The following is a 51,599-nucleotide window of genomic DNA, read 5'->3' on the forward strand; positions in this document are numbered from 1 at the left end:
TGTTCGGACATTCAGCCGCGCTGTCGAAGGCAGCCGTTCATGAGGTCACGGCCTGGGCCCGCATGACATAGGGCTGCGTATCGAAGGGCGGCGCCAGCCCCTCTACCCAGGCGCCGTGCGCATGGGTGCGCGCGACCAGTTCCATCGGCGTATCGCCGGGCCAGCCGCGCACGCGCACCTCCTGTGCCGCGAGATCGCGATTGGGCGCCATCATCAGCCAGCCGAGCGGGCGCTCGGGCGTTGCGGCGGCACCCACCGTCTCCATCATCGCGGCGATGCGCGCCTGCGCTTCGGGTCGCAGATACTGCCAGACCACCGAATGCAGCAGCACGCGGGTGACGCCCGCGGGCTGCGGCTCGGCAAGGCGCGCGGCCAGCCATTCGGCGGCGTCGCCGCGCTCCAGCCGCACAGGCGCGGCGCGGAGCATGGCGATCGCCGTCTCCAGCCGCGCCTGCCGCTCGACCGCGTCGACCCACACATAGGCCTGCAGCCGATCGGCATCGCGATCGTCGGCAAGGTCGAGCGGGGCGATGTCGACGCCCCGTGCGGACACGATCTCCACCGGCACGGCGGGCGGCGGGCTGCCCCGCCATTCAGGCCGCAGCGCCAGCGACGACTCGGCCGGACCGACCGCAACGCCGCCCAGATCGAAGCGATAGCGGCCGAGCATCAGGTTCAGCCCCGCGCTCGACCCGATCTCCAGCACGTCGATGCGCGGGCCGTAGCGCTGCGCCAGATGGAGCAGCCCGGTCATCAACCCGTTCGACCGCGCCGCCTCGTTGGTCTGGGGCGGGCCGTAGAGCCACGGCATCAGCGGCAGGTCATAAGCGCACAGCACCGCGTCGAACGCCGCGCCGATCCGGCCGGGATCGGTCTCCTCGCCGGTGAAGATGCGGCGCAGCTCGGGCACGCCGCGCCGGTGCAGCGCGTGCAGCCCGCCGACCAGCCGCAGCACCAGCGCGTCGGCCACCGGCTCCCCCGGCCAGTCGAGCACGCGCCGGCCGGTTTCGCTCGCACGGCTGATGCCCTGCCCCAGCGCGGTACAGATGCGCGCGGTGATCGGCGCGTCCATCGCCGCGCAATAGCCCGCCTGGACGGCAAAACTCTTGCGGTTCTCGGCTTCGGTTGCCATGCGCATCTCCCTTTGGCGCCTGTTGCGCCCATGGCGCCCCCCAAGTAAAGCCCCCGCACCCATGACCGAGCCGTTGATCCTTGCCGTGCCGAAAGGCCGGATTCTCGAAGAGGCGCTGCCCTTGCTGGCGGCCGTCGGCATCGTGCCCGAAGCCGCCTTTTCCGATAAGAACTCGCGCGCGCTGCGTTTCGCGACCAACAACCCGGCGATCGACCTGATCCGGGTGCGCGCCTTCGACGTGGCGACCTTCGTCGCGCACGGCGCCGCACATCTGGGCATTGTGGGTTCGGACGTGCTCGCCGAGTTCGACTATTCCGAACTCTATGCGCCGGTGGACCTGGGGATCGGCCATTGCCGCATCTCGGTCGCCGAGCCGGTGGCGCTCGCCGCGCAGGACGATCCGCGCGGCTGGAGCCATGTCCGCGTCGCGACCAAATATCCGCACATCACCCGCGCCCATTTCGAGGCGCGCGGCGTGCAGGCCGAATGCGTGAAGCTCAACGGCGCGATGGAGCTGGCGCCGGTACTGGGCCTCGCCCCGCGCATCGTCGACCTCGTCTCCTCGGGCCGCACGCTGCAGGAAAACGGCCTCGTCGAAGTGGAGGTCATCGCCCAGGTGACCAGCCGCCTGATCGTCAACCGCGCCGCGTTCAAGACGCGCGCCAGCGAAGTCGTGCCCCTGGTGGACGGCTTCCGAAAGGCCGTGGCATGATCCGCCTCGATTCCACCGACGCCGGTTTCGCCGACGCCTTCACCGCGCTGGTCAACGCCCGCCGCGAGGCCGACGACGATGTCGCGCGCAACGTCACCCACATCATCAAGCGCGTCCGCGACGAAGGCGATGTCGCGCTGCGCGACCTGACCCGGCTGTTCGACAAGCACGATCTCGATCGCTCGGGCTGGACGATCGACCGCGCCGACTGCCTCGCCGCTTACGAGGGGCTGACCCCCGAATTGCGCGACGCGCTCGAACTCGCCGCCGAGCGGATCGCGGTCTACCACTCCAAGCAGCGCCCCGAGGATCGCGACGAAACCGACGCGCAGGGCATCCGCCTCGGCGCGCGCTGGACGCCGGTGGACGCAGCGGGCGTGTACGTCCCCGGTGGGCGCGCGGCCTACCCCAGCTCGGTGCTGATGAACGCCATTCCCGCCAAGGCGGCGGGCGTGCGCCGGCTGGTGATGGTCACGCCCACACCCAACGGCGAAGTGAACCCGCTGGTCCTCGCCGCCGCGCATGTCGCGGGCGTCGACGAGCTGTACCGCGTCGGCGGTGCGCAGGCGGTGGCCGCGCTCGCCTATGGCACGGACACGATCGCGCCGGTCGACGTCGTCACCGGCCCGGGCAATGCCTGGGTGGCCGAGGCCAAGCGCCAGCTCTACGGCGTGGTCGGCATCGACATGGTCGCGGGCCCGTCCGAGATCGTGGTGGTGGCGGACGGCAAGAACGATCCCGACTGGATCGCCGCCGACCTGCTCAGCCAGGCCGAGCACGACCCCACCAGCCAGTCGATCCTGTTCACCGACGACGCAGCCTTCGCCGACAAGGTTGCCGCCGCGGTGGACGCGCAGATCGCGACGCTGTCGACAGGCGCCACCGCGCGCACCAGCTGGGACGCGAACGGTGCGATCATCGTCGTGCCGGACCTGCCCACCGCGATGCCGCTGGTCGATCGCCTCGCGCCCGAGCATCTCGAACTCGCCTGTGACGATGCCGAGGCGCTGTTCGACATGGTCCGCCATGCCGGATCGGTCTTCCTCGGGCGCTACACCCCCGAAGCCGTCGGCGATTATGTCGCCGGCCCCAACCATGTGCTGCCCACCGGGCGGCGCGCGCGCTTCGCATCGGGCCTTTCGGTGCTCGATTTCATGAAGCGCACTTCGTTCCTGAGCCTGGATCCGTCCGGGCTCGCCGCGATCGGCCCCGCTGCCGTTGCGCTCGCAGAAGCCGAAGGCCTGCCCGCGCACGCAAAGTCGGTGGCGATCCGCCTAAAGTGATAGAGTAAGATTATGGCCAGTCCCCAAGCACGTTCCCGCTCCAAGGCCCGCGCCGCCGCGCGCCTTGGCGCCGTCCAGGCACTCTACCAGCGCGAGATGGAGGGCACCTCGATCCCTGCGCTGCTGCACGAGTTCCACCAGCACCGGCTCGGCGCGATCATCGAGGACGTCGAATATGCCGATGCCGACATCGCGTTCTTCGACGATATCGTCAGCGGCGCCGATGCGCGCCGTGCGGAGATCGACGGCATCATCGCCGCCAAGCTCACCACCGGCTGGACGCTGGAGCGACTCGACAAGCCGATGCGCCAGATCCTGCGCGCCGGCACCTATGAGCTGCTCGCCCGCCCCGATGTGCCGACCGCCGCGGTGATCAGCGAATATCTCGACGTGACGGACGCCTTCTACGATCGCCGCGAAAAGGGGTTCGTGAACGGCATTCTGGACGCGATCGCCAAGGAAGCCCGCGCCTGATGCGCGCGCCTGCCCCGTGCCGGGCGGGATGAACGAAGCCGCGTTCCTCGCCTATCTGCGCCACCTGCCGCTCCATCCCGGCGCGCGGGGCTTGCGCGACGATACCGCCGTGCTCGGCGACCTCGTCGTCACCCATGACGTGCTGGTGGAGGGCGTCCACTATCTGCCGGGCGATCCGGCGGAGGATGTCGCGTGGAAGCTGGTGGCGGTGAACCTGTCCGACCTCGCCGCCAAGGGCGCGGTGCCGGAAGGCGTGTTGCTCGGCTATCCACTCGCGGGCGATGATGCCTGGGACGGCGCGTTTCTGGCGGGGCTGGAGGCGGCGCTGACGGCCTTCGCCTGCCCGCTGATCGGCGGGGATACGGTGAAGGCGCCGGCCGGCACCCCGCGCACCCTGTCCCTGACCGCACTCGGCCGCTCCTCCCGTGCGCCTGCCCGCAGCGGCGCGCAACCGGGCGACCTGCTCTACGTCACCGGCACGATCGGCGACGGCGGCGCGGGTCTTGCGGTCGCGCAGTCGGGCGAGGGCCCGGCGACGCTGCTCGCCCGCTACCGGCGGCCGACGCCGCGCCTCGCCGAGGGGCAGGCGCTCGCCACCGGTGTCGATGCGATGATGGACGTGTCCGACGGCCTGCTGATCGATGCGGCCCGCATGGCCGCGGCAAGCGGTCTGGCGGTGACGATCGACCTCGCCGCCGTGCCGCTCTCGGCGGACTATCAGGCGGTGCGCGGACGGGATCGCGACGCACGCCTCGCCGCCGCGACCGCAGGCGACGATTACGAGCTGCTCTTCGCCGCGCCGCCCGGCCTGCTGCTGCCGCTGGCGGCGACGTGCATCGGATCGTTCAGCACCGGCGGCGGCCTGACGCTCCACCACGCCGGCACCCCGCTCCCGCTGCCGGAGCGGCTCGGCTTCGAGCACGGCGCCTGACCATTTGCGCATCCTCCCCCGCGGGGCAGGGCAATCGCATATGGCCAAGGGATGCCGTCATCCCGGCGGAAGCCGGGATCCATTGGCACTGAAGGGACGGTTCGTTCCCCCAGCGCTCAGGGCAATGGATCCCGGCTTTCGCCGGGATGACGATGGTTTTGGAGGCGCTGACATCCCCCGGGACTCACATGCGACAGCCCTGCCGCCAAGGGTAGGATGGGTACCCCTTCAGTCGAACAGCCCGTCCTGCGATCCTGCCGGCGGGTTGAGCCCGAGATGCTTCCACCCCGGCCCATTCAGGCACCGCCCGCGCGCCGTCCGCGCGATCAGGCCGAGCTGGATCAGATAGGGCTCGATCACTTCCTCGACGGTGTCGCGCGGCTCGCTGAGGCCGGCGGCGAGCGTCTCCACCCCCACCGGGCCGCCGCGATAGACGTCGGCGATCATCATCAGATAGCGCCGGTCCATCGCGTCGAGCCCAAGCCCGTCCACCTCCAGCCGGTTGAGCGCCGCGTCGGCGACCTTGGCATGCACCACCGCCTCGCCGAACACATTGGCGAAGTCGCGAACCCGGCGCAGCAGCCGCCCGGCGATGCGCGGCGTACCGCGCGAGCGCCGCGCCACCTCCCGCGCACCGTCGGACGAAATCGCAAGGCCGAGCAGTCCGGCCGCCCGGGTCACCACCCGCTCCAGTTCGTCCACGGTGTAGAATTGCAGCCGCACCGGGATGCCGAAGCGGTCGCGCAGCGGCGTCGTTAACAGGCCCTGCCGCGTCGTCGCGCCGACCAGCGTGAAGCGCGGCAGCTCGATCCGAACGCTTCGTGCCGAGGGGCCCTCGCCGATCATCAGGTCGAGCGCGCGGTCCTCCATCGCCGGGTACAGCACCTCCTCCACCGCCGGATTGAGGCGGTGGATCTCGTCGATGAACAGCACGTCGCCGTCCTCGAGATTGGTGAGCAGCGCGGCGAGGTCGCCCGACTTGACGATCACCGGCCCCGAGGTGGAGCGGAACCCCACCCCCATCTCGCGCGCGATGATCTGGGCGAGCGTCGTCTTTCCGAGGCCCGGAGGCCCGAAGAACAGCACATGGTCCAGCGCATCGCCGCGCGCCCTGGCGGCATCGATGAACACGCGGAGATTCTCGCGCGCCGCCTTCTGCCCGACAAATTCGTCGAGCGATTTCGGGCGCAGCGCGGCATCGACGTCTTCGGTGCGTCGGCCGGCGGTGAGGAGGCGATCGGTGTCGGTCATGGCAAGGAAATCACATTGTAGCCGCCGCGCGCGCGCCGGTCGATTGGCTGGACTGGCAAAGCCGCGGCGAAGCGCGCATCCTGGCGCGCATGGTTGATCTGTACGTTGCGACTGCCCTGTCCGACTCGCTCCGCGCCGAACTCGCACGGCGCTTCACGTTGCACCAGGGCACCCCGCCCGCGACCACCCGCGCGATCGTCGGCGGCGGACAATTGCAGCTGGATGCGGCGATGCTCGATCGGCTGCCCGCGCTGGAGATCGTCGCGATCAACGGCGTCGGCCATGACGGGCTCGACCTGGACGCGCTGCGTGCGCGCGGCGTCCGGGTATCGACCACGCCCGACGTGCTGACCGAAGACGTCGCCGATCTCGCCATCGGGCTGATGCTGGCGGTGCAGCGCCGGATCGCCGCGAACGATGCGCTGGTGCGCCGCGGCGGCTGGAAGGCACCGCTCGGTCGCCATGCGAGCGGCCGCCGCATCGGCATTTTCGGCATGGGCAAGATCGGCGCCGCGATCGCCGAACGCGCCGCGCCGTTCGCACGCGAGCTTCTGTACACCGCCCGCAGCCCCAAGCCGGTGCGCTGGCGCTACGTGCCTGACATCGCCAGCCTGGCCGAGGAAAGCGACGTGCTGATTCTGGCGGCCCCCGGCACCGCGGCAACGGCACATGTCGTCGACGCGGCGGTGCTGGACAAGCTGGGACCGGCGGGCGTGCTGGTCAATGTCGCACGCGGCAGCCTGGTCGATGAGGACGCCCTGGTCACCGCGCTGTGGACGGGCACCATCGCCGGCGCCGGGCTGGACGTGTTCGCCGACGAGCCGCACGTGCCCGAGGCGCTGCGATCGCTGGAGCAGGTGGTGCTCGCCCCGCACCAGGGCAGCGCCACGCAGGAAACACGGGGCGCGATGGCGGCACTGGTGCTGGCGAACCTCGACGCGCATTTCGCCGGCGAGGCGCTGCCGACGCCGCTTCGCTTCTAGATCCTCCCCGTTGCGGGTAGGACGGAGGAAGGCCCCCTTCATCCCAGCAACGTGCTCAGCACGTCGGGATGAAAGCCCCAGCCGGCAAAGCCGCACAGCCCCATGAACAGCCCGAACCCGCCGAACACCCAGGCGACCGCCAGCAGCCAGCCGCTCTCCGCCAAGGCCGACACGGCCGCGACCGAGATGGCGGTGGCGATCGCCGCGTCGCTGGCGTCGAACTGGTCGTCATGCACGTTAAGCGCGTCATATTGCGCGGCCTGCGCCCTGGCCTGCCGGGCGAGCTGGGGCGCCTCCGCCTTGTACTTGGCGATATCCGCGTCGAGCCCCTTCAGGATAGGTGCGACCTTCGCCGGATCCGGGGCAATGGCGGCGATCTGCGCGCGGCTGGTCTCGGCGAGATGTTGCTTGGTCTTGGTCGCCTGATATTCGTTCCAGAGGTCGACCGAGCCCGACTGCGCCTGCTGCATCGCCTGGACGATGTTACCGTCCTTGATGTTGCACAGCCCCGTCGCGACGGAGAGTATCACGACCGTGATCGCGACGCGGCGGTTGAGGCGCTTGTCCTTGGCCTCGGCGGATACTTCGATTTCCATGGGGTCCCTACTTCGCCGCCTTGCGCAGCGCGAGGCGGACCAGCGCATCGAGCGTCGCCGCGGGCCCAAGCTCGTCGCTGGCGGCGTTCACCGCCGCGCTCGCCTCGGCGGGCCGGAAGCCGAGATTGAGCATCGCCGATACCGCGTCCGCCGCCGCGCCGCCGCTGGGTGCCGCTGCCGCGCCCGTGCCGCCCAGCGCGAGGCCGCCGGCCTTGTCCTTCAGCTCGTTGACGATGCGCTGGGCGAGCTTCGGCCCCACGCCGTTGGCCCGCGCGATCGTCGCCGCGTCGGCCCGCGCGACGGCGGTGCGCAGTTCCTCCGGTGCGAGGATCGAAAGGATCGCCAGCGCCACCTTTGCGCCCACGCCCTGCACGCTGGTGAGCAGCTTGAACCAGTCGCGCTCGTCGGCAGTGGCGAAGCCCATCAGCCGGATCGAATCCTCGCTGACCAGCATCTCGGTATGGATGGTGACCTGCTCGCCCACCGCGCCCAGCTTGTCGAGCGTCTTGGCCGAGGCGCCGACGAGATAGCCGACGCCGTTCACGTCGATCACCGCATGATCGGCGCCGCTGGAGGCCAGCGCCCCGCGCAGGTGCGCGATCATCGGCGGCACTCCCCGAAGGCGGCGGCGGAGATCGGCGGCAGGGTGCGGGCAGGCAGCGGCATGGCCGGTACATAAGCGGAACAGTGCAGCGGAGAAAGCGATTTTCGGCGCAGGGTGCTGGCAATCCTCGATCCGCTTCCCAACTTCACGCGAAAGGATGGGGGTATGGGGATGATCCAGACGACGCTGTTGCTGCTTTGGTTTGCGCTGCTGGTCGCCGGCGATACGCCGGTCGGCCGTACCCTGCGCCGCGTGCTGGTGGAGGCACCTGCCCGCTGGTGCGGCCGCTGGTCGCGCGGCGACGTGCTGCTGGTCCTGTGCCTCCTCGCCGGCGCCGCCTTGATCCTGTGGCTGATGGAGGCCGAGGGCAGGCTGTTCCTGGCGATGCTCGGTCCGGATATCGTGGCGGGTGCCGGCATGCTCGAACTCGGCACCCTGCTGGATGTGGCGGTAACCGCCATCGCCGTGTTCACCACGCTGCGGGTGCAGGGCCTGCGCCACTGGATGACGGCGCGCTTCGGGCGTCGCCTGCCCCGCACCCGGCGCACCCGGCGCCCCGCCCGCCCGGCCGCCAACGACGAGGGCGACGGGCCGGCCGTCGCCCTCGCCGCCTGAGGCTCAGGCCCGCCAGCGCCAGTCGCCGTCGGTCTTGATCCGCGTGATCCAGACAAGCGCGAGCGCGACGGGCGTGAGCAGCACCAGGAACAGCGGATGCTGCGGCAGCGCGAAGCGGGTAATCGCCCCGACCAGCAGGACGAAGCCGGCTACGATCAGCCAGCCCTGCCACGTCACCGGCGTGGCGCCATAGCCGAATGCCTTGGGCTTGAACCAATAGCCGTCGCGCACATGATCCTTGGTCATTCCTCGTCTCCTTGGGACCCCTTGGGCGGGCGGCCGCGCTTGGGCCGCACCGGATCGGCGAGCTTCACCCCGCGCCGCGCCAGCGCCTCGCGCAGCAGGCACTCCACCTGCGCATTGACGCTGCGCAGGTCGTTCGCCGCGCTCCGTTCGATCGCGGCGTAGAGCGCCGGATCGAGGCGGAGCGGAAACGCCTTCTTGGGTGGGGGAGCGCTCACCACACGGCCTTACTGGTAGAGCGAGCCAGCATTGACGACCGGCTGGGTGTCGCGCTCGCCGCACAGCACGACCATCAGGTTCGACACCATGGCCGCGCGGCGCTCGTCATCCAGCTCGACGACATTCTTGGCGGAGAGCTGCTCCAGCGCCATCTCGACCATCCCCACCGCGCCTTCGACCAGCGTCTTGCGCGCGGCGACCACCGCCTGGGCCTGCTGGCGCCGCAGCATCGCGCCGGCGATCTCCTGCGCATAGGCAAGGTGGGTGAAGCCGCACTCGTCGACGGTGATGCCTGCGACCAGCAGCCGCGCGATCAGCTCGGCACGCAGTTCGCCGCCCACCTGGCCATGGTTGCCGCGCAGCGTGACTTCCTGATGCTCGAAATCGTCATAGGGATAGCGCGAACCGATGGTGCGCACCGCCGCCTCGATCTGGACGTTCACGAACGCCTTGTAGTCGTCGACGTCGAACAGCGCCTGGGCGGTGTCGGTCACCCGCCACACCACCTGTGCCGCCATCTCGATCGGGTTGCCGCGCAGATCGTTCACCTTGATCTTGTCCGAGATCATGTTGTTGGCGCGCACCGAGACCTTGGTCTTGATCAGCCAGGGCCACGACCAGCGCAGCCCGGTGGTGCGATCGGTGCCGCGATAATCGCCGAACAGCAGGATCGCCGCCGCCTGGTTGGGCTGGAGCAGGTAGAATCCGCACAGGACGAACAGCAGCACCAGCGATGCCGCGACGATCCAGCCGACCACCAGCCAATCGGGCAGGCGATCGATCTGGGTGAAGGCGAGCCCCCCCGCCACCAGCGCCGCCAAGGCGATCAGCAGCATGCCATAGCCGCTGGTCGTGTGCGCGACCCGTTCGCTGCTCTGCCGCAACGCGGATGTTGCGCTCCGTATGTCCGTCATTTTTCCCTCCTGAATTATGATATCATATTTATATCGAATTGGAGGGGCCGACAAGCGGCATCGGCGGGCACGAAAAAGGCCGCCGGAGCCTTCGCCCCGGCGGCCGATCCCTTGGCGTTTCCGCCGGTCCTCAGTTCAGGACGAGCGTGACCGCGCGGCGGTTCTGCGCCCAGCTGGCTTCGTCCGAGCCGGTCGCGATCGGGCGCTCCTTGCCGTAGCTGATCGTGGTGATGCGATCGGCCGAGACGCCCTGCGCCGCCAGATAGTTCTTCGCGGCGTTGGCGCGGCGGTCGCCGAGCGCCAGGTTGTATTCGCGGGTGCCGCGCTCGTCGCAATGGCCTTCCAGGGTGATGCGCACGGCCGGGTGCGCGGCCAGCCACTTCGCCTGGCTGTCGAGAATCGCGCGCGATTCCTGGTCGACGTCATACTGGTCGAGGCCGAAGTGGATCGTGTCGCTCGTCACTTCGCGGCGGAACTGCTCGGAGAGCGGGGTCGCCTGCGTCGTCTCGCCATTGCCGTACGGCTGGCTCGGCGCGGTCGGGGTCTCGGTCGGCGCGGGCGGCAGGTCCTTCGGCGGCTTCTTCGAGCAGGCCGCGGTGGCGACGAGCGCCACGCCGAGCATCAGGCTGGGGACGAGCTTGGTCATGAAATCCTCCTTTTACGGGTGTCGCGCATGCCGCGCATTCGTTACGTTAGAGTTTCTACTGGATGTCAGGGACGCACGGCGCCCCAATTCGGATCCGAACCGTCGAGCGGGGTCGGCACTTTTCGTGTCGCGCGGCCGGTGAGGTCGACGGTCCACAGGTCGGGGCGGCCCGATCCCTGTGCCGAGCGGAAGAAGATGATCACGCGACCGTTGGGCGCCCAGCTCGGCCCTTCGTCGCCCCAGCTGTTGGTGAGCAGCTGCTCGCCGCCGCCCGAGGGGTTCATCACGCCGATGCGGAACGCGCCGCCGCCCATGCGGGTGAAGGCGATCTGGTCGCCGCGCGGGCTCCACGCCGGGGCCGCATAGCGCCCGCCGCCGAAGCTGATGCGGTGCTGGTTCGATCCGTCCGCGTTCATCACATAGAGCTGCTGGGTGCCGCCGCGATCGCTCTCGAACACGATCTTGGAGCCGTCGGGCGAATAGGACCCGCCGGTATCGATGCCCGGCGAGTTGGTCAGCCGCTGCGGCGTGCCGCCGCTCGCCGGCACGCGGTAGAGATCGGTATTGCTGCCGACCGACATCGAGAACAGCACCCAGCGCGCATCGGGCGACCAGTGCGGCGCGAAGTTGAGCGCGATGTTGGAGACCAGCGTGCGGTCCTGCCGCGAGCTGAGGTCGTAGATGTGGATCGACGGGCGGTCGCGCTCGAAGCTCATGTACAGGATCGCGTCGAGCCTGGGCGAGAGGCGCGGGGTCAGCGTGATCGACTGGCCGTTGGTGAGGAAGCGGTGGTTGGCACCGTCCTGGTCCATGATCGCCAGCTGCTTGCGGCGGCGGTTCTTCGGCCCGCTTTCGGCGATGTAGACCACCTGGGTGTCGAAATAGGGGCCCTCGCCGGTGAGGCGCGCATAGATCGCGTCGGCGCATTTGTGCCCCGCACGGCGCCAGTCGCCCGGCGACACCACGAAGCCCTGGCGGACCAGCTCGACCTTCGACGACACGTCGTAGAGATAGCAGCCCACCGTCAGCGTGCCGTTCGAATTGGCGCGGACATAGCCCTGCACCAGCGACTGCGCGCCCGTGCCGCCCCAATAGTCATAGGCGGGCGCGGTCACTTCCGAAAAGGCGACGGTGCGCAGCTGCGCCGGGGGCACGGGGGTGAACAGCCCCGAGCCGCGCAGATCGTTGGTGATGATCTCGGCGAGCTTCTGCCCGAGCACGTCGGTCGAGCCGGCCGGCGTATCGACCACCGCCGAGGTCGGCATCGTCGGGATCGCGATCGGCATCGGCGCGGAGATGCCGCCGACGATGTCGATCACCGGCTGCGCCCCGGCCTGCTGGGCGCCTTGCGCCTGCGCCTCCGGGCTGTTGGCGATCGGCGGCGGCGTGGTCTGGGCATGGGCCGCAGTCGCGAGGCAGACCGTCGCAAGTGCCACAAACTTGAATTTCATCGCTTCATCCTCATCCAGGCAGCTTGTAGCTGAACGCCAGGCTCTTCCAGCCGCTCGGCACGGCGTAGAGGCTGGCGGGCAGCCCACGGATCGGCGTGCAGCCCTTGAAGGTGGCGATCGCCAGATCCTTCACCCGCTCCACATACCGACCATTGGTCGCATCGTTCCCCTGTACGCCGGTAATGTCCGGATCGCCCGCCAGCGAGCCGTCCGGATTGAAGTTCACGCGCAGCAGCACGCGGATGCGCTCGGCGCCCGGCCCGGGGGTGACCTGGCGGTTCGCGCAGGGCTGAATCTGCCGCGCGATCGCACCGCGGAAGCTCGCCACGTCCTCGGCCGAGGCCTTGCTGCCGGGGTTCTGCAGCGCGGTGCTGGCGGTCTTGTTGTTCGAGCGGCCGAGATCGAGCCCGGCAAGGTTGCCGGTCGGCTTCACCGGCCGGCGCGCGCTGCCGGTCGCGGCGCTCTGCGACGGCGCATTGCTCGGCTTGGCAGGCGCAGCCTTGGACGGCGGGGCCGGCTTGGCGGGCTGGGCGGGCTTGGCCGGCTGCGGCTTTTCGGCCGGGGCAGGCTTGGGCTGCGGCGGTTGCGGCTTCGGCGCCGGGGCCGGTTTGGGCTGCGGCGGCTGCGGCTTGGGCTGGGGCACCGGCTGGGGCTGCGGCGGCGCCGGTTGCGGCTTGGGCTGCGGCTGCGGCTCCGGGGACGGCGGCGGCGCGGCCTCGGGCTCCACCGGCGCCTCGACCGGCGACTTCTTCGCGGCCAGCTCCTCCTGGCTCGGCACCGGGGCGCTGCTTTCCAGCCCCACCTTCTCGGCCAGCGAGATCTCGATCGGGATCGCCTTGGGCGGCTCCTGCGGCGGCGTCTTCAAAAGGCTGAGCGACAGCGCGGCGAACACCGCGGCGTGCGCCGCGATGGAGACGCCGAGCCCGATCCGCTCGCTTCGGTCCATGGTATCGCTCACCTCAGCGCTGGTCGCTCGGCTCGGTGAGCAGCGACACCTTGTTCAGGCCGGCCTGGTTCAGCTCGCCCATCACCCGCATCACCTTGCCATAGCCGAGCGCGGTATCGCCGCGCAGATAGATGGCGGCTGGCTTGCCGTCGGGGCCCTTCTTCGCGGCGATCGCTGCCAGCTTCGCAGGCAGTTCGGCATCGCTCACCGCGTCGTTGTCGAGGAACACCTGGCCCTTGTCGTCGATCGAGATCTGGACCGGCTTCTGTTCCTGGTCGAGCGCCTTGGCGCGGCTTTCGGGCAGGTTCACCTGCACGCCGGCGGTCAGCAGCGGCGCTGTCACCATGAAGATGATCAGCAGCACCAGCATCACGTCGACCAGCGGCGTGACGTTGATCTCGGCCATCGGCGCGCGGCGGCCACGGCCCTTGCCGGAGGGGAGGTGCATGCCCATCGGCTTAGCCCTCCATCTCCAGGCGGCGGCTCAGCGTCGCGTGGAAGCCGTCGGCGAAGCGGTTGAGGCGTGCCTCGACACGGTTCACGGCGTGGCTGTAGCGGTTGTACGCGATCACCGCCGGAATGGCGGCGAACAGGCCGATCGCGGTGGCGAACAGCGCCTCGGCGATGCCTGGCGCGACGACCGCGAGCGACGAGCTCTGCGCCGCCGCGATGCCGGTGAAGCTGCGCATGATGCCCCAGACGGTGCCGAACAGCCCGACGAACGGGGCGACCGAACCCACCGTGGCGAGGAAGTTCAGCCGATCCGACAGCCGATCGATCTCCATCGCCACCGTCGCGCCCATCGCCGTCGCCAGGCGCTCGCGCGTGCCTTCGCGGTCGACCGTCTTGCCGGCCGTGGAGCGACGCCATTCGCTGACGCCGGCGGCGAACACGCGCGCGATCGGCTGGTCGCGGCCGGCGGCGCGGCGGTGGAACTCGTCGAAGTCATCGGCCTCGCGATACTCGATCTCGAAGCGCTGCATCTCCTTGCGCAGGCCGCTGACCTTCAGCGCGAAGCCGATAATGATCGTCCAGGTCCACAGGCTGGCGAGCAGCAGGCCGATCATGACCAGCTTCACGACGATGTCGGCTTCCAGGAACAGATGGATCGGTGACAGGACGGCACCGGTTGGGACGGACGACATGGACGCTTAACTCTCCTTCCACACGAGCGGTTCGAACGCGGCCAGCCACTCGGCCGGCTGCCGCCGCGGGCGACCACCGGGGGCGACGAACGCCACCTCCACGGTTGCCTGGGCGACTATGGTTTCGTCCCGCATGACTCGTTGCTGAATATCGACGGCGGCGGCGCGCAATCGGGTCAGTCTGCTGACAACCACCAGCGTGTCGCCGAGTTTCGCCGGCGCACGGTAGCGGATGTCCATCCCGGCGACCGCATAGGCCCCGCCGCCCGCCTCGAACACGGCGCGCTGGTCGATTCCTGCGCAGTCGAGCATGTCCGATCGGGCACGTTCCAGGTAGCGCAGGTAATTGGCATGGTAGACGACACCGGTGAGATCGGTGTCCTCGAAATAGACGCGCAGCGCAAAGCGGTGCTCGCGGCCGTCGAACCGGCCGGCAGGGGCTTGGTCGCTGCTGGTCATGGATTGGCCTCTAGCGGAGGCGATGCCCCAGCGGAACCCCAAAGGGGGCTAACCTTTGGTGGGTGGCCGCTGAGACGGCGCGGCGCGAGCGAGCGCTTGAAATGCGCTCAGAACAACAGCCGCTGCGTCGATCCGCCCCGCCCCACCGGCGCGCCGCCGCGCCTGCGGTTGCGTTCGGTCTCCGCCGTGAAGCGCACATCCTCGTCGCGATCGGTGAGGAAGCCTTCCAGCGAATCCTCCGAAATCTCGCTCCAGTCCTTGCCCCGATCGGGGCCGTAGCGGACGCGCGGCAGCAGGCCCGGCTGGCTCGACCATTCGATCAGCTGGGCCACGCTTGCCTCGTTCAGCATGTCGCGCAGGTGGAACGCGGTGACATAGGCGTCGGGGAAGGCGCGGTGCGCGGGCAGACCGCGTTCATGCTCCATGCCCTCGGGCCGGCGCCAGTAGCGCAGCATCTGGTTGGAGAAGCCCGGGCTGTCCGGCCACAGCCGCAGCGCGCATTTCCAGGTGCAGATCCAGTCGGCCCCGCGGGTGAGCGCCGGCGTGCAGAACTGCTCCTCGAAGCTCGCGCGGTGCGCGGCGAGCGCGACCCGGCGCGGCCAGGGATCGAGGATGGGCCGTGCGACATCGTGCCAAGTGGGCGCGTCGGCCACGTCCTCGTCGCGGATATGGTGGATGGCCATGGTCAGCGGCGGGATTCCGCGGCCGGGATGGACGAGGCGGCTACCGCCCTCGCCCTGCAACTCCCAGCGCCCGTCGGCGCCGAGCGCGACGTCCTGCCAGCCGATCTCGCAGACGGCATGGAGGGGCGGCTTGTCGCCGGTGGTCTCGAGGTCGATGACGCGGATGATCGAAGGAGGTGGCGACGCCATGGCCGCGATGTGGGGGCTTTTGCGGCGAAATGCCAGCCGAAAGCGTGGGCTGCCTCCAAAGTGACGACGCACTTCACCCGCTCCGTCATCCCGGCGGAAGCCGGGATCCATTGCCTTCAGCGTCTCGGCTCTTGCCAAGGCCTGGTGGCGAATGGATCCCGACTTTCGCCGGGATGACGGCTAAGCGGGAGCCCCTTACTCCGCCACCGTCTTCTTCGCTGCGACCTTCTTCGCCGGCGCCTTCTTGGCGGCAGGCTTGGCGGCAGCCTTGGCCGCAGGCTTCTTCGCCGCGGCCTTCTTGGCCGGGGCCTTCTTCTTCGCCTTCCCCTTGGCCGGGCCCGCTGCCGCCTTTGCGTCGATCAGCTGGGCGGCTTCCTCCAGCGTCAGCGCGTCCTTGTCGATCGTCTTGGGCAGCGTCGCATTGGTCTCGCCGTCGGTGAGATAGGCGCCGTAGCGGCCTTCCATCAGCTTGATCTCGGCCTCGGTGCGCGGATGCTTGCCGAACACCTTGAGCGGCTCGCGCGCCGCGCCGCGCGCCGGGCGCCCGCCGCCCGCCGCCGCTTCGGCCAGCTTGACCACCGCGGCATTCATGCCGGTCTCGAACACCTCGGCGGTCGACTGGAGCCGGGCGTACTTGCCGTCATGCGCCAGATAGGGGCCATAGCGGCCGATCGAGGCGGTGATCGGGTTGCCGCTCTCCGGATGGTTGCCGATCGTGCGCGGCAGCTTCAGCAGCTTGAGCGCCCATTCGAGATCGAGATCGACATCCTTCGGGATCGAGGCGCGCGCCGCATCCTTGCCCTCGCCGAGCTGGATGTACGGCCCGAACCGGCCCGACTTGCGCTCGACGTTGAGCCCCGTGTCGGGGTCCTGACCCAGCACTTCGGGACCGGTGTCCTCGCTGCCCTCGCCGCCCGGCTGGCCGAAGCGGCGGGTGTATTTGCACTCGGGATAGTTGGAGCACGCCACGAACGCGCCGAACCGGCCGCCCCGAAGAGCAAGCTTGCCGACCCCGCAATTCGGGCACAGCCGCGGATCGCTGCCGTCCGCCTTGGCGGGGAACAGATAGGGCTCCAGGAACTGGTCGAGCGCCGCGGTGATGTCGGAGGGCTTCTGCTCCATCACCTCGGTGGTGCGCGGCTTGAAGTCGCGCCAGAAGGCTTCCAGCACCGCCTGCCACGCCGCACGGCCGCCGGAGACGTCGTCCAGCTCTTCCTCCAGCTCGGCGGTGAAGTCGAACGAGACATATTTCTCGAAGAAGCGTTCGAGGAACGCGGTCAGCAGGCGGCCGCTCTCCTCGGCGAAGAAGCGGTTCTTCTCCACCCGCACATAGGCGCGGTCCTTGAGCACCTGGATGATCGAGGCATAGGTCGACGGCCGGCCGATGCCGAGCTCTTCCAGCCGCTTGACCAGCGAGGCTTCGGAGAAGCGCGGCGGCGGCTGGGTGAAGTGCTGCTCGGCATTCACCGCCTTCTTCGCCGGCGACGCGCCTTCGCTCATCCGCGGCAGGCGGCGGCTGTCCTCGTCGCCCTCGTCGTCCTTGCCCTCTTCGTAGAGCGCGAGATAGCCGGGGAACAGCACCACCTGGCCGGTGGCGCGCAGGCCGTGCTGGCCGGTGCCGTCGGCGAGATCGACGGTGGTGCGCTCCATCCGCGCCGACGCCATCTGGCTGGCGAGCGCGCGCTTCCAGATCAGATCGTACAGCTTGGCATGGTCGCCGGAGCCGGCGCGGTCCTTGCCGAAATCGGTCGGGCGGATCGCCTCGTGCGCTTCCTGGGCGTTCTTGGCCTTGGTCTGATACTGGCGCGGCTTGTCCGGCACGTACGCGCCGTCATAGCGATCGACCACCGCCTTGCGCGCCGCCTGGATCGCCGACGGGTCCATCTGGACGCCGTCGGTACGCATATAGGTGATCGCGCCGTCCTCGTAGAGCGCCTGGGCGATCCGCATCGTGTGGCTGGCCGAGAAGCCGAGCTTGCGCGCGGCTTCCTGCTGCAGCGTCGAGGTGGTGAAGGGCGGCGGCGGGTTGCGGGATGCCGGCTTGGTCTCGACCGCGACCACCGTGAAGCGGCCCTCCTCGACCGCCTTCTTGGCGGCCTCGGCGCTGGCCTGGTCGCCGATCGACAGGCGGTCGATCTTCTCGCCCTTCCACTTGACGAGGCGGGCCTGGAACGGCGTGCCGTCCGATTCCATCTCGGCGATGACCGACCAATATTCCTGCGCGACGAAGCTTTCGATCTCGCGCTCGCGCCCGACGATCAGCCGCAGCGCCACCGACTGGACGCGGCCGGCCGACTTGGCCCCGGGCAGCTTGCGCCACAAGACCGGGGAGAGCGTGAACCCCACCAGATAATCGAGCGCACGGCGGGCGCGGTACGCGTCGATCAGGTCGGTATCCAGCTCGCGCGGGTGCTGCATCGCGTGGAGGATCGCCGGCTTGGTGATCGCGTTGAAGGTGACGCGCTCGACCTCCTTGGGGAGCGCCTTCTTCAGCCGCAGCACTTCCTGCACGTGCCAGCTGATCGCCTCGCCCTCGCGATCAGGGTCGGTCGCGAGGATCAGTCGGTCGGCCTTCTTCGCCTCGTCGGTGATCGCCTTCAGCTGCTTCGCCTTGTCCGCATAGGTCTCCCACTCCATCGCGAACGATTCGTCGGGGTTCACCGACCCGTCGCGGGCGGGCAGATCGCGGACATGGCCGTAGCTGGCGAGGACGCGATAGTCCTTGCCCAGATACTTCTCGATGGTTTTCGCCTTGGCGGGCGATTCGACGATGACAAGCTGCATGAAGTGGTTCGACCGATCCCTACGTGTACGCGTGCGAGGATGAAGACCGGCACCGCACCGCGTCAAGCGGGGGCCGTGCCGGTCGTCGTGGCGCTCAGGCGGTGGCCCGCATCCGCTCCAGCACCACGTCTATATCGTGTGCCGCATGGCGTTCGGGAACCCGCTGGTCCTCCGGGCCGGTGCCGCGATTGACCAGGCGACCACGCTGCACCGGCTCGCGCGCCGCGATCTCGGCCGCCCAGCGCAGCAGGTTCGGATATTCCTGCGCGTTCAGGAACACATCCGCCCCGGCATAGGTCTCGCCGCGCACCACCGCGCCGTACCAGGGGAAGATCGCCATGTCGGCGATCGTGTAGGTGTCGCCCACCATGTAGCGGTTGCTCGCCAGATGCGTGTCGAGCACGTGGAGCTGGCGCTTCGCCTCCATCGCATAGCGATCGATCGCATACTGGATCTTGATCGGTGCATAGGCGAAGAAATGGCCGAAGCCGCCGCCCAGGAACGGCGCCGAGCCCATCTGCCACATCAGCCAGCTGAGCGTCTGCGCGCGCGTCGCCGTATCGGTCGGCAGGAACGCGCCGAACTTCTCGGCGAGGTGAATCATCATCGCGCCGCTCTCGAAGATCGGCAGCGCCGGCGTCTCCGACCGGTCGACCATCGCCGGGATCTTCGAATTCGGGTTGATCGCGACGAAGCCGCTGCCGAACTGGTCGCCCTGGCCGATGTTGATCAGCCACGCATCATATTCGGCGCCCGCATGGCCCGCGGCGAGCAGTTCCTCGAGCAGGATCGTCACCTTCTGCCCGTTGGGCGTGCCGAGCGAGTAGAGCTGGATCGGGTGTTCGCCGACCGGCAGTTCCTTCTCGTGGGTCGCGCCCGAAACCGGCCGGTTGATGTTGGCGAACTGGCCGCCATTGCCCGGCGCCCATTCCCACACCTGGGGCGGCACATAACCGGCGGGCAGATTATTCGCGGGATCGGGGGCGTCGGCCATGCTTGTGTCTCCTCGGGAGGGTATTGCGAGCGGCATGTAGGGGGCGGCGGGCGCGTTGCCACCCCCGGCGTACCGGCTGTCTACGGCGTCGCCGGCGCGCGGGGCGCTGCCTGCACCAGCAGATGCGCGGCGACGGCGAGGTACCAGCTCGCAACCATGCATCCCGCCATCAGCAGGTCCACCGCCACCACCGCCCAGATCGGCATTGGCGCATCTTCCGGGAATGCCATCAGCGGAAAGGCAAGGGCCAGCGCGCCGGGCGCGAGCACGATGACAACCGCCACGATGGCCGGCCGAAGGTGCGGTGCCATGCGGCGCCAGCTGGCGCGCAGTGCTTCTCCCGCGCGCTCGCCTTCGCCGACGATCAGTGGCACCGTCACCAGCCAGCGGGCGTAGAGGTACAAGCCCGGCAGGATCAGCAGCAGCATCCCGGCGGCAATTGCGAGGCCGGTGACGATCCCGGCGAAAAAGAACGCACCCGCCCTGCCCGGCTGCCCCCACGCATGATGCGCGCCTTCACGCCGCAGCAGCGCGCTGGTGAGCAGGAACTGGGCAAAGACGCCGACCAGCGACGAGAGCAGCCCCAATCGTTGGTCTGATCCGGTAGCATCGATCGCGATCCAGGGTAGCGCCATCGCCACGATCGCCAGCGCGGCGGGGAGCGGATGGGCACGCAGCAGGGCTCCGGCTCGGCCCAGAAATTCGCCACTATGTATCGTCCGTCTCCCCCGAGCCCTTCGGCCGCAGGCGATAGACGATGCCGGGCCAGCAGTCATCCCGCCGTATCGACGACCCGCACGCGAAAGGGTCGGGCGCAGCCTTCGCCGCGCCCGACCCCCTTGTTCGACTGCGCTACGCTTACTTGAAACGCAGACCGACGCCGGCCATCACGCGCTGACGCGCGGTATGGTCGTTATACTGCGAGCGGACATACTGGACGTTCGCATAGAGCGGCATGCGGGCATCCTCGCCGCTCAGCGAATATTCGACGCCGCCGCCGACCTGGTAGCCGCTGGTGTTGAAGTGGTCATAATAGCCGCCGGTCGGCGTATCGAGCCGCTTGCGCTGCTCATTGACGACATAGCCGCCCTTGGCGAAGATCAGCAGCTGCGGGGTGGCGAGCACGCCCGCGCGCACCGCCGCGCCATATTCATCGAACGACTTGTGGCACACGGTGCCGCCGCTCGCGCCCGAGCAATTCTCGTTCCAGTCGTTGGCGCGCCAGTAGCTGCCCTCGGCGCCGATCACGATGCGATCGCCGATCTGGCCGTCGAAGCCGATGGTGCCGCCATAGCCGAACTTGTCGTTATGGTTGCCCTGCGACTGGAAGCGGTCGCCACCGGCGTTCGCTTCGATGCGGATGCCGCGGAAGCTGGTGCCGTTGCTGCTGGTGGTTTCCTGGGCCTGGGCCGCCGTGGCGGTGAAGCCGAGTGCCGCGATGGCGACGATGAACGCTGAACGCATACGAGTACATCCCTTGGATTGGATTGGTTTCCAGTCGCGGTAACACGCCAGCGGGCAAAGGTTTCCGCAGCGTTACGCAAATGCTTGGCGAGCGTGGCGAATATGCAACACCTTGCAGGTGGTTGCCGGCCGTAACGTCGCGCCGCGCCCCGCGCTTGCCGCCCGCGCCGCCAGGCGGCAAAGGCGCGGCATGTCGTTTCGATCCATCCCGATCCGCCGCCTCCGGCCACTGCTGCTCGCCGTCGTCGCGGTGATGGCCTGCTATGCGCTGGCACTGGTGCCGCGGGAAGTGCATCCGCTCGACCTCACCTTCAACTCGATGCTCGATCACCTCCTCCGCGGGCGGTTCGACGTCGATCCGGCGATCGTCGGCCGCGAGGGGTTCACGGTCGGCGGACAGGTCATGGCCTATTGGGGCATCCTGCCCGCGCTGCTGCGCCTGCCCTTCACGCTGTTCCCCGGCTGGCGGACGCTGGATTTCACGATCGGATCCTGCCTCGTCGCGCTGGTCGGCATGGCCGCGACCAAGCTGTGGACGCTGCGGCTGATCCGCACCGAACTGCCCGGCCTGCCGGCATGGCTGGACAGGGCGATGATCGTGGTACTGCTCTTCTCCGGCGCGGAGGTCTGCTTTCTGCGGCTCAGCCTGTACCAGGAGGTCTGCTTCTGGGCGGCGCTATGGGGCGCGCTGTTCGTGGCCGCGGCGATCCACGCCCAGCTGCGCGGGCTCGGCCGCGGCGCGCTGCTGGTCCTGGCGCTGGCGGCGGGGCTGGCGATGCTGACGCGCGTGTCGCTGGGCATCGGGCTGGTCGCAGCATTCGGCGGCGTGCTGCTCGTGGAAAGCCTGCGCCACCGCACCGACCTGCGCGGCTGGCTCGCGACAGCGGCGGCCCCGCTGCTGCTGCTCCTGCTGCTGGGCGGCGTGACCGCGCTCGTCAATCTGGGGCGCTGGGGCGATCCGCTCACCTTCGCCGACTATCATCACTACAACTATAACGCCTGGTACCCGGATCGGCTGGTGCGGATGGCCGAGCAGGGGCTGTTCAACCTGCACCGCATTCCCTTCGGCCTGGTCTATTATTTCGCGCCGGTGTGGGTGCTGCGCGGCGCCGACGGGCAGCTGCTGTTGGACGCCACCCGCCAGAAGTGGATCGACGCGGCGGAACTGCCGCCCAGCAGCTTCCTGCTCACCGATCCGCTGCTGCTGGTGCTGGGCGGCCTTGCGGTCGCGGGCTGGGTCCGGCAGTCCTCCGCCCATCGCGCGCGCAGCGTCGCGATCGCGCTGGGCCTCGCCATCCCCGCCGGGCTGATGCTGTGCGCGGTCAGCATGAACTTCCGCTACCGCCTGGACTTCTACCCGCTGTTCGAGTTCCTCGCCTTTTCCGGCCTGATCCTCGCCGCCCGCGGCGGTCCGGCACCGGGCCCGCGCTGGACCGCGATGCTTGCGATCGTTTCGGTGCTCGCGTCGCTGCTCGTCGGCGCCGCCTATCTGGTGGGCCGGCTTGGGCCGGGCCAGCTGCTGATCGGCGACGGCGTCGGCGCCTATTATCTCCAGGCGTTCGGCCTGCGCTGAGCCTGGCGCATTGATTGCCGCATTTTCCGAGTCGTCGACCGTAAACGCAACTTGAAAATGCTCTACCGGAGCGACACCCGCGCGCCGGCGTGGCGATCGAGCCGCCCGGCAAGCTCCAGCTCCAGCAGCACCGTCTGCACCGCCGCCGGCGAACAGCCGGACTGGCGGATGAGTTCGTCGACCGCGACCGGCACCGGGCCGAGCAGGTCCGCCACCCTGCGGCGCTCCGCGTCGCTGGCATCCTCGCCGGGCGCAGCGCCGAACCGTCCGCCCGGCGCCCGCACCCCGCGCGGATCGATCGGCCGCACCGCTTCCCAGATGTCCGCGGCCGACTGGACCAGGATCGCGCCTTCGCGGATCAGGAGGTTGCATCCCTGCGCCCGCGGATCGAGCGGCGAGCCGGGCACGGCCATCACGTCCCGCCCCGCCTCCGCCGCGATGCGGGCGGTGATCAGGCTGCCGGAACGCGGTGCCGCCTCCACCACCACCGTACCGAGCGAAAGGCCGGCGATGATGCGGTTGCGCGCCGGGAAATAACGCGCGAGCGGCTCGGTGCCCGGCGGCTGCTCGGTGACGAGCAGGCCCTCCGTCGCCACCCGTTCCTGCAGCGCGGCATTTTCCGGCGGGAAGACGATGTCGATGCCGCTGGCGATCACGCCGACGGTGCCGCCCGCCAGCGCGCCCTGGTGCGCGGCAGTGTCGATGCCCCGCGCCAGCCCGGAAACCACCGTCGCGCCATGCTCCACCAGTCCGATGGCGAGCTGCCGCGCGAAGCGGCACGCCGCCGCCGAGGCGTTGCGCGCGCCGACCATCGCGACGCAGGGGCGGGCCAGCAGCGCGACATTGCCGCGCAGGATCAGCGCAGGCGGCGCGTTCTCCAGCTCGGCCAGCAGCGCCGGATAGGCGGGATCGTCGAGGAACAGATAGCGGGCGCCCAGCCGCTCGACCGCGGCGATCTCGCGCCGCACGGCCCCGGCATCGGCGATCTGCGGTGCCCGGCCGCCGCCGCGCGCGGCGAGCATCGGCAGGGCCTCCAGCGCAGCTTCGGCCGAACCGTAGCGGCGGATCAGCTGCGCATAGCTGACGGGGCCCACATTGGCGGAGCGCAGCAGCCTCAGCCGCGGCTCCCGCCCGTCAGCCACGCTTGCTGCCGACCCTGGGTTCGGACCCGCTGAGCAGCCGGTCGATATTCTCGCGGTGCTTCCACAGCACGATCAGCGCCAGCGCGAGCAGCATCAGCACCAGATCGATGCGGCCGAAGAACGCCGCGCTCACCGGCGCGCTGACCGCAGCCGCCATGCCGGAGACCGAGGAGATGCGCACCGTCGCCAGAAGGCCCAGCCACACCGCCGCATAGACGAGGCCGGACGGCCAGTAGAGCGCCAGCACCACGCCCATCAGCGTCGCCACGCCCTTGCCGCCGCGGAACCGCAGCCAGACGGGATAGCAATGGCCGATAAAGGCGGCGGTCGCCGCCAGGGCAGCGGTGCCCGGCAGGAACGCCGCCGCGAGCAGCACCGCCACCGCGCCCTTGGCCATATCGAGCAGCAGCGTCGCCGCCGCCAGGCCCTTGCGCCCGGTGCGCAGCACGTTCGTGGCACCGATATTGCCCGATCCGATCTGGCGCAGGTCTCCCGCCCCGGCGGCGCGCGTCAGCAGCACCCCGAACGGGATCGAACCCAGCAGATAGCCGAGCAACAAGGCCCCCGCGGGGACCATCCATGGAACTTCCGTGGGCAATGCGGCCCCCTTTCGTTCCCGCGTTTAGCCGTTTCCCTTACCCGAACGCAATGATCTGCATGCAGGCGCAGATCCGCGCGCGCGTTGACGGCGGCGGCACCGCTCGGCCATGGCGGGTGCATGGTTGATCGTCGCCCCGTCCTCTTCTTCGATTCCGGCGTCGGCGGGCTTTCGGTACTGGGCCCCACCGCCGCGCTGCTGCCCCGGGCGCCCCTGGTCTATGTCGCCGATTCCGCAGGGTTTCCCTATGGCACCAAGAGCGAGGCGGAGATCGCCGCCCGGGTGCCGGCGCTGCTCGGGCGGCTCGCCGAACGCTATGATCCCCGGCTGATCGTGATCGCCTGCAACACCGCATCGACGATCGCGCTCCAGCATGTCCGCGCGGCGCTCGACCTGCCGATCGTCGGCACCGTGCCCGCGATCAAGCCCGCGGCGGAGATCAGCCGCACCCGCACCATCGGCGTGCTCGGCACCGCCGCGACGGTGCGCCAGCCCTATGTCGACGACCTCGCCGCGCGCTTCGCCGGCGACTGCACGGTGCTGCGCCACGGCTCGGCCGCGCTGGTCGAGCTCGCGGAGGCGAAGCTCGCGGGCGAGGCGATCGCGCCGGAGGTGATCGCCAACGAACTCGACGGCCTCTTCCGCCAGCCGGGCGGGGACCATATCGACGTCATCGTCAACGCCTGCACCCATTTCCCCCTCCTGGAACCGGAATTGCGGGCCGCGGCGCGCGAAGGCATGGCCTTTGTGGATGGCGGCCCGGGGATCGCGCGCCGCGTCGCGCATCTCACGCAGGACCAGAGCTGGCCGGAAGACCAGCCGCCGGGCCGGGCGGTGTTCACCGCCCGCGATCACCGCGCAGACCTGCTGGCCCCCGCGCTCGCCCGCTACGGGCTCAGTCGAATCGAGACGCTGTAGGCTTCAGGCGAAATCGCCGAGCACCGCCTGCGGATCGCGAACGATGAGCTTGGCGGTATAGCGATCCGCCATTTCCTCGTGGATGCGCCGCGCACTGCTATCCTCGCATCGCTGCGCGCGCTCGCGCTCCTGGCGGGCACGCCTTTCGAAATATGCGGTGTCGTTCTTACCCATTGGCTGCCCTCCGGCCATAAGCGGGAGCCCGACGTCTCTCAGCAGCGGACCTGCTTGCACCCGAGTCGCCCGCGATACGCGATATTTACCACAACCAGCGATGCAGTTCGCTGATCTTGCGCAATCCTCGATCAGTACGGTGAAGATTCTTCATGAGCGCCGCCGCTGCTTCCCGGGCGCCACCACCCTATGTTTCAGGTGCAGATCCCGCCCGCCGTGCACCCGAATCCGCGTGGGGCATATACGGTGGTTCACGTGCTGGAATTGCGGGAAAGTTAGGCGTAGAGAACCAATCCATGCAGCGCCAAGACGCATCCGCACCCGCGATCGACTATACGCGGGTCTTCACCCAGGCCATCGACCGCCTCCATGCCGAGGGGCGTTACCGGGTCTTCATCGACATCCTGCGCAACAAGGGGATGTTCCCCAATGCGCGCTGCTTCGCCGGGCATAACGGGCCGAAGCCGATCACGGTGTGGTGCTCGAACGACTATCTCGCGATGGGCCAGCACCCCAAGGTGATCGAGGCGATGGAAGAGGCGCTGCACGATGTCGGCGCCGGCTCCGGCGGCACCCGCAACATCGGCGGCAACACCCATTATCACGTCGATCTCGAGCGCGAGCTGGCCGATCTGCACGGCAAGGAAAACGCGCTGCTGTTCACCTCGGGCTATGTCTCGAACGAGGCGACGCTGGCGACGCTCGCCAAGGTGATGCCGGGCTGCATCATCTATTCGGACGAGCTCAACCACGCCTCGATGATCGCGGGCATCCGCAATTCGGGCTGCGAAAAGCGGGTGTGGCGCCACAACGACGTCGCCCATCTCGAGGAACTGCTCGCCGCCGACGATCCCGCGGCGCCGAAGCTGATCGCGTTCGAGAGCGTCTATTCGATGGACGCCGACATCGCCCCGATCGCCGAGATCTGCGATCTGGCGGACAAGTACAATGCGCTCACCTATCTCGACGAGGTCCATGCCGTCGGCATGTACGGCCCGCGCGGCGGCGGCATTTCGGATCGCGAAGGCCTTGCCGATCGCCTGACGATCATCGAGGGCACGCTGGGCAAGGCGTTCGGCGTGATGGGCGGCTATATCGCCGCCGACCAGGTGATCATCGACGTGATCCGCAGCTATGCGCCGGGCTTCATCTTCACCACCTCGCTGTCGCCGGTGCTGGTCGCCGGCGCGCTGGCGAGCGTGCGGCACCTCAAGGCATCGAGCATCGAGCGCGACGGCCAGCAGGCCGCCGCCGCGACGCTCAAGCAGTTGATGGCCGATGCCGGGCTGCCGGTGCTGCCGTCGACCACCCACATCGTGCCGCTGATGGTCGGCGATCCGGTGAAGGCCAAGAAGATCAGCGACGTGCTGCTCGCCGAATACGGCGTCTACGTCCAGCCGATCAACTACCCCACCGTCCCGCGCGGCACCGAGCGACTGCGCTTCACCCCCGGCCCCGCGCATGACGAAGCGATGATGCGCGAGCTGGTGGATGCGCTGGTCGAGATCTGGGGCCGGCTGGAGCTGCGGCTGGCGGCGTGAGCGCCGTCAGTCGAGGGTAATCTGGCCGCCGAGGCCGGGCACGTCCATCGGCCGGCCGAACGGGACAATGACGGCCTCGCCATACGAGCTACCGCTTGCGTCCAACACGAAGCAGTGGGTGACCTGGGCGACGATGTCGACCACCCAGTAGGCCGGAACACCCGCCCTTCCATATTCTTCGCGCTTCTCGCCGAGGTCGCGCTTCTGCGTCGTCTCCGCGACTTCGATGGCGAAGAGCACCTCCTCGCCCCGCAACGTCTTCTGCGGCACCGCGCCGGGACGCAGGATGGCGATATCGAAAGCACGTACTGTGTGCGCGTCGATGCGGATGACGACATCGGTGCCAGCCTTTGCCCCCGCCGCTTGCACCAACGGAAACAGCAATCCGATCAGGCGCGCGTTGAGTTCGCCATGCGACCAGTCGGCCGGCATCATCTTTTCGATTCCCCCCCGGACCAGCTCGGCCCGCATGCCATCGAACGCCCCCAGTTCGAGCATGTGGAGGAAATCGTCCGCCGTAAACGGCGACGCCCACTCCTTGTTGGACGCGAGACGGACCTGCTGGTTCATGCCACGCAGTGTAGCACGGCAGGCACTCCCGAAGCGATACCGCTCAGGCCTGCCGCGTGAGCCCCGCGCTCCACGTATAGCCGCGCAGAGACGAGCGGAACTCGGCCGTCATTCCCAGCTCGGCGGCGACCGACTCCACCACCGCGCGCAGATCGGCGCGGGGATAGACGTGGAAGGCGTTGAGTTCCTTGAAGTGGAAGCGCTTGGCGAAGCCCGGCAGCCGCTCATATTGCCCGAAATCGACGATGTGCAGGCTGCCGCCCGGCGCCAGCGCCCTGGCGCCCAGCGTAATCGCTTCCTTCCAGGGCGGGATCATCGACAGCGTGTAGCTCATGAACACGCGGTCGACCTGTTCGAGACCGAACAGCGCGTGCACGTCGAACGCCCCGGCATCGCCCTGCGCCAGCGTGATCTTGCTCGATAGCCCGTGCTTCGCCACCGACTTCCGCGCGGTGTCGAGCATCGCCTCGCTGATGTCGAAGCCGTGGAAGCGCGCATTGGGCCAGCGCTTGGCCGCGACGATCAGGTTGCGCGCGGTGCCGCAGCCGACCTCGAGCACCGTACCGCCGGGCGGCGGCGCGAGCTCGCGGATCAGCCGGTCGCGGCCGAGCAGATAGAATTTGCGCGTGAGATCGTAGAAGTGGCGATGGAGCGCGTAGGTCGCGTCCATCAGCCCCTTCTGGTCGCCCGTCCCGGCATGCCCGCTCATGCGTGCGGCTTCAGCGTCCAGACGTGCGTCGCGCCGTACACCGACGAACGGTCGCGCCGCGTCCAGTCGTCGAGCTTGGCCTGGTCCTCATATTGCCACTGGTTCATCAGCTCGTCGGGGATATGGCCGCGGACCACGTCCGGCACGGCGGCGGTGCGGTAGAGCACGCGCGCGCCGGGCTTGGCGGTGCGAGTGATCTCGGTCCAGATGCGGGTCAGCTGCTCGTCGGTCATCCAGTCCTGCGCATCGAGCAGGATGTAGCGATCGAGCGACTGGGCCGGCATCGATTCGAGATAGTCGGCATAGTTGGTGTGGCGGATCTCGACGCGGTCGGCGCGGTCGCGCACCGCCTCGTAATGCTTGCGCTCGAGATAGGGCGGCAGCGGCGCGCCCTCATGCTCGCCATAGCCGCGGCCGAACGCCTGCCAGGCGTAGAAATTGTCCTTCAGGTCGAAATCGCAGGCGAGCTTGCGCAGGCGGCTGCGCAGCGCGCCGGTGATGCCTTCCTGGTCGTCCACCTTGAGCAGGTCGTACTGCGCGGGCGGGATGCCGAAGCCGAACAGGGCGGCCGGCTGGTCGACCATCCAGCGCAGCAGCTTCTTGTCGAAGAACGGCGCGAAGCGCGTCTCGAAGATGTGGCGCTGCTCCTCGATGGTCTTCGCCGCCAGGATTTCCTTGGGATCGATGCCGTAGCGGTGCCCCAGCCAGTGGACGAAGCCGATCAGCCGGCCGAGCAGACCTTGGCGGTAGAAGCCGGTCTTGAAGCCGTTGATCCGGCGCACGCCGTTCGGCGCACGGCCTTCCCAATAGGCGCGCGACGTGTCGTCCAGATGCGGGCGCAGATAGGTCTTGTACGCGTCGATATTCTCCGGCCGGTTGGCGAGGCCGAAGAAACGGTGGAACGCGGCATAGTCGGGCAGGCGCAGCGCCGCCTGCTGCTTGAGCCGGTTGAGCGCGATGTGTGCCGGGTTGAGGTCCACCGCGGTGATCTTCGCGGGGTTCGCCGTCAGGTACGAGAAGACGTTGCAGCCGCCCGACGCGATGGTGACGATGTGGCTGTCCGGCGTGATTTGCAGCGCTTCCATGTCGATCACCGGATCTTCCCAGATCTGGGCATAGACCAGTCCTCGGAAGGCGAAGGTGAAGGCGCGTTCGAGAATGCCCTCCTTCGAAAGATGCTCATGGCGGTGCACCGCACCCCGAACCGCATCGTTCTTCGGCGACTTGGCGATAGATGGCATTCGAACGACTCCCGGCGAACCAGCCCGTCCGACGTCCCGCCGAACAAGCTCCCCACCCCCCTGTGACAAAAGCTTTGCAGCCTTGTGACACTGGCCCCGGGAAATCAATCCTTGACCCGGCATGTGGCGGCAGGCCGGCCTCCGGCGCGCCGCCGCCGAGAAAAGGGCGGGACGCCGCAACCTTTCGGGACGCGCATCCGAACCTATATCGACGCCATTCCGCAGAGAGGTTCGCCATGCCGATCAATCGCCGCCAGTTCCTTGCCACTGCCGCAGCCACCGGCGCGGCGCTGCCGCTGCTCGCGTGCGGCAATGCGCCCGCCGCGCCGCTGCCGGATTTTCCGTTCAAGCGGACCGACGCGGAATGGAAGAAGCAGCTGAGCCCGGCTGCCTATAACGTGCTGCGGAACGGCGGCACCGAATATCCCTTCACCAGCCCGCTCAACAAGGAGCATCGCTCGGGCGTGTTCGGTTGCGCCGGCTGCGCGCTGCCGCTGTTCGCCTCCGCCACCAAGTTCGACAGCGGCACCGGCTGGCCGAGCTTCTATGCGCCGCTGGCGAATGCGGTGGTCACGCGCAGCGATCGCAGCCTGGGGATGGAGCGGACCGAAGTACGTTGCCGCCGCTGCGGCGGGCACCTCGGCCATGTCTTCGACGACGGGCCGAAGCCGACGGGCAAGCGCTACTGCATGAACGGGGTGGCGCTGCGCTTCACGCCGAGGGCCTGATCAGTTCGACGCGACCTGGGTCAGCGCCGGCAGGCTGAGCGAGGCGATCTGGACATTCGCCCAGTCGTTCGCCGGCGTCGAACCCGGATAGATGAAACCGTTGACCGGATAGGCCGATACGCCGAGGCCGCCGGTGCGGCCGTACCACACGCGGACTTCGCTCCAGTCGCCATTGGGCGAAACGTCGACGGCGCGGACATCGCGCTCGACGGCGCCGGGGGTCGACCAGTTGGCGTGGGTGAGCAGCACTTCACGGGCGCTGACGACCTGCGACACCATCGCGACATGGCCCATCGGCATGCGGGCGGTGCGCTGGAACGACATCACCGCACCGACCTTGGGGGTCTCGCCGCGCTGGTACCGGCCGGCGGCCTGGTCCCACCAGGTCCAGGCGTTGCCGCGAAGCTCGACGCCCGAGGCCTGCCGCGCGAACGTGACGCACTGCCAGAAGGTGCCCTTCGCCTGAGCGGGAACGACAGTCATCAGGGCGCACGCCGCCATCAGCGCAAAACGCGCTGCGAAACGAGTGAACATCTTTGGACCCCCCGGTCAGGAAAGGAAGTGGTTGAGGGTTGCTAGCCAAACTATAGGACGCCCGTACAGCCCTGCGGTTCGCCGATCCGACGAACCGTTGGAATGGGCCGACGAGGCGCGCTGAACCGTTTCTGAACGCCGGGAACCATCCTCGCGCGCCATTTCGCCCCGCAATGTGCATCCAATTGCCCATGCTGGAAGGGCCGCGCTCCTCTACGGGAAAATACGGCACCAAATCAGACGCCTAAGGAAGATCCCTTAGCGTCATCCATTCGTCGCAAACCAATGTTGCGTCGCAGCACATTTTAGGTTCCAATGCTCGTGGGGATACGGAGGGGGTCATTAAGCTCTGCGTTAACCAGTGCGGAGCATGATCCCATCCCACGGGCCAAAAGGAACCGAGCGGGAGACGTACGATGGCTTCACGAGCAAAACCGGCCGAAGGCGCGATGACGCTGGCAGAAATGAAGGAATTCGCAGGCTTCGCCGCCGGCACCCAGCGCTATGTGCGCCGGTCGCTCGACGTGGGGCTGGAGCGCGACGATGCCCTGTCGCGCTGGTCGCGCGACGTCGTCGAGGCCGCCAGCATCCGTGCCCAGGCACGTATCTACGAGCGCCTCAAGGACGTTCGCGCGATGATGCCGAACGACAGCGATCTGGGCGGAATCGAACCGTTCATGGCGCCGCTGGTGACGCTTTCGGCGTTCGATCTCGGCCAGGGCCGGCTGACCACCTTCTCCGCCTATCGCTTCCTCTACGAGCGGCTGCTGGGCGCGGAAGTGCGGCCGTGGCTGCCGGCAGCCTTCTGCTCGGCGTCCGCGCTGCCGCACCTCCATCCGGACCTGCGCCGCAAGCTGCTTCAGTCGATCAGCGAAGCCGCGGCGACCGCCTCTGGCTGGTCGAACCGCCAGCCGAGCTTCTTCCCGCAATGGGTCGAGAAGATCGACACCAACGCGCTGCCGAACTGAGCTTGCTCAGCGGCAGGCCCGCCACCCCATCTCGCCGCGTGCAGCCTGGTCGAGATGGAGGTGGTCACGGTGGGCGGCGTTATAGTCGGGCGACAGTACCGTCGCGAACAGCCGGCACCCGCCGTCGCGCACCGCGCGCAGGAAGGCCGGCTTGTCCCCTTCCCCCTTCCAGTCGTTCAGCACGCTGATTCGCCGCCCGTCCGCCAGCACGAAGGCGGCAATGTCGACCGCGTTGGCTTTCGCGTGCTCGCTCCAGTCGCCGGTGGTGCGGCCGTACATGCGGCGGCACGAATAGGTGCCGAAATGCTCGATTCGCACGACGCGCATGCCGAAATGCTTTTGCGCTTCGGGCTGGAGGATATCCCATTCCCACAGCGCCAGCCCCGCCGCCACCGGGCAAGCCGTGCCGAGCGAGGCGGGACTGAACGCGATCGTCCGCGCGCCGCCCTCGGTGAAGCGCACCCCGTTGGCATAGCCGCATTCCCCCTGCCGCTGCACCGGCGCGAGTTTCTCGTAGCGCACACCCGCGCGGGTCAGCAGCGCGCGGCACTGGCCGTCGTCCGCCCCCAACCCGGCAAGCTTGCGGCCGGTGAACGCGCCGATCGGCTGCGACAGGTCGAGCGGGGTCCAGGGCACGTCCTGCGGGCGACTGCGCGTCCACATCAGCAGGAGCAGCGCGCCGCCCGCGATCAGCGCGAAGACGAACAGCACCCACACCGTCTGCTTCAGCGCCTTCACGCGCGCACCGCGCGGTCCATCCGCTCGGCGGTGACGGGGTAGCCGAGCCCTTCGGGGATGCAGAGCCAGTCGACGCCGCCGCGCGACTCGACAAACGGGGTGATCGGCTCGACCGGGAAGCTACGGGCATGGGCCATCGCCGATTCGAAACCGTCGAACAGCGCCAGCCGTTCCAGATTGCGGCGGGTGGGGTAGATGACCATCGCCTCGCCCCGGTCGGCCAGGTCGAGCGCCCCCTGCGCGGTGATCCAGCACAGCCGGACATTCTCGCTGCCGTCGACCTGCGGCGCAGCGCCCTCAGGCGCGCGGGCGAGGTAGAAGCGGGTGTCGAACACCCGGTGGGGCAGGCCATGAGGCAGCCAGCGGGCGAACGGCACCAGCGCGTTGAGATCAAGGCCCAGCCCCGACTCGATCAGCAGCTGCGCGAAGGGCCTGCCTGCGTGCAGCTCACCCCGCATCGCCGCCAGCGTCGCGGCATCGCAGTCGAGCCCCAGCGCAAGCCCCGCCTCTTCGATCGTCTCGCGGATCGCCGCGACTCGGGCGGCGGCATCGTCATGGCTGTCGGCGAGCAGATGGTCGCCCGGGTCGATCCGCCCGCCGGGAAACACCAGCGCCCCGCCCGCGAACGCCATCGCCCGCGAGCGCTCGACCATCAGCAGCTCCGGCGGCCCGCCGGCCACCTCGCGCATCACGATCACGGTGGCGGCGGGGATGGCTTCGGGGGTCGACATCGCCCCGGCTCTACGCCCGGCCTGCGCCGCTTACCAGCCGGAGGCGCGCAGGCGCAGGCGGAACACCTCGTCGCTGGAGGTGATGAACAGCGTCTTGCCGTCCTCGCCGAAGCAGCAGTTCGCCGCCTTCTTGCCGGTGGAGATCAGGCCCAGCCGGCGCCCGTCCGGCGCCACGACATGGATGCCGCCGGGGCCGCTGGCATAGAGATGCCCGCTCGCCGCCACCTTCATGCCGTCGGCATGGCCCTGGAGCCCCGCCGCGGTACCCGCGCGGTGATCGAGGAAGATCTTGCGGCCCGTCGCCAGCCCATCGTCCCCCAGACTATACGCCCAGGTGAACGGCGCGGCATCGTCCGAGACCGACACATAGAGCGTCCGCTGGTCCGGCGAGAGGCCGATGCCGTTCGGCCGGGTGAGCTTCGATTCGATCAGATGCACCGTGCCGTTGGTATCCAGCCGGTACACGCCGTTGAACGGCAGTTCCTTGAGCGGCGAGCTGTCCCCCTCGGTGAAGCCATAGGGCGGATCGGTGAAATAGATCGCGCCGTTCTTCGCCTGCACCAGATCGTTGCAGCTGTTGAACCGCTTGCCCTCGTACATGCCTGCAAGGATCGTCTTTTCCCTGGTCTCCAGATCGACCGCGGCGATCGCCCGCGTGCCGCTGTCCGCCATCAGCAGCTCGCCCTTGCGGCCCTGGATCATGCCGTTCGATCCCGCCTCGCGCACGCCCTTGGGGATCGGCCCGGCAAGGCCGGAGGGCACCAGGAACGGCTTGGTCTCCTTGCCGTCCCAGCGATAGGCGATGTTCGCCGGCACATCGGAAAACAGCAGATAGCTGCGATCGAACGCGCTCGCCCCGCCCGAGGCACCCCCGGTCACCGCGCCGTCGCGGATCCACACCGGCCCTTCGGCCCATTGGATGCCGCTGGCGATCACCTCGAGCGGCGATTCGACATCGAGCAGCGTGTCGAGTTCGGGATCGAGCCGGGTGATCGTCCCCGGCCCCGCCCCGCGCGCGATGCCCGGCAGCAGCGGCAATGCGGCGAGGCCGCCCAGCAGGGTGCGGCGGGTGGTGGCGAACATGGTCAGGATCCCCTCAGACGAACGGCCATAGCAGCAACGCCATGGCGAAACTGGTCAGTCCCGCGATGGTGGCACCGATGGTCCAGCTGCGAAAGGTCTGCGCTTCGGTGAGGCCGAGATATTGCTTCACCAGCCAGAAGCCGGTGTCGTTGACATGGGAGGCGATGGTCGCGCCCGATCCGATCGCGACGGTGACCAGCGCGATCCGGTCCGGCCCCAGCCCGGCCGCCCCGATCAGCGGCGCGGCAAGCCCGGCGGCGGTGACCATGGCGACGGTCGCCGAGCCCTGCGCCACCCGCACGAAGGCGGAGAGCAGGAAGGCGAAGACCGGGATCGAAACCTGCGCCGCCTCCACCGCCATCGTGATCTGCTTGCCCGCACCCGATTCGATCAGCACTTCCTTGTACGCCGCGCCCGCGCCGATGATCAGCACCATCAGCCCGGCGGGCTCCAGCGCGCGCGTGCTGATCTTCGAGAGCGCCTCAAACGGCGCACCCGCCACCAGCCGCAGCCAGGCCATCGCCCCGATCACCGCGATCACCAGCGCGGTGAAGGGGTGGCCGAGAAACACCAGCGTCGAGCGCGCCAGCCCCGGCACCATCGTCTCGCCCGCGACGGTGCCGATCAGGATCAGCGCCAGCGGCAGCAGCATCGCGGCGAGCGCGGGGGCGAAGCCCACCGCACCCGTCTGCGGCGCCCCCTCGTCGAGCATCGGCGGCGCGCCGATCGCGCCATAGCCGGGCGCACCATGCGCCAGCTTGGCGAACACCGGTCCGGCGAGGATCGCCGAGGGAATGCCGCAGATCAGGCCATAGAGCGCCATGCGGCCATAATCGGTGTGCAGCAGCTCGGCGACCGCCACCGGCCCCGGATGCGGCGGCAGCAGCGCGTGCATCGTCATCAGGCCGGCGAGCAGCGGCAGCGCGAAATAGGTGACGCGTCGCTCCGCCCGCACCGCCAGCGTGGTGAGCAAGGGCGCCAGGATGATGAAGGCGACGTCGAAGAACAGCGGCACGCCGACGACGATGCCGATCGCGGTGAGCGCCCAGGGGACGCGCTTTTCGCCGAACAGGTCGAGCAGCCGCCGTGCGATCGCCTGCACGCCGCCCGATGCCTCCAGCATCCCGCCCAGTACCGCGCCAAGCCCGATCACCACCGCGACGAAGCCGAGCGCCTCGCCGGTGCCCTTGCGGATCGCGGCGATCACCGCCAGCGGATCGTTGCCGAAGACGAGGCCGGTCGCCAGCGCCACCAGCAGCAGCGCGACGAAGGGCTGGAGCTTGAGGCGGAGCACCAGCAGGATCACCGCCGCGATGCTGCCGGCGACGATCGCCAGCGTGTGCCAGGGCTCGCCCATCATGCGATCTCCACCTTGGTGGGAAGCGAGGCGGCAGGCGCCTGCCCCTCCGCACCGGCGGTGATGCGGAACTTCGCCTCGCTCTTCAGGTCGGCCGACGAAGCACCCGCCATCAGCCGGATCTCGCCGGGCTCGACGATCCATGTGCCGTCACGCCAGAAAGCGAACTGCTCGGGGCTAAGGGTGAAGCGGACGGTGCGGCTTTGCCCCGGCTTCAGGGCCACGCGCGCGAACCCGCGCAGCTCCGCCACCGGCCGCGAGACCGTAGCGACGGGATCGTTGGCGTAGAGCTGCACCACCTCCTCCACCGCCATCGCGCCGCGATTGGTGACCTGCACCGATGCGGTGATCCGGCCACCGGGCACCAGCGTGTCGGCGCTCAGCGCCAGCGAGCCATAGGCGATCTCGCCATAGGTAAGGCCGTGGCCGAAGGCGAAGAGCGGGCCGATCTCGGTGTCATGATAGCGCGCGCTGTCCACCGCGAGGTCCGGATTGGCCGGGCGGCCGGTGGGCAGATGCGCATAGCTTTGCGGCGACTGGCCGGTCCTGCGCGGCATGCCGATCGGCAGGCGACCGGCGGGGGCGGCCTTGCCGGTGAGGATCTCGGCGATGGCGGGGCCGCTCTCGATGCCGAGCAGCCAGGTCTGCAGCACCGCGGGCACGCCGGTCAGCTCGCGTTCGAGCGCGAGCGGGCGGCCGCCCATCAGGATCGCGACGATGGGCTTACCGGTGGCTTTCAGCGCCTCCAGCAGCGCCGCCTGCGTGGGCGACAGGCCGATCTCGGCATAGCTGCGCGCCTCGCCGGTGCGGTCGAAATCCTCGCCGATCGCGACGAGCACGATGTCGGCCCGCTTCGCCGCCTCCACCGCCGCCGCGACATCGGTACCCGGCTGGTATTCCGCGCCCGCCAGCGCCGTCTTGAGCGTCACCGCATCGGCTGCCTGCCCCCGCGCGCGCCACGAACCGATCGCCGACGACGCATCGTCCGCCAGCGCGCCGATCAGCGCGAGCTTGGCCCCGGCCTTGAGCGGCAGCACCGCGCCCTCGTTGCGCAACAGCACCACCGAGCGTCGCGCAAGGTCGCGGGCCTCGGTTCGCCGCAGCGGCGCCTTGTCGCGCGCCGGGTCGCCGAAGCCATAGGGATCGTCGAACAGCCCGAGCCGTGCCTTGGCGGCGAGGATGCGGCCGACCGATTCGTCGATCAGCGGGACCAGCGTCGCATCGGCGGTCGCCGCCTCGGCGAGGTAGGTGGCGTAGCTGCCGCTCGCCATGTCCATGTCGACGCCGGCCTTGAGCGCCAGCACCGCGGCCTCGCGCGCATCGGCGGCGATGCCGTGGTTGACCAGCTCGCGGATCGCGTTCCAGTCGCTCACCACCAGCCCCTGATAGTTCCAGCGGGCGCGGAGGAAGCCGCGCACCAGATCGGCATTGGCGGTCATCGGCACGCCGTCGAGCGCGTTGAACGCGGTCATGAAGCTGCCCGCGCCGGCCCGCGCGGCGGCATGGAAGGGCGGCAGATAGACTTCGTTGAGCGTGCGCGGCCCCACCTCGGCGCTGTCATAGTCGCGCCCGCCCTCGGCCGCGCCATAGCCGACGAAATGCTTGGCGCACGCCATCATCCGCATGCCCTTGCCCAGGTCCGCGCCCTGGAAGCCGGCGACCTGCGCCTCGGCGATGCGGCTGCCCAGATAGGCGTCTTCGCCCGCACCCTCGACCACCCGGCCCCAGCGCGGATCGCGCGCGACGTCGACCATCGGCGTGAAGGTCCAGTGCAGCCCCGCTGCCCAGGCCTCTTCCGCCGCGATCCGCGCGGCCTGCTCGGCGACCTTCGGATCCCAGCTCGCCGCCAGCGCCAGCGGCACCGGCAGGATCGTGCGATAGCCATGGATCACGTCCATCGCGAACAGCAGCGGGATCTTGAGCCGCGATTCCTCCACTGCGACGCGCTGCAGGTCGCGCAGCGGCTCCGCGCCCGCGACATGGAGGAACGAGCCCATCTCGCCCTTGCGCACCCGGTCCAGCATCGCCGCATCGAGCTTCGAGTTGAGCGACTTCTGCCGCCCGCCGGCGATCTGGTTCATCTGCCCGACCTTTTCGGCGAGCGTCATCTGTCCGATCAGCGCCTGGATGCGGGCGCGGGTGTCGGCCCGCAGCGGCCGGGCGGCGCGGGCGAGCGGCGTCCAGGCGGAGGCGGCGAGCAGCGCGCCCGCCGTCAACACGTCGCGTCGCTTCATGCCAGTTTGATCGCGCGGTGTTCGCGGGCGGAGCGGTAGATCGCCTCGATCAGCCGCATGTCGCGCAGGCCCTCCTCGCCCGAGACGATCGGCTCACGGCCGTTCACCGCGCATTCGGCGAGGTGATCGAGCTGGCGGACGAACTGGTTCTTGGCCGGCTTGGGCAGCACCAGCTGCTCGCGCTTGCCGCCGATCCGGGTCCACATCTCCTGCCCCTCATAGTTGGTGGCCGGCTCCAGCTCCACCCAGCCCTTGTTGCCGGTGACGCGGTAATGGTTGTGGCCCGAGCTGTAGCTGGACACGCAATCGGCGATCAGCCCGCTGGGGAAGCGGAGCTGCCAGTCGATCCGGTCCTCCACCGTCTTGAAGCGCGGGTCGCTGCGATCGGTATGCTCCATCGCGCTGACCTCTACCGGCTCCTCACCGGCCAGATAGCGCGCGGCGTTGAGGCTGTAGATGCCGATGTCCATCAGCGATCCGCCACCCGACATCGGCTTGTCGAGCCGCCACTGGCCCGGCGACGCATAAAAGCCGTGCTCGGCGAAGATCAGCGTCGGCTTGCCGAGTACGCCGGACTGCACCGTCTCGATGGCCTTGAGGTTGTACGGCTCGAAATGGCAGCGATAGCCGATCATGAGCTTCTTAGCAGCCTTCTTCGCCGCGGCGATCATCGCCTGGCATTCGGCGACCGAGGTCGCCATCGGCTTCTCGCACAGCACGTGCTTGCCGGCCTGGGATGCGCGGATCGAATATTCGGCGTGCATGGCATTGGGCAGCACGACATAGACGAGGTCGATGTCCGGATTGTCGCGGATCCGGTCATAGGTGTCGTAGCTGTACCAATGCGTCCTGGGGATGCCGTATTGCGCGCCGTATTTCTCCAGCTTGGCGGGCGTGCCGCTCACCAGCGCCTTCAATTCGGCGAACTCGCAGTCCTTGAGGTTGGGGAGGATCTGCTGGGTGGCGTAATAGCCGAGGCCGACCACCGCATAGCCGAGCTTGCGCTTGGGCGCGGCCACCGCTGCCGACCCGCCCAGCGCACTGGCCACTACCCCGGCGCCGATCCCGCCGAGCACGTCGCGTCGCGTTCCCATGATCCCTCCTCCTCGCCCGCGTCGGCCTGCAGGTGCCGCGCGGCCGATAGCGGTATCAACAATGCGGGGGGCGAGCCAGTAGCTCAGGGTATTAGATCGAAGCGCCTGAAATCAAAGCGGAAGCCTGACGGCAGCACAGAGGCCGCCGCCGTCGCGCCGCTGCAGCGTGATGTCCCCGCCATGCGCCCGCGCCGTCGCCCGCGCGCTGGCAAGGCCAAGCCCCATGCCGCCGGTATAGCGGTTGCGCGAACGCTCGCCGCGGAAGAAGGGGTCGAACACGCGCTCCATGTCCTCGTCCGGGATGCCGGGCCCGCGATCGCGCACCGCGATCACCGCCTCATGCTCGCGCGCCTCCAGCACCACCTGCGCCCCGCCGGCATATTTCACCGCATTGCCCACCAGATTGGCGAGCATCGCCTTCAGCCCCACCGGGTCGGCCTCCACGACCAACGGCTCGCCTGCCTCCAGGCTGACGTCCGCGCCCCGATCAGCGGCATCGTCGACCACGGTCTCGGCCAGCGAGCGCAGGTCGAGCGGCCGGCGCACGCCGATGCGGCTGGTATCCCGCACATAGGCCATAACCGCCGAGATCATCGCCTGCATCTCGCGGATGTCGCCCTCGCACGCGCCGCGGATCGCCGGATCGGCATCCTCGATGCGCAGCCCCAGCCGCATCAGCGGGGTGCGCAGATCATGCGCCACCGCCGCGATCATCGTCGCGCGATCGTCGACATAGCGGTTCAGCCTGGCCTGCATGTCGTTGAAGGCGCGGGCTGCTTCGGCAATCTCGGCGGGCCCGTCGAGCTCGATCGGGGGTGCGCGGGGATCCCGGCCCAGCCGCTCGGCGGCGCGGGCAAAGGCGCCGATGGGGCGGGCGAAGCGCTGCGCCATCGCCCACGCGAATACCGCCGCCGCCAGCGCCGACAACACCAACCACATCACCACGAACACGCGCCAGGGCTCCAGCCCCGCGCCCGCCGTGACGGTCCGCCAGCTCCCATCCGCCATATGCAGCGAGGCTTCGAACCCGCCCGTGACGAGGACATCCTGCGCCGCTGCCGCGCTCGCGGGTGCGGGCGCGGGCGGCACCCCCGCCCGGTCATAGACCTGCGGGCGCTGCAGGAAGCCGACAGGGAAGCGCAGGATCACTTGCTCGCGCCGCACCTTCAACGCTGTCGCCAGCGCCACCTCGGTCCGTTCGGCGCGCGGATTCCAGGGCTGGCGTTGCACGGTATCGGCACGCCGGACCTCGAACCCCTCGGGGACGGCGGCGGGGTTGCGCATCGCCTGCGCGATCTGGCCGACGGTGTGGAGCTTGGGGTTCGGCGTCTGCACGGCGAACAGCAGCCCGAAATTGAGCAGCTGCACGACCACCACACAGGCGAGCATCCGCGCGTAGATGCGCAGGAACAGCGGCGATCGCGGTGCCGCCGTTCCCTTGCTCATGCGCGCGTTACGCGCGGGACGAACAGATAGCCTTCGTTGCGCACGGTGCGGATGATCTCGTCGGCGCCCGACCGCAGCTTGCGGCGCAGGCGGCTGACCTGCACGTCGATCGCGCGATCATAGGCGTCCGAATCCGGCCCGCGCGCCGCGGCGAGCAGCGCCTCGCGGGTCAACACGCGGCGCGGCCGTTCGATGAACACGCGCAGCACCGCGAACTCGCCGTCGGTCAGGCCGACCAGCACGCCTTCGGGATCGAACAGTTCGTGGCTGCCCAGGTCGATCCGCCAGCCCTCGAAGGTGTAGACGTCGCCTGCAGGCGGCGCCGCCGTGGTGCCGCGCTTGCGCAGCGCCGCACGCACCGTGGCCAGGATCTCGCGCGGGCTGCACGGCTTGGGCAGATAATGGCTGGCGCCGACCTCGAGGCCGAGGATCCGGTCCTGCTCCTCGCCCAGCGCGCTCAGCAGGATCACGTCGGGGCCGTCGGCGGTGGCGATGCGGCGGCAGGCGGAAAGCCCGTCCTCGCCCGGCATCATCACGTCGAGGATCACCACGTCGACGGGCATCTTCTCGAGGATCACGTCCATGTCGCGCGCGCTCGACGCCGTCTCGACGCGGTAGCCACGCGCGCCCAGGCTGTTGGCGAGGAGCAGGCGGATATCGCGGTCGTCATCGACGACCAGCAAGGTGGCGGGTTCGTCGGAAGCGGGGTGGGTTGCCATACTCAAACTCGACTCTTGTAGCATATCGCCCCCGATGGCGGCCCCTATGAACCGATGCAGCCGAAGGTTCAACGTTCGCGCACCGGCCGCGCGCCGAAGCTGACCAGGCTCTCCGCGCCGTCCGCAGCGATCGCCGCTACGCCGGCAAAGGTGTCGTCGACGATGATGCCCTTCAGCACGGTTTCGGTCTTGTCGCCCGCCACGTCGACATGGCGGGTCCAGCTGTCGCTATCGGCGGGACGCCAGTAGACGCGGTATTTCGCCGCACCGGCGACCGCCGGCCACTTCACCGTGGTGTCGGTGGCGAGCGCGCCGCTTAGGATCACCGGTTCCGGCGCGGCGGGGGCACTGGCGAGGCGGCGCAGCGTCGCCACGTTGAGCGCGGTCACCTTTGCGAGATAGGGGAAGTCCATGCGGTCGACCGTATCGCCATAGACCTTGCCGGCCTGCGTGCGCAGATCCTGGTGCTGCGCGTCGTAATTCTCCACGCCGACCGAGAAGCGCACCGCCGGATAGCCGAGCGTGAGGAAGGGCGTGTGATCGCCGCCGCGCCCGAACCGGTCCGGACGGCGCACCATCAGCACCTTGAGCCCCGCCGGGTTCGCCGCCGCGACGCCGCGGATCGCCTTGGCCAGCGCGCGGCTGGGGCCGTCGTCCTCACCGCCATCGGCACGGCGGGACTTCGCCTCGGGCAAGGTTTCGGAGTCGCGCGCGCCTTCGGAAAAGACTCGGACGCGGTCCACCACGCGCCGGCCGTCCTGGCCGATGGTGTTGCCGACGATGTCGTTGTTGAGCACCGCCGAAACCGTCCAGCCGCGCTCCTTCGCGGTCTCGGCCAGCAGCTGGCCGCCATACAGGCCCTGCTCCTCGCCCGAAAGCGCGGCATAGACGATGGTCGCCTTGAACTTGTGCTTCGAGAGGATCCGCGCCGACTCCAGTACCAGCGCGACGCCCGAGGCATCGTCGTTCGCGCCGGGCGCATCGGCGGTGGCGTTCATCACGTCGGTCACCCGGCTGTCGATATGGCCCATCACGATCACCACGCGGTTCGGCTCGCTGCCGCGCTGGATGCCGAGCACGTCGACGATCCGCACGCCGCTCGGCGCGCGCGGGCCCTTGAACACCCGCGCGATCTCGCTCGTCTCGATGCAGCCGCCGCAGGCGCTGCCGATCTTGGCCAGCTCCCCGCCGAACCAGCGCCGCGCTGCGCCGATGCCGCGCGTGGGATGGTCCGGATCGGAGAGTGTATGCCGCGTGCCGAAGCCGACCAGCTTCTCCACCGTCGCCTTCAGCCGCTGGGGATCAGGACGATCCTGCGCGGCGGCGGGGGTGGCGAGCAGGGCGAGCGGCAAAAGAGCAAGGATACGCATGGGCTTATGCTGACGCGCCCGGGCGCCCGGGTCAATCAGCTCAACCGGTCGATCGCGTCCATGTCGAGCGAGCCGGGGATGATCATCACCGGCACGGTAAGCTTGCCCGCGTCGGCGCCGGTGAAGTGGGCGACCAGCTTGCCGGGTGCGCCGCTGGGTGCCGCGCCCAGCACCAGCGCCGCGATGTCGCCATTCGCCGCAAGCATCTCGCGCACGACCTTCGCCCCATCGCCCTCGCGCACCGTGATCGAGGGCGTCAGGCCGGATTCGGTGAACAGCGTGCCCGCCGCGCGCATCACCAGCGCCTCGGCCCGTTCGCGCGCTTCCTCCTCGATCGTCGCCATCACGCCGCCCCACTGGACGAACTCGGCCGGGGGAATCAGCGCCAGGATTTCGACGTTGCCGCCCGTCTTGGTCGCCCGCCTGGCAGCGAAGCGCAGCGCGATTTCGGCCTCGGGCGAATCGTCGATCACCACCAGATAGGTGCGCATGGGGGCCTTCCTTGAAGTCCCGCTTTACGTGGACCGGCACGGGCCGCAGCGCAAGACCGGGGCTTGACCCTAGGGTTTACGGCGGCAAAGGAGAGGCCAGCCACCCCAGGACCAACGACGGGAACCTTCATGGGAATCGAAATCAAGATGCCGGCACTTTCTCCCACCATGGAGGAGGGCACGCTTGCCAAGTGGCTCGTCAAGGAAGGCGACACGGTGAAATCCGGCGACCTGCTTGCCGAGATCGAAACCGACAAGGCGACGATGGAATTCGAAGCGGTCGACGAAGGCGTGATCGGAAAGATCATGATCGCCGAAGGGACCGATAACGTAAAGGTCGGTACCGTGATCGCGGTGATGGCCGGCGAAGGCGAAGACGCATCGTCCGCCAGCGCCGCCCCCGCGCCGAGCCCGACCCCTGCGCCCGCTCCGGCACCGGCCGCCAGCGCGCCTGCGCCGACTCCGGCCCCTGCCCCGGCCGCACAGCCCGCCGCCGTGTCGGGTTCGCGCGTCAAGGCGAGCCCGCTCGCCCGCCGCATCGCCGCCGACAAGGGCGTCGACCTGGCAGCCGTGAGCGGCACCGGCCCGAACGGCCGCATCGTCAAGGCCGACGTCGAAGGCGCCAAGCCCGGTGCCGCACCGGTCGCAGCCGCCGCCGCGCCGACGCCGACCGCCGCCCCCACGGCCGCCCCGGCGCCTGCCGAGACCAAGGCCGTCTGGTTCGACGACTCGATCCCGCACGAGGAAGAGAAGCTCTCGAACATCCGCAAGACGATCGCGCGTCGCCTCACCGAGTCGAAGCAGACCGTCCCGCACATCTACCTCACCGTCGACATCCGCCTCGACGCGTTGCTCAAGCTCCGGGCTGAGCTCAACAAGGCGCTCGAAGCGCGCGGCGTGAAGCTGTCGGTCAACGATCTGCTGATCAAGGCGCTGGGCGTCGCGCTGGCGCGTACGCCGAAGTGCAACGTCACCTTCACCGGCGACAAGCTGATCAAGTACAGCCGCGCCGACGTGTCGGTCGCGGTGTCGACGCCGACCGGCCTGATCACCCCGATCATCAAGGATGCTGCGAACAAGGCGGTTTCCGCCATCGCGACCGAGATGAAGGACCTTGCCGCTCGCGCCCGCGAGGGCAAGCTGCAGCCGCACGAATATCAGGGCGGCACCGCCAGCCTGTCCAACATGGGCATGTACGGCATCAAGCAGTTCGAAGCGGTGATCAACCCGCCGCAGGGCATGATCATGGCGATCGGCGCGGGCGAGAAGCGCCCGTATATCGTCGACGACGCGCTCGGCGTGGCGACGGTGATGAGCGCCACGGGCAGCTTCGACCACCGCGCCATCGATGGTGCCGACGGGGCCGAGATGATGAAGATCTTCAAGGAACTCGTCGAAGCCCCGATGGGCATGATCGCCTGATCGGAGCCGGGCGGTGCGCGTGCTCATCGAGGTTCTCCACATCGTCGCGGGCTTGCTCGCGGCGATGGTGATCGCGTCGCTTGCCGCCTGGTCGTATCGCCGCGCCACCAACGACATCTGGCTGGTCGCCACTGTCGCCATGGTCGCGGTGGTGGTGATGGGCATCGGTCCGCTGCGGCGGGCCTATGCCGCGGACCGCGCCCGCCTGCACGGCAACGAGGAGGCTGCCCGCGATGATTGACCAACAGGGCGGCCCGCCCGATCGCCAGCCCGCGATCCGCGTGACGACGATGCCGGCGGATACCAATCCGTATGGCGACATCTTCGGCGGCTGGCTGATGAGCCAGATGGACATGGCCGCGGGGCTTTTCGCCTCGCGTTATTCGCGCGGCCGCGCGGTGACGGTGGCGGTGGAGGGGATGAAGTTCCACTCCCCCGTGGCCGTGGGCGACGAAGTCTCGGTCTATGCCGAACTGGTCAAGGTCGGCCGCACGTCGATGACGATCGAGATCCAGGCGTGGCGGCGCGGCCGGCACGTCGAGGAAAGCTGCCTCGTCACCCAGGCGCAGTTCGTGTTCGTCGCGGTGGACGAGCACAAGCGTCCGCGGCCGGTGGAACAGATCGTTTGATGCACCCGCGGAGCCACGGCGACCCATGCAATTCGCCGGCTCCGCATTATTTACTCCCCAGCCCTCCCCCGCCGACGGGAAGGGAGCAGAAGGAAGCAAACCTTGGCTGAATCCTACGACGTCATCGTTCTCGGCTCGGGCCCCGGCGGCTATGTCGCGGCGATCCGGGCGGCCCAGCTGGGCCTGAAGACCGCCATTGTCGAGCGCGAACTGCTCGGCGGCATCTGCCTCAACTGGGGCTGCATCCCCACCAAGGCGCTGCTGCGCTCGGCGGAAATCTTCCACTATATGCAGCACGCCAAGGATTATGGCCTGATCGCCAACCAGATCAGCGCCGATCTGGATGCGGTGGTGAAGCGCTCGCGCGGCGTCGCCAAGCAGCTCAATCAGGGCGTCACGCACCTGATGAAGAAGAACAAGATCGCCGTGCACATGGGCACAGGCGTGCTCACCGCGAAGGGCAAGCTTACTGTCACCGCCGCGGACGGCAAGAAGACCGATCTCGAAGCGAAGAACATCATCGTCGCGACGGGCGCCCGCGCCCGCGACCTGCCCTTCGCCAAGGCCGACGGCAAGCGCATCTGGACCTATCGCCACGCGATGACGCCGACCGAGATGCCGACCAAGCTGCTGGTCATCGGCTCGGGCGCGATCGGCGTGGAGTTCGCCAGCTTCTACAACGACATGGGTTCCAAGGTGACGATCGTCGAGATGCTCGACCGGATCGTGCCGGTGGAAGACAAGGACATCTCCGCGCACCTGGAGAAGGCGTTCAAGAAGCAGGGGATGACGATCCTCACCCAGACCGGCGTCGACAAGCTCGACGTGACCGCGACCGGCGTGAAGGCGTCGATCAAGGACAAGGACGGCAAGGTCACCGTCGAAGAGTTCAGCCACGTCATCGTCGCGATCGGCATCGTGCCGAACACCGAGAATATCGGCCTCGAGACGCTGGGCGTGAAGACCGAGCGCGGCCATATCGTGACCGACGGCGCCTGCCGCACCAATGTCGACGGCCTGTGGGCGATCGGCGACGTCACCGCGCCGCCGTGGCTCGCGCACAAGGCCAGCCATGAGGGCGTGATCGCCGTCGAGGCGATCAACGGCGGCCACCCGCATGCGATGGACCCGCGCAACATCCCGGGCTGCACCTATTGCCACCCGCAGATCGCCAGCGTCGGCCTCACCGAAGCCAAGGCCAAGGAAGCCGGCTACGACGTGAAGGTCGGCAACTTCCCGTTCATCGGCAACGGCAAGGCGATCGCGCTCGGCGAGCCGGAAGGCTTCGTGAAGACGGTGTTCGACGCCAAGACCGGCGAGCTGCTCGGCGCGCACATGATCGGCGCCGAAGTGACCGAGATGATCCAGGGCTACACGATCGGCAAGACCGGCGAGCTGACCGAGGCCGAGCTGATGGAAACGGTGTTCCCGCACCCGACGATCAGCGAGACGATGCACGAATCCGTGCTCGGCGCCTATGGTCGCATGCTGCACATGTGATCTCCATCCGGCGGGGGAGCCCATTCCCCGCCCCACAACCTGCGGCGGATGCCGCGTGGCGGCAGGCGGATCGTTTCGCCTGCCGCTTTCCGTTGGGGCTCCGCTCGTCTAGACCGGCCTCCCTGCCCCTCCGGAGCCCACAGGTCGCCCCCGCCCGATGTCCAGAACCTCCTCGCGCTCGTCCTTCGGCAGCTCCCGGCGCGGTCGCGCGCTGCAGCGCAAGCCGATCGGCGCGCGGCGCAAGGCGGTCTCCGCGCTGATCGTCGCCGCCCTGCTGGCGGGCGTCACCCTTGCCTTCTTCTGGCCCGGCGTCGCCAGCTATGACAGCGTCGTCCAGTATCAGCAGGTGCTGAGCGGCCGCTTCGATGATTGGCACCCGCCGGCGATGGCGCGGCTATGGGCGGTGTTCCACGGCCTGGGATGGCGCGGACAAACGCCGATGTTCGTGCTGCAGCTTCTGCTCTACTGGGGCGGTCTCGCCCTCTTCGCGGGTGCGCTGGCGCGGCGCGGCCAGGCGATCGCGGCGCTGTTCGTGCTGCTGCTCGGCATCTGGCCGCCGATCCTCGGCTGGCAGATCGCCGTGCTGAAGGACGGGCAGATGACCGGCGCGCTGATGGCCGCGACCGGCATCGCAAGCTGGTGGCGGCTGGACGACCGGCGGCTGCCGCTCTGGGCCGCGGCGCTGGTGCTCGCACTGCTCGGCTATGCCACGCTGGTGCGGTTCAACGCCGCCTTCGCCACCGTGCCGCTCGCCTTCGGGCTGCTCGGCGGCTGGCGATGGGATCGCCCGCTGTTCCAGGCGGCGCTGGTGGTAGCGACGACAGCGGCCGTGATCGGCGTGCTCACGCCCGTCAACCAGCGCCTGCTCGGCGCCTCGCCGAGCGGAGTCGAGCGCTCGCTGCCGCTGTTCGATCTCGCCGGGATCGCGCACCACGCCGGGCCGGAAGCGGTACCGCAGGTGCCTGCGCGACTATGGCGCCGGGCAGAGGCGAAGGGGTGCCTCACCCCGATCCTGTGGGACCCGATCGGCGACGAGCAGGCCTGCGGCTACATCGTCGACACGCTGCAGCGCACGGCCCCCGGCAACCAGCTGCGCAGCGCCTGGCTGGAGGCGATCGCCACCCACCCGCTCGCTTATGCCACGCATCGGATCGCCCATTGGAACAGCGAGATGCGCCTGTGGATGCCGACGACCATGCCCGGCACCGGTCCGCTCGCGCGGTCCGAACCCAACCAGCTGGGCCTGCCCTCGCCGGGCAAGCGCATCAACAGCTTCCAGAAACTGGGCTATTCGCTGGCAAGCAGCCCTGCCGGCGCACCGATCCTGTGGCTGGCGATCGCGGTGGGCGTGCTGTTCTGCACCTGGCCCGCGCGCGACGGCGTGAACGGCGTGGCGATCACGCTCGCTCTATCGACGGTTCTGACGGAATGCGCGTTCGGGCTGGTCGGCGTCGCATCGGACTATCGCTACCATTGCTGGGGCATGCTGGCGGCGGGCCTCGCCGTGCTCGCCGCGACGGGCACGCGCACCGCGCCGCAGCGCGTGCTGACCGCCCTGCTGGGCGTAGCAGTCGTGGCGGCGGTGGTGACCGTCGCGCGGTGGACGCTGCCCCCGGCACTGCCGCCCCTCTGAACTCAACACTTTTGTCGGAGTAGAATTCATGGCATTGATCCGCTGAGAAAATCTCAGGGAGGATTCCATGCTTCGAAAGACACTGCTCGCGGGAGCGGCGCTGCTCTGCATGTCTGCACCGGCACTGGCGCAGACCGCACCCGTCGCCGTCACCGTAGACGCCGCCAAGCCGGGCACGACGATCGATCGCCGCATCTTCGGCCAGTTCGCCGAGCATCTGGGCAGCGGCATCTATGGCGGCATCTGGGTGGGCAAGGATTCGCCGATCCCGAACACGCGCGGCATCCGCAAGGACGTGGTCGCGGCACTGCGGGCGATCAAGGTGCCGGTGGTGCGCTGGCCGGGCGGCTGCTTCGCCGACGAATATCACTGGCGCGACGGCATCGGGCCGCAGAACCAGCGCAAGAGCAGCGTCAACACCAACTGGGGCGGCGCAGGCGAGCCCAACAGCTTCGGCACCGACGAGTTCATGGACTTTGCCGACCAGGTGGGGGCCGAGGCCTATGTCTCGGTCAATGTCGGCTCGGGCACGGTGCAGGAGGCGGCCGACTGGCTCGCCTATATGACCGCCGATCCCTCCACCACCGCCGGCAAGGAGCGCGCGGCCAACGGCCATGTCGCGCCCTACAAGGTGAAGTGGCTGGGCCTCGGCAACGAAAGCTGGGGCTGCGGCGGATCGATGCGGCCCGATGCCTATATCGATCTGATGAAGCGCTTCGCCCGCTTCACCCATAATCTCGATCCGAAGCAGGGCGAGAAGGGCCCGGAGCCGATGCAGCGCATCGCGGTCGGCCCGAACGACGCCGACACGACCTATACCGAAGCGGTGATGGCGGCGTGGAAGGGCCATGACTGGGCCTGGAACATCGAGGGCCTGTCGATGCACGCCTATACCACCGGCGGCTGGCCCCCCTCTTTCCCGAGCACCGGCTTCGACGAGACCGGCTATGCCAAGCTGGTGAAGGCGGCGCTGGCGATGGACGGGATGATCGCCAAGCATTCGGCGATCATGGACAAGTATGATCCCGAGAAGAAGGTCCCGCTGGCGATCGACGAATGGGGCGTGTGGCTGGCGCCGCTGCCGGGATCGAACCCGGGCTTCCTGTACCAGCAGAACTCGCTGCGGGACGCGATCATCGCCGCGTTGCACTTCAACATCTTCGCGCGCCATGCCGACCGGGTGAAGATGACCAATATCGCGCAGATGATCAACGTGCTCCAGGCGATGATCCTCACCGACAAGGAGAAGATGGTCCTTACCCCCACCTACCACGTGTTCCGGATGTACGTGCCGTTCCAGGATGCGCAGGCGGTGCCCGTCTCCTTCGATGCGGGGACCTACACCCAGGGCGACGTGACGATGCCGCGGGTCGACGCGATCGCGGCGCGGGGCAAGGACGGCAAGCTGTGGCTGGCGGTGACCAACCTCGATGCCGGCAAGCCGGCGCGGATCGACGTGAAGTTCGCCGGGCTGACGGCGAAGAGCGCCAAGGGCGAGGTGCTGACCGCGGCGAAGGTCGATGCGGTCAACAGCTTCGAGGCACCCAACGCGGTGGCGCCGAAGCCGATCAGCGGCAGCGTGGCCAAGGGCACCGTGACGCTGGAACTGCCGGCCAAATCGGTCGCGGTGGTCGAGATCGGCGGGTAATCAACTTCCCCGCAATGAACAGGGGGAGCGACGCGCACGGCGCTGCTCCCCCTACCCTATACAGTGCACGGTTGCCCTCCCTGTGCAGGGAGGGAGAAGACCTTACAGCGCCTTCACCGTCGTCAGCCCGGTATCTTCCTCCTGCGCCAGCGGGTTGCGCAGCGGCAGGGTGAACGGCGCGGCCTCGATCTCGAAGGTGTCGCCCACTTCCGTCTTCACGCCGTCGCTGAACGACAGCGTCGCGGTGCCGAAGAAGTGGACGTGCACGTCGCCCGGCTGGCGGAACAACTCGTATTTGAAGTGGTGATGCTCGAGATTGCCGAGCGTGTGCGACATGTTCGTCTCGCCGGAGAGGAACGGCTTTTCCCAGATCGTCGCCCCGTCGCGCACGATCCGGCTGGTGCCGCGCACGTCGCTCGGCGCCGCACCCACCAGCAGCTCCGGCCCGAGTGCTGCCTGGCGCAGCTTGGAATGCGCCAGCCACAGATAATTGTGCCGCTCGGTCACATGGTCGCTGAACTCGTTGGCGAGGCACAGGCCGATGCGCCACGGGGTGCCGTCCGGACCGATCAGATAGATGCCGGCCAGCTCGGGCTCCTCGCCGCCGTCCTGCGCGAAGCCGGGCATCTCCAGCGCGTCGCCGGGGCCGACGAGATGGTGGCCGTTGCCCTTGTAGAACCATTCGGGCTGCTGGCCGATCGCGCCTTCGCCCGGCTTGCCGCCCTCGACGCCTTCCAGGAACATCCGCATGGAATCGGTCTTGTGCTCGGCGGCGGCTGCGTCGCGGTGCATCTTGTCGCGCCCCTCGGCCGAGCCGAGATGGGTGAGGCCGGTGCCGGTCAGCACCAGATGCGCGCCGTCCGGATGATCGATCGGGGCGAGCAGCTGGCCCGCCGCCAGCGCCTCGGCCGGATCGACCGAACCCTCGCGCCCCGCCGCCGCGACCGCCTCGGCAAGCGACTGGCCCGCCTCGATCGCCTGCAGCGCCAGGCTGCGCACATCGGTGGCGCCGCGCACGAAGCTCGCTCCCGATTCGTCGGCCGCGATCACTCGCCGCACGCCATCGCTTCCCTTGAACTGCATCAGCCGCAACGCCATCGAACTGCTCCTCATCCTCAATTTAGTCGGACTTATTCCGGTACGGCACGAATGGCAATCGCACATCGTTTGCCCGAAGCCCCCGCTTCGCGCTACACGTCGAAAAATGCAGGAGAGCGAGCGGATGGCAGGGGACGATCAGGCGGAAGACGCGGACGAGGCAGGCGTGCAGCCGATCACCCGCACGCCGAAAGGGTCCGGCCGTCGTCTGCGCGGAGCAATTGCGCATTATCTCGGTACCCAGATCGTTTCCGGTACGATCGCGCCGGGCGAGAAGCTGACCGGCGAGGTCGCCAATGCCGAGGCGCTCGACGTGTCGCGCAGCGCCTATCGCGAGGCGGTGCAGGTGCTCACCGCCAAGGGGCTGGTGGAAAGCCGCCCCAAGGCCGGCACCCGGGTGCTGCCCCGTGCGCGCTGGAACATGCTCGATCCGCAGGTGCTCGCCTGGGCGTTTTCGGGCGAGCCCGATACCGATTTCGTCCGCGACCTGTTCGAGCTGCGCGCGGTGGTGGAGCCTGCCGCAGCCCGTCTCGCCGCCGAGCGCCGCGACCGGGACGATGTGAAGAAGATGCGCGACGCGCTCACCAAGATGCGCCGCCATACGCTGGCGACCGAGGCCGGCCGCTCGGCGGACCGCGATTTCCACGATGCGCTGCTGGAAGCCACGCACAACAATGCGCTGGTGGCGCTGAGCGCCAGCATCGGCGCGGCGGTAAGCTGGACGACCAAGTACAAGCAGCGCGCCCGCGCCCTGCCGCGCGATCCGGTGCCCGATCACATCAAGGTGTTCGACGCGATCGCCGCCGGCGATGCCGATGCGGCCGCCGCGGCGATGCGCACGCTGGTCGACCTCGCGCTGGAAGATACCCGCCTCTCGATGTGAAAAGCGTTTCCTCTCTCGGAGCACAGCTCCGGGGGAGGGGGACCGCGCCGCGCCCGCGGCGTGGTGGAGGGGGCATCCCGCGCACGAAAAAGGGCGCCGCTCGCGGCGA

General features: G+C 68.9%; 54 protein-coding genes. 18 read left to right on the plus strand and 36 right to left on the minus strand.

Annotation, left to right across the window (positions count from 1 at the left end; all coding sequences use genetic code 11):
• Nucleotides 1-37: 37 nt before the first annotated feature.
• Nucleotides 38-1,132, minus strand: coding sequence for a DUF2332 domain-containing protein (locus tag SPI01S_RS19135; RefSeq protein WP_066726623.1), 1,095 nt, complete (start codon nucleotides 1,130-1,132; stop codon nucleotides 38-40).
• Nucleotides 1,133-1,193: 61 nt separating this feature from the next.
• Here SPI01S_RS19135 and hisG point away from each other — a divergent pair, with 61 nt between their 5' ends.
• Genes hisG through thiL form a run of 4 tightly spaced genes read left to right on the plus strand, consistent with a single transcriptional unit; the run spans nucleotide 1,194 to nucleotide 4,532 of the window.
• The gene (gene hisG, locus SPI01S_RS19140; protein WP_010543220.1) at nucleotides 1,194-1,844 is read left to right on the plus strand and encodes an ATP phosphoribosyltransferase; all 651 of its coding nucleotides are present in this window, start codon (nucleotides 1,194-1,196) and stop codon (nucleotides 1,842-1,844) included.
• Entirely contained in the window at nucleotides 1,841-3,127 is a 1,287-nt protein-coding gene (hisD, locus tag SPI01S_RS19145; RefSeq protein WP_066726539.1) for a histidinol dehydrogenase, read from the plus strand. The genes hisG and hisD overlap by 4 nt, the downstream gene beginning before the upstream one ends.
• 12 nt (nucleotides 3,128-3,139) lie before the next feature.
• The gene (gene nusB / locus SPI01S_RS19150; protein ID WP_066726542.1) at nucleotides 3,140-3,601 is read left to right on the plus strand and encodes a transcription antitermination factor NusB; all 462 of its coding nucleotides are present in this window, start codon (nucleotides 3,140-3,142) and stop codon (nucleotides 3,599-3,601) included.
• Between the two features lie 28 nt (nucleotides 3,602-3,629).
• A complete protein-coding gene (gene thiL / locus SPI01S_RS19155) occupies nucleotides 3,630-4,532 on the plus strand; it encodes a thiamine-phosphate kinase (protein ID WP_066726544.1) in 903 nt (300 codons plus the stop codon).
• Nucleotides 4,533-4,760: 228 nt separating this feature from the next.
• On the opposite strand, the gene ruvB is transcribed toward thiL, so the two are convergent.
• Nucleotides 4,761-5,783 (minus strand): Holliday junction branch migration DNA helicase RuvB, encoded by a 1,023-nt coding sequence (ruvB, locus tag SPI01S_RS19160; protein ID WP_066726546.1) that lies wholly within the window; start codon nucleotides 5,781-5,783, stop codon nucleotides 4,761-4,763.
• A gap of 89 nt (nucleotides 5,784-5,872) precedes the next feature.
• Between ruvB and SPI01S_RS19165 the strand changes: the two genes are divergently transcribed.
• Nucleotides 5,873-6,766 carry a 2-hydroxyacid dehydrogenase gene (locus SPI01S_RS19165; RefSeq protein ID WP_174539134.1) on the plus strand — a complete coding sequence of 298 codons (894 nt, stop codon included), beginning with the start codon at nucleotides 5,873-5,875 and terminating at the stop codon, nucleotides 6,764-6,766.
• Nucleotides 6,767-6,804: 38 nt separating this feature from the next.
• Here SPI01S_RS19165 and SPI01S_RS19170 read toward each other — a convergent pair whose 3' ends face one another.
• Both SPI01S_RS19170 and ruvA read right to left on the minus strand, forming a co-directional pair.
• A complete protein-coding gene (locus tag SPI01S_RS19170) occupies nucleotides 6,805-7,362 on the minus strand; it encodes a DUF4337 domain-containing protein (RefSeq protein ID WP_066726550.1) in 558 nt (185 codons plus the stop codon).
• Nucleotides 7,363-7,369: 7 nt separating this feature from the next.
• Nucleotides 7,370-7,966 (minus strand): Holliday junction branch migration protein RuvA, encoded by a 597-nt coding sequence (ruvA, locus tag SPI01S_RS19175; protein ID WP_066726552.1) that lies wholly within the window; start codon nucleotides 7,964-7,966, stop codon nucleotides 7,370-7,372.
• Between the two features lie 165 nt (nucleotides 7,967-8,131).
• Between ruvA and SPI01S_RS19180 the strand changes: the two genes are divergently transcribed.
• The gene (locus SPI01S_RS19180) at nucleotides 8,132-8,581 is read left to right on the plus strand and encodes a hypothetical protein (protein WP_066726554.1); all 450 of its coding nucleotides are present in this window, start codon (nucleotides 8,132-8,134) and stop codon (nucleotides 8,579-8,581) included.
• Nucleotides 8,582-8,584: 3 nt separating this feature from the next.
• Here SPI01S_RS19180 and SPI01S_RS19185 read toward each other — a convergent pair whose 3' ends face one another.
• From SPI01S_RS19185 to SPI01S_RS19250, 14 genes are all read right to left on the minus strand, one after another.
• Nucleotides 8,585-8,827: a hypothetical protein gene (locus SPI01S_RS19185; protein WP_066726556.1), complete on the minus strand. Its 243-nt coding sequence runs from the start codon at nucleotides 8,825-8,827 to the stop codon at nucleotides 8,585-8,587.
• Nucleotides 8,824-9,042 (minus strand): type II toxin-antitoxin system antitoxin, encoded by a 219-nt coding sequence (locus SPI01S_RS19190; RefSeq protein ID WP_066726624.1) that lies wholly within the window; start codon nucleotides 9,040-9,042, stop codon nucleotides 8,824-8,826. Before SPI01S_RS19190 ends, SPI01S_RS19185 begins: the two co-directional genes overlap by 4 nt.
• Before the next feature lie 9 nt (nucleotides 9,043-9,051).
• Nucleotides 9,052-9,957 carry an SPFH domain-containing protein gene (locus tag SPI01S_RS19195; RefSeq protein ID WP_066726558.1) on the minus strand — a complete coding sequence of 302 codons (906 nt, stop codon included), beginning with the start codon at nucleotides 9,955-9,957 and terminating at the stop codon, nucleotides 9,052-9,054.
• Between the two features lie 130 nt (nucleotides 9,958-10,087).
• On the minus strand, nucleotides 10,088-10,603 hold the full coding sequence (gene pal / locus SPI01S_RS19200; RefSeq protein WP_066726560.1) for a peptidoglycan-associated lipoprotein Pal: 516 nt from the start codon (nucleotides 10,601-10,603) through the stop codon (nucleotides 10,088-10,090).
• 65 nt (nucleotides 10,604-10,668) lie between these two features.
• Nucleotides 10,669-12,054, minus strand: a complete 1,386-nt coding sequence (gene tolB / locus SPI01S_RS19205) for a Tol-Pal system beta propeller repeat protein TolB (RefSeq protein WP_066726562.1) — start codon at nucleotides 12,052-12,054, stop codon at nucleotides 10,669-10,671.
• 10 nt (nucleotides 12,055-12,064) lie between these two features.
• A complete protein-coding gene (gene tolA / locus SPI01S_RS22845) occupies nucleotides 12,065-13,000 on the minus strand; it encodes a cell envelope integrity protein TolA (protein WP_066726625.1) in 936 nt (311 codons plus the stop codon).
• Between the two features lie 13 nt (nucleotides 13,001-13,013).
• A complete protein-coding gene (gene tolR / locus SPI01S_RS19215; RefSeq protein ID WP_066726564.1) occupies nucleotides 13,014-13,454 on the minus strand; it encodes a protein TolR in 441 nt (146 codons plus the stop codon).
• 4 nt (nucleotides 13,455-13,458) lie between these two features.
• Nucleotides 13,459-14,145, minus strand: coding sequence for a protein TolQ (gene tolQ / locus SPI01S_RS19220; RefSeq protein ID WP_066726566.1), 687 nt, complete (start codon nucleotides 14,143-14,145; stop codon nucleotides 13,459-13,461).
• A gap of 6 nt (nucleotides 14,146-14,151) precedes the next feature.
• Nucleotides 14,152-14,604 carry a YbgC/FadM family acyl-CoA thioesterase gene (locus SPI01S_RS19225; RefSeq protein WP_066726568.1) on the minus strand — a complete coding sequence of 151 codons (453 nt, stop codon included), beginning with the start codon at nucleotides 14,602-14,604 and terminating at the stop codon, nucleotides 14,152-14,154.
• A 107-nt stretch (nucleotides 14,605-14,711) separates the two neighbouring features.
• A complete protein-coding gene (locus SPI01S_RS19230) occupies nucleotides 14,712-15,476 on the minus strand; it encodes an exonuclease domain-containing protein (RefSeq protein WP_066726574.1) in 765 nt (254 codons plus the stop codon).
• 195 nt (nucleotides 15,477-15,671) lie between these two features.
• Nucleotides 15,672-18,260: a type I DNA topoisomerase gene (gene topA, locus SPI01S_RS19235; protein WP_066726575.1), complete on the minus strand. Its 2,589-nt coding sequence runs from the start codon at nucleotides 18,258-18,260 to the stop codon at nucleotides 15,672-15,674.
• A gap of 94 nt (nucleotides 18,261-18,354) precedes the next feature.
• On the minus strand, nucleotides 18,355-19,254 hold the full coding sequence (yghU, locus tag SPI01S_RS19240) for a glutathione-dependent disulfide-bond oxidoreductase (protein ID WP_066726576.1): 900 nt from the start codon (nucleotides 19,252-19,254) through the stop codon (nucleotides 18,355-18,357).
• An 80-nt stretch (nucleotides 19,255-19,334) separates the two neighbouring features.
• Entirely contained in the window at nucleotides 19,335-19,889 is a 555-nt protein-coding gene (locus tag SPI01S_RS19245) for a glycerophosphoryl diester phosphodiesterase membrane domain-containing protein (RefSeq protein WP_157084801.1), read from the minus strand.
• A gap of 223 nt (nucleotides 19,890-20,112) precedes the next feature.
• The gene (locus SPI01S_RS19250; RefSeq protein ID WP_066726579.1) at nucleotides 20,113-20,718 is read right to left on the minus strand and encodes an outer membrane protein; all 606 of its coding nucleotides are present in this window, start codon (nucleotides 20,716-20,718) and stop codon (nucleotides 20,113-20,115) included.
• Nucleotides 20,719-20,908: 190 nt separating this feature from the next.
• Here SPI01S_RS19250 and SPI01S_RS19255 point away from each other — a divergent pair, with 190 nt between their 5' ends.
• On the plus strand, nucleotides 20,909-22,291 hold the full coding sequence (locus SPI01S_RS19255) for a hypothetical protein (protein WP_066726580.1): 1,383 nt from the start codon (nucleotides 20,909-20,911) through the stop codon (nucleotides 22,289-22,291).
• Nucleotides 22,292-22,353: 62 nt separating this feature from the next.
• On the opposite strand, the gene dprA is transcribed toward SPI01S_RS19255, so the two are convergent.
• A complete protein-coding gene (dprA, locus tag SPI01S_RS19260; RefSeq protein WP_066726581.1) occupies nucleotides 22,354-23,433 on the minus strand; it encodes a DNA-processing protein DprA in 1,080 nt (359 codons plus the stop codon).
• Entirely contained in the window at nucleotides 23,426-24,010 is a 585-nt protein-coding gene (gene plsY / locus SPI01S_RS19265; protein WP_066726584.1) for a glycerol-3-phosphate 1-O-acyltransferase PlsY, read from the minus strand. Before plsY ends, dprA begins: the two co-directional genes overlap by 8 nt.
• Before the next feature lie 141 nt (nucleotides 24,011-24,151).
• Between plsY and murI the strand changes: the two genes are divergently transcribed.
• Nucleotides 24,152-24,949 (plus strand): glutamate racemase, encoded by a 798-nt coding sequence (gene murI / locus SPI01S_RS19270; protein ID WP_066726585.1) that lies wholly within the window; start codon nucleotides 24,152-24,154, stop codon nucleotides 24,947-24,949.
• A gap of 3 nt (nucleotides 24,950-24,952) precedes the next feature.
• Here murI and SPI01S_RS22485 read toward each other — a convergent pair whose 3' ends face one another.
• A complete protein-coding gene (locus tag SPI01S_RS22485; RefSeq protein WP_157084802.1) occupies nucleotides 24,953-25,123 on the minus strand; it encodes a hypothetical protein in 171 nt (56 codons plus the stop codon).
• 296 nt (nucleotides 25,124-25,419) lie between these two features.
• On the opposite strand from SPI01S_RS22485, the gene hemA reads away from it, so the two are divergent.
• Nucleotides 25,420-26,664: a 5-aminolevulinate synthase gene (gene hemA, locus SPI01S_RS19275; RefSeq protein WP_066726586.1), complete on the plus strand. Its 1,245-nt coding sequence runs from the start codon at nucleotides 25,420-25,422 to the stop codon at nucleotides 26,662-26,664.
• A gap of 6 nt (nucleotides 26,665-26,670) precedes the next feature.
• Here hemA and SPI01S_RS19280 read toward each other — a convergent pair whose 3' ends face one another.
• From SPI01S_RS19280 to SPI01S_RS19290, 3 genes are read right to left on the minus strand one after another with little or no spacing between them, the layout of a single operon-like run.
• Nucleotides 26,671-27,234 carry a Uma2 family endonuclease gene (locus SPI01S_RS19280; protein WP_066726587.1) on the minus strand — a complete coding sequence of 188 codons (564 nt, stop codon included), beginning with the start codon at nucleotides 27,232-27,234 and terminating at the stop codon, nucleotides 26,671-26,673.
• A 43-nt stretch (nucleotides 27,235-27,277) separates the two neighbouring features.
• Nucleotides 27,278-27,943 carry a class I SAM-dependent methyltransferase gene (locus tag SPI01S_RS19285; RefSeq protein WP_066726589.1) on the minus strand — a complete coding sequence of 222 codons (666 nt, stop codon included), beginning with the start codon at nucleotides 27,941-27,943 and terminating at the stop codon, nucleotides 27,278-27,280.
• Entirely contained in the window at nucleotides 27,940-29,184 is a 1,245-nt protein-coding gene (locus SPI01S_RS19290; RefSeq protein ID WP_066726591.1) for a BtaA family protein, read from the minus strand. The genes SPI01S_RS19285 and SPI01S_RS19290 overlap by 4 nt, the downstream gene beginning before the upstream one ends.
• Nucleotides 29,185-29,420: 236 nt before the next feature.
• Between SPI01S_RS19290 and msrB the strand changes: the two genes are divergently transcribed.
• Nucleotides 29,421-29,912, plus strand: coding sequence for a peptide-methionine (R)-S-oxide reductase MsrB (gene msrB, locus SPI01S_RS19295; RefSeq protein WP_066726593.1), 492 nt, complete (start codon nucleotides 29,421-29,423; stop codon nucleotides 29,910-29,912).
• On the opposite strand, the gene SPI01S_RS19300 is transcribed toward msrB, so the two are convergent.
• Nucleotides 29,913-30,395: a CHAP domain-containing protein gene (locus tag SPI01S_RS19300; protein WP_245653689.1), complete on the minus strand. Its 483-nt coding sequence runs from the start codon at nucleotides 30,393-30,395 to the stop codon at nucleotides 29,913-29,915.
• A gap of 467 nt (nucleotides 30,396-30,862) precedes the next feature.
• Between SPI01S_RS19300 and SPI01S_RS19305 the strand changes: the two genes are divergently transcribed.
• The gene (locus SPI01S_RS19305) at nucleotides 30,863-31,414 is read left to right on the plus strand and encodes a hypothetical protein (protein WP_066726594.1); all 552 of its coding nucleotides are present in this window, start codon (nucleotides 30,863-30,865) and stop codon (nucleotides 31,412-31,414) included.
• 6 nt (nucleotides 31,415-31,420) lie between these two features.
• Here the strand turns inward: SPI01S_RS19305 and SPI01S_RS19310 are convergent, their stop codons facing one another.
• The 10 genes from SPI01S_RS19310 to SPI01S_RS19355 all read right to left on the minus strand — a co-directional run bounded on the left by SPI01S_RS19310 (nucleotide 31,421) and on the right by SPI01S_RS19355 (nucleotide 42,677).
• A complete protein-coding gene (locus tag SPI01S_RS19310) occupies nucleotides 31,421-32,152 on the minus strand; it encodes an extensin-like domain-containing protein (protein WP_084253611.1) in 732 nt (243 codons plus the stop codon).
• Nucleotides 32,149-32,883, minus strand: coding sequence for an NUDIX hydrolase (locus SPI01S_RS19315; protein ID WP_066726596.1), 735 nt, complete (start codon nucleotides 32,881-32,883; stop codon nucleotides 32,149-32,151). The genes SPI01S_RS19310 and SPI01S_RS19315 overlap by 4 nt, the downstream gene beginning before the upstream one ends.
• 30 nt (nucleotides 32,884-32,913) lie before the next feature.
• Nucleotides 32,914-33,966 (minus strand): SMP-30/gluconolactonase/LRE family protein, encoded by a 1,053-nt coding sequence (locus SPI01S_RS19320; protein WP_066726598.1) that lies wholly within the window; start codon nucleotides 33,964-33,966, stop codon nucleotides 32,914-32,916.
• A gap of 13 nt (nucleotides 33,967-33,979) precedes the next feature.
• The gene (locus SPI01S_RS19325) at nucleotides 33,980-35,326 is read right to left on the minus strand and encodes a GntT/GntP/DsdX family permease (protein WP_245653691.1); all 1,347 of its coding nucleotides are present in this window, start codon (nucleotides 35,324-35,326) and stop codon (nucleotides 33,980-33,982) included.
• Nucleotides 35,323-37,557, minus strand: a complete 2,235-nt coding sequence (locus SPI01S_RS19330) for a glycoside hydrolase family 3 N-terminal domain-containing protein (RefSeq protein WP_066726601.1) — start codon at nucleotides 37,555-37,557, stop codon at nucleotides 35,323-35,325. Before SPI01S_RS19330 ends, SPI01S_RS19325 begins: the two co-directional genes overlap by 4 nt.
• Nucleotides 37,554-38,651: a Gfo/Idh/MocA family protein gene (locus SPI01S_RS19335; RefSeq protein WP_066726603.1), complete on the minus strand. Its 1,098-nt coding sequence runs from the start codon at nucleotides 38,649-38,651 to the stop codon at nucleotides 37,554-37,556. The genes SPI01S_RS19330 and SPI01S_RS19335 overlap by 4 nt, the downstream gene beginning before the upstream one ends.
• 111 nt (nucleotides 38,652-38,762) lie before the next feature.
• Nucleotides 38,763-40,097, minus strand: coding sequence for an ATP-binding protein (locus SPI01S_RS19340; protein WP_066726605.1), 1,335 nt, complete (start codon nucleotides 40,095-40,097; stop codon nucleotides 38,763-38,765).
• A complete protein-coding gene (locus SPI01S_RS19345) occupies nucleotides 40,094-40,816 on the minus strand; it encodes a response regulator (RefSeq protein ID WP_174539136.1) in 723 nt (240 codons plus the stop codon). Before SPI01S_RS19345 ends, SPI01S_RS19340 begins: the two co-directional genes overlap by 4 nt.
• A gap of 68 nt (nucleotides 40,817-40,884) precedes the next feature.
• On the minus strand, nucleotides 40,885-42,186 hold the full coding sequence (locus SPI01S_RS19350) for a M28 family metallopeptidase (protein ID WP_066726607.1): 1,302 nt from the start codon (nucleotides 42,184-42,186) through the stop codon (nucleotides 40,885-40,887).
• Nucleotides 42,187-42,221: 35 nt separating this feature from the next.
• On the minus strand, nucleotides 42,222-42,677 hold the full coding sequence (locus SPI01S_RS19355) for a universal stress protein (protein WP_066726608.1): 456 nt from the start codon (nucleotides 42,675-42,677) through the stop codon (nucleotides 42,222-42,224).
• A gap of 129 nt (nucleotides 42,678-42,806) precedes the next feature.
• Here SPI01S_RS19355 and SPI01S_RS19360 point away from each other — a divergent pair, with 129 nt between their 5' ends.
• The 6 genes from SPI01S_RS19360 to SPI01S_RS19385 all read left to right on the plus strand — a co-directional run bounded on the left by SPI01S_RS19360 (nucleotide 42,807) and on the right by SPI01S_RS19385 (nucleotide 49,509).
• A complete protein-coding gene (locus tag SPI01S_RS19360; RefSeq protein ID WP_066726610.1) occupies nucleotides 42,807-44,099 on the plus strand; it encodes a pyruvate dehydrogenase complex dihydrolipoamide acetyltransferase in 1,293 nt (430 codons plus the stop codon).
• 13 nt (nucleotides 44,100-44,112) lie between these two features.
• Complete coding sequence (locus tag SPI01S_RS19365) at nucleotides 44,113-44,340, plus strand: hypothetical protein (RefSeq protein WP_066726612.1); 228 nt, start codon at nucleotides 44,113-44,115, stop codon at nucleotides 44,338-44,340.
• On the plus strand, nucleotides 44,333-44,728 hold the full coding sequence (locus tag SPI01S_RS19370) for an acyl-CoA thioesterase (RefSeq protein WP_066726614.1): 396 nt from the start codon (nucleotides 44,333-44,335) through the stop codon (nucleotides 44,726-44,728). The genes SPI01S_RS19365 and SPI01S_RS19370 overlap by 8 nt, the downstream gene beginning before the upstream one ends.
• A gap of 102 nt (nucleotides 44,729-44,830) precedes the next feature.
• Nucleotides 44,831-46,228 (plus strand): dihydrolipoyl dehydrogenase, encoded by a 1,398-nt coding sequence (gene lpdA / locus SPI01S_RS19375; RefSeq protein WP_066726616.1) that lies wholly within the window; start codon nucleotides 44,831-44,833, stop codon nucleotides 46,226-46,228.
• Between the two features lie 157 nt (nucleotides 46,229-46,385).
• A complete protein-coding gene (locus SPI01S_RS19380) occupies nucleotides 46,386-47,861 on the plus strand; it encodes a hypothetical protein (RefSeq protein ID WP_066726618.1) in 1,476 nt (491 codons plus the stop codon).
• Nucleotides 47,862-47,928: 67 nt separating this feature from the next.
• On the plus strand, nucleotides 47,929-49,509 hold the full coding sequence (locus SPI01S_RS19385) for an alpha-N-arabinofuranosidase (RefSeq protein ID WP_066726620.1): 1,581 nt from the start codon (nucleotides 47,929-47,931) through the stop codon (nucleotides 49,507-49,509).
• 102 nt (nucleotides 49,510-49,611) lie between these two features.
• Here the strand turns inward: SPI01S_RS19385 and araD1 are convergent, their stop codons facing one another.
• Entirely contained in the window at nucleotides 49,612-50,607 is a 996-nt protein-coding gene (gene araD1 / locus SPI01S_RS19390) for an AraD1 family protein (RefSeq protein WP_066726622.1), read from the minus strand.
• Between the two features lie 124 nt (nucleotides 50,608-50,731).
• Between araD1 and SPI01S_RS19395 the strand changes: the two genes are divergently transcribed.
• Nucleotides 50,732-51,490 (plus strand): FadR/GntR family transcriptional regulator, encoded by a 759-nt coding sequence (locus SPI01S_RS19395; protein WP_066726631.1) that lies wholly within the window; start codon nucleotides 50,732-50,734, stop codon nucleotides 51,488-51,490.
• Nucleotides 51,491-51,599: the final 109 nt, after the last annotated feature.

It is taken from the genome of Sphingomonas pituitosa NBRC 102491 (genome assembly GCF_001598435.1).
Lineage (GTDB): Bacteria > Pseudomonadota > Alphaproteobacteria > Sphingomonadales > Sphingomonadaceae > Sphingomonas > Sphingomonas pituitosa.

Coding starts and splice junctions, on each gene's coding strand:
- SPI01S_RS19135 (WP_066726623.1), bottom strand. CDS start 1,132: ATGGCAACCGAAGCCGAGAACCGCAAGAGTTTTGCCGTCCAGGCGGGC.
- hisG (WP_010543220.1), top strand. CDS start 1,194: ATGACCGAGCCGTTGATCCTTGCCGTGCCGAAAGGCCGGATTCTCGAA.
- hisD (WP_066726539.1), top strand. CDS start 1,841: ATGATCCGCCTCGATTCCACCGACGCCGGTTTCGCCGACGCCTTCACC.
- nusB (WP_066726542.1), top strand. CDS start 3,140: ATGGCCAGTCCCCAAGCACGTTCCCGCTCCAAGGCCCGCGCCGCCGCG.
- thiL (WP_066726544.1), top strand. CDS start 3,630: ATGAACGAAGCCGCGTTCCTCGCCTATCTGCGCCACCTGCCGCTCCAT.
- ruvB (WP_066726546.1), bottom strand. CDS start 5,783: ATGACCGACACCGATCGCCTCCTCACCGCCGGCCGACGCACCGAAGAC.
- SPI01S_RS19165 (WP_174539134.1), top strand. CDS start 5,873: ATGGTTGATCTGTACGTTGCGACTGCCCTGTCCGACTCGCTCCGCGCC.
- SPI01S_RS19170 (WP_066726550.1), bottom strand. CDS start 7,362: ATGGAAATCGAAGTATCCGCCGAGGCCAAGGACAAGCGCCTCAACCGC.
- ruvA (WP_066726552.1), bottom strand. CDS start 7,966: ATGATCGCGCACCTGCGCGGGGCGCTGGCCTCCAGCGGCGCCGATCAT.
- SPI01S_RS19180 (WP_066726554.1), top strand. CDS start 8,132: ATGGGGATGATCCAGACGACGCTGTTGCTGCTTTGGTTTGCGCTGCTG.
- SPI01S_RS19185 (WP_066726556.1), bottom strand. CDS start 8,827: ATGACCAAGGATCATGTGCGCGACGGCTATTGGTTCAAGCCCAAGGCA.
- SPI01S_RS19195 (WP_066726558.1), bottom strand. CDS start 9,957: ATGACGGACATACGGAGCGCAACATCCGCGTTGCGGCAGAGCAGCGAA.
- pal (WP_066726560.1), bottom strand. CDS start 10,603: ATGACCAAGCTCGTCCCCAGCCTGATGCTCGGCGTGGCGCTCGTCGCC.
- tolB (WP_066726562.1), bottom strand. CDS start 12,054: ATGAAATTCAAGTTTGTGGCACTTGCGACGGTCTGCCTCGCGACTGCG.
- tolA (WP_066726625.1), bottom strand. CDS start 13,000: ATGGACCGAAGCGAGCGGATCGGGCTCGGCGTCTCCATCGCGGCGCAC.
- tolR (WP_066726564.1), bottom strand. CDS start 13,454: ATGGGCATGCACCTCCCCTCCGGCAAGGGCCGTGGCCGCCGCGCGCCG.
- tolQ (WP_066726566.1), bottom strand. CDS start 14,145: ATGTCGTCCGTCCCAACCGGTGCCGTCCTGTCACCGATCCATCTGTTC.
- SPI01S_RS19225 (WP_066726568.1), bottom strand. CDS start 14,604: ATGACCAGCAGCGACCAAGCCCCTGCCGGCCGGTTCGACGGCCGCGAG.
- SPI01S_RS19230 (WP_066726574.1), bottom strand. CDS start 15,476: ATGGCGTCGCCACCTCCTTCGATCATCCGCGTCATCGACCTCGAGACC.
- topA (WP_066726575.1), bottom strand. CDS start 18,260: ATGCAGCTTGTCATCGTCGAATCGCCCGCCAAGGCGAAAACCATCGAG.
- yghU (WP_066726576.1), bottom strand. CDS start 19,254: ATGGCCGACGCCCCCGATCCCGCGAATAATCTGCCCGCCGGTTATGTG.
- SPI01S_RS19245 (WP_157084801.1), bottom strand. CDS start 19,889: ATGGCGCTACCCTGGATCGCGATCGATGCTACCGGATCAGACCAACGA.
- SPI01S_RS19250 (WP_066726579.1), bottom strand. CDS start 20,718: ATGCGTTCAGCGTTCATCGTCGCCATCGCGGCACTCGGCTTCACCGCC.
- SPI01S_RS19255 (WP_066726580.1), top strand. CDS start 20,909: ATGTCGTTTCGATCCATCCCGATCCGCCGCCTCCGGCCACTGCTGCTC.
- plsY (WP_066726584.1), bottom strand. CDS start 24,010: ATGGTCCCCGCGGGGGCCTTGTTGCTCGGCTATCTGCTGGGTTCGATC.
- murI (WP_066726585.1), top strand. CDS start 24,152: ATGGTTGATCGTCGCCCCGTCCTCTTCTTCGATTCCGGCGTCGGCGGG.
- SPI01S_RS22485 (WP_157084802.1), bottom strand. CDS start 25,123: ATGGGTAAGAACGACACCGCATATTTCGAAAGGCGTGCCCGCCAGGAG.
- hemA (WP_066726586.1), top strand. CDS start 25,420: ATGCAGCGCCAAGACGCATCCGCACCCGCGATCGACTATACGCGGGTC.
- SPI01S_RS19280 (WP_066726587.1), bottom strand. CDS start 27,234: ATGAACCAGCAGGTCCGTCTCGCGTCCAACAAGGAGTGGGCGTCGCCG.
- SPI01S_RS19285 (WP_066726589.1), bottom strand. CDS start 27,943: ATGAGCGGGCATGCCGGGACGGGCGACCAGAAGGGGCTGATGGACGCG.
- SPI01S_RS19290 (WP_066726591.1), bottom strand. CDS start 29,184: ATGCCATCTATCGCCAAGTCGCCGAAGAACGATGCGGTTCGGGGTGCG.
- msrB (WP_066726593.1), top strand. CDS start 29,421: ATGCCGATCAATCGCCGCCAGTTCCTTGCCACTGCCGCAGCCACCGGC.
- SPI01S_RS19300 (WP_245653689.1), bottom strand. CDS start 30,395: ATGACTGTCGTTCCCGCTCAGGCGAAGGGCACCTTCTGGCAGTGCGTC.
- SPI01S_RS19305 (WP_066726594.1), top strand. CDS start 30,863: ATGGCTTCACGAGCAAAACCGGCCGAAGGCGCGATGACGCTGGCAGAA.
- SPI01S_RS19315 (WP_066726596.1), bottom strand. CDS start 32,883: ATGTCGACCCCCGAAGCCATCCCCGCCGCCACCGTGATCGTGATGCGC.
- SPI01S_RS19320 (WP_066726598.1), bottom strand. CDS start 33,966: ATGTTCGCCACCACCCGCCGCACCCTGCTGGGCGGCCTCGCCGCATTG.
- SPI01S_RS19325 (WP_245653691.1), bottom strand. CDS start 35,326: ATGATGGGCGAGCCCTGGCACACGCTGGCGATCGTCGCCGGCAGCATC.
- SPI01S_RS19330 (WP_066726601.1), bottom strand. CDS start 37,557: ATGAAGCGACGCGACGTGTTGACGGCGGGCGCGCTGCTCGCCGCCTCC.
- SPI01S_RS19335 (WP_066726603.1), bottom strand. CDS start 38,651: ATGGGAACGCGACGCGACGTGCTCGGCGGGATCGGCGCCGGGGTAGTG.
- SPI01S_RS19340 (WP_066726605.1), bottom strand. CDS start 40,097: ATGAGCAAGGGAACGGCGGCACCGCGATCGCCGCTGTTCCTGCGCATC.
- SPI01S_RS19345 (WP_174539136.1), bottom strand. CDS start 40,816: ATGGCAACCCACCCCGCTTCCGACGAACCCGCCACCTTGCTGGTCGTC.
- SPI01S_RS19350 (WP_066726607.1), bottom strand. CDS start 42,186: ATGCGTATCCTTGCTCTTTTGCCGCTCGCCCTGCTCGCCACCCCCGCC.
- SPI01S_RS19355 (WP_066726608.1), bottom strand. CDS start 42,677: ATGCGCACCTATCTGGTGGTGATCGACGATTCGCCCGAGGCCGAAATC.
- SPI01S_RS19360 (WP_066726610.1), top strand. CDS start 42,807: ATGGGAATCGAAATCAAGATGCCGGCACTTTCTCCCACCATGGAGGAG.
- SPI01S_RS19370 (WP_066726614.1), top strand. CDS start 44,333: ATGATTGACCAACAGGGCGGCCCGCCCGATCGCCAGCCCGCGATCCGC.
- SPI01S_RS19380 (WP_066726618.1), top strand. CDS start 46,386: ATGTCCAGAACCTCCTCGCGCTCGTCCTTCGGCAGCTCCCGGCGCGGT.
- SPI01S_RS19385 (WP_066726620.1), top strand. CDS start 47,929: ATGCTTCGAAAGACACTGCTCGCGGGAGCGGCGCTGCTCTGCATGTCT.
- araD1 (WP_066726622.1), bottom strand. CDS start 50,607: ATGGCGTTGCGGCTGATGCAGTTCAAGGGAAGCGATGGCGTGCGGCGA.
- SPI01S_RS19395 (WP_066726631.1), top strand. CDS start 50,732: ATGGCAGGGGACGATCAGGCGGAAGACGCGGACGAGGCAGGCGTGCAG.